The 56,448-nt window shown below is 73.8% G+C and carries 52 protein-coding genes and 1 riboswitch (2 of these 53 cut by a window edge); of the genes, 23 read left to right on the top strand and 29 right to left on the bottom strand.

The window, feature by feature from the left end; all coding sequences use genetic code 11:
* On the top strand, positions 1 to 109 hold the end of the coding sequence (locus NMK34_RS10845; protein ID WP_318333268.1) for a DUF3152 domain-containing protein. Its footprint begins 686 nt before the window's first position; 109 of the gene's 795 nt are visible here — the last part of the coding sequence; its start codon lies beyond the left edge, outside the window; it ends in the stop codon at positions 107 to 109.
* 87 nt (positions 110 to 196) lie between these two features.
* Here NMK34_RS10845 and NMK34_RS10850 read toward each other — a convergent pair whose 3' ends face one another.
* From NMK34_RS10850 to NMK34_RS10860, 3 genes are all read right to left on the bottom strand, one after another.
* A complete protein-coding gene (locus tag NMK34_RS10850) occupies positions 197 to 1,024 on the bottom strand; it encodes a DUF72 domain-containing protein (RefSeq protein ID WP_318336318.1) in 828 nt (275 codons plus the stop codon).
* Positions 1,025 to 1,319: 295 nt separating this feature from the next.
* On the bottom strand, positions 1,320 to 1,925 hold the full coding sequence (gene prfH, locus NMK34_RS10855) for a peptide chain release factor H (protein WP_318333269.1): 606 nt from the start codon (positions 1,923 to 1,925) through the stop codon (positions 1,320 to 1,322).
* The gene (locus tag NMK34_RS10860; protein WP_318333270.1) at positions 1,922 to 3,076 is read right to left on the bottom strand and encodes an RNA ligase RtcB family protein; all 1,155 of its coding nucleotides are present in this window, start codon (positions 3,074 to 3,076) and stop codon (positions 1,922 to 1,924) included. Before NMK34_RS10860 ends, prfH begins: the two co-directional genes overlap by 4 nt.
* 223 nt (positions 3,077 to 3,299) lie before the next feature.
* On the opposite strand from NMK34_RS10860, the gene NMK34_RS10865 reads away from it, so the two are divergent.
* Both NMK34_RS10865 and NMK34_RS10870 read left to right on the top strand, forming a co-directional pair.
* Positions 3,300 to 4,058, top strand: a complete 759-nt coding sequence (locus NMK34_RS10865) for a peptidylprolyl isomerase (protein ID WP_318333271.1) — start codon at positions 3,300 to 3,302, stop codon at positions 4,056 to 4,058.
* A gap of 70 nt (positions 4,059 to 4,128) precedes the next feature.
* Positions 4,129 to 5,106 (top strand): DUF2804 domain-containing protein, encoded by a 978-nt coding sequence (locus NMK34_RS10870; RefSeq protein ID WP_318333272.1) that lies wholly within the window; start codon positions 4,129 to 4,131, stop codon positions 5,104 to 5,106.
* Between the two features lie 43 nt (positions 5,107 to 5,149).
* On the opposite strand, the gene NMK34_RS10875 is transcribed toward NMK34_RS10870, so the two are convergent.
* From NMK34_RS10875 to NMK34_RS10920, 10 genes are all read right to left on the bottom strand, one after another.
* Positions 5,150 to 6,523: a glycosyl hydrolase family 18 protein gene (locus tag NMK34_RS10875; RefSeq protein ID WP_318333273.1), complete on the bottom strand. Its 1,374-nt coding sequence runs from the start codon at positions 6,521 to 6,523 to the stop codon at positions 5,150 to 5,152.
* Between the two features lie 166 nt (positions 6,524 to 6,689).
* Positions 6,690 to 8,951: a catalase gene (locus tag NMK34_RS10880; protein WP_318333274.1), complete on the bottom strand. Its 2,262-nt coding sequence runs from the start codon at positions 8,949 to 8,951 to the stop codon at positions 6,690 to 6,692.
* A gap of 92 nt (positions 8,952 to 9,043) precedes the next feature.
* Positions 9,044 to 9,706 carry a 4'-phosphopantetheinyl transferase family protein gene (locus NMK34_RS10885; protein ID WP_318333275.1) on the bottom strand — a complete coding sequence of 221 codons (663 nt, stop codon included), beginning with the start codon at positions 9,704 to 9,706 and terminating at the stop codon, positions 9,044 to 9,046.
* Entirely contained in the window at positions 9,706 to 10,527 is an 822-nt protein-coding gene (locus NMK34_RS10890; protein ID WP_318333276.1) for a metallophosphoesterase, read from the bottom strand. Before NMK34_RS10890 ends, NMK34_RS10885 begins: the two co-directional genes overlap by 1 nt.
* Positions 10,528 to 10,603: 76 nt before the next feature.
* A complete protein-coding gene (gene pip, locus NMK34_RS10895) occupies positions 10,604 to 11,554 on the bottom strand; it encodes a prolyl aminopeptidase (RefSeq protein ID WP_318333277.1) in 951 nt (316 codons plus the stop codon).
* A gap of 43 nt (positions 11,555 to 11,597) precedes the next feature.
* Entirely contained in the window at positions 11,598 to 11,972 is a 375-nt protein-coding gene (locus NMK34_RS10900) for a hypothetical protein (protein ID WP_194800855.1), read from the bottom strand.
* A 124-nt stretch (positions 11,973 to 12,096) separates the two neighbouring features.
* Positions 12,097 to 13,566, bottom strand: a complete 1,470-nt coding sequence (locus NMK34_RS10905; protein ID WP_318333278.1) for a hypothetical protein — start codon at positions 13,564 to 13,566, stop codon at positions 12,097 to 12,099.
* A 136-nt stretch (positions 13,567 to 13,702) separates the two neighbouring features.
* Positions 13,703 to 14,665, bottom strand: a complete 963-nt coding sequence (locus NMK34_RS10910) for an anti-sigma factor RsbA family regulatory protein (protein WP_318333279.1) — start codon at positions 14,663 to 14,665, stop codon at positions 13,703 to 13,705.
* Complete coding sequence (locus NMK34_RS10915) at positions 14,662 to 15,489, bottom strand: MEDS domain-containing protein (RefSeq protein WP_318333280.1); 828 nt, start codon at positions 15,487 to 15,489, stop codon at positions 14,662 to 14,664. Before NMK34_RS10915 ends, NMK34_RS10910 begins: the two co-directional genes overlap by 4 nt.
* A 23-nt stretch (positions 15,490 to 15,512) precedes the next feature.
* The gene (locus NMK34_RS10920) at positions 15,513 to 16,622 is read right to left on the bottom strand and encodes a hypothetical protein (protein WP_318333281.1); all 1,110 of its coding nucleotides are present in this window, start codon (positions 16,620 to 16,622) and stop codon (positions 15,513 to 15,515) included.
* A 179-nt stretch (positions 16,623 to 16,801) separates the two neighbouring features.
* Here NMK34_RS10920 and NMK34_RS10925 point away from each other — a divergent pair, with 179 nt between their 5' ends.
* The gene (locus NMK34_RS10925; RefSeq protein WP_318333282.1) at positions 16,802 to 17,011 is read left to right on the top strand and encodes a GNAT family N-acetyltransferase; all 210 of its coding nucleotides are present in this window, start codon (positions 16,802 to 16,804) and stop codon (positions 17,009 to 17,011) included.
* A gap of 225 nt (positions 17,012 to 17,236) precedes the next feature.
* Here the strand turns inward: NMK34_RS10925 and NMK34_RS10930 are convergent, their stop codons facing one another.
* The gene (locus NMK34_RS10930; protein ID WP_318333283.1) at positions 17,237 to 17,752 is read right to left on the bottom strand and encodes a 2'-5' RNA ligase family protein; all 516 of its coding nucleotides are present in this window, start codon (positions 17,750 to 17,752) and stop codon (positions 17,237 to 17,239) included.
* A gap of 99 nt (positions 17,753 to 17,851) precedes the next feature.
* On the opposite strand from NMK34_RS10930, the gene NMK34_RS10935 reads away from it, so the two are divergent.
* The 3 genes from NMK34_RS10935 to NMK34_RS10945 all read left to right on the top strand — a co-directional run bounded on the left by NMK34_RS10935 (position 17,852) and on the right by NMK34_RS10945 (position 21,020).
* Entirely contained in the window at positions 17,852 to 18,358 is a 507-nt protein-coding gene (locus NMK34_RS10935; RefSeq protein WP_318333284.1) for a mycothiol transferase, read from the top strand.
* A 209-nt stretch (positions 18,359 to 18,567) separates the two neighbouring features.
* On the top strand, positions 18,568 to 18,945 hold the full coding sequence (locus NMK34_RS10940) for an SCP2 sterol-binding domain-containing protein (RefSeq protein WP_318333285.1): 378 nt from the start codon (positions 18,568 to 18,570) through the stop codon (positions 18,943 to 18,945).
* Entirely contained in the window at positions 18,942 to 21,020 is a 2,079-nt protein-coding gene (locus tag NMK34_RS10945; protein WP_318333286.1) for a glycogen debranching N-terminal domain-containing protein, read from the top strand. The genes NMK34_RS10940 and NMK34_RS10945 overlap by 4 nt, the downstream gene beginning before the upstream one ends.
* A gap of 13 nt (positions 21,021 to 21,033) precedes the next feature.
* Here the strand turns inward: NMK34_RS10945 and NMK34_RS10950 are convergent, their stop codons facing one another.
* Entirely contained in the window at positions 21,034 to 21,720 is a 687-nt protein-coding gene (locus tag NMK34_RS10950; protein WP_318333287.1) for a Pr6Pr family membrane protein, read from the bottom strand.
* Between the two features lie 62 nt (positions 21,721 to 21,782).
* Positions 21,783 to 22,475: a hypothetical protein gene (locus NMK34_RS10955; RefSeq protein ID WP_318333288.1), complete on the bottom strand. Its 693-nt coding sequence runs from the start codon at positions 22,473 to 22,475 to the stop codon at positions 21,783 to 21,785.
* 144 nt (positions 22,476 to 22,619) lie between these two features.
* On the opposite strand from NMK34_RS10955, the gene NMK34_RS10960 reads away from it, so the two are divergent.
* Together NMK34_RS10960 and NMK34_RS10965 are read left to right on the top strand one after the other, a co-directional pair.
* Positions 22,620 to 23,510, top strand: coding sequence for a DUF72 domain-containing protein (locus NMK34_RS10960; RefSeq protein ID WP_318333289.1), 891 nt, complete (start codon positions 22,620 to 22,622; stop codon positions 23,508 to 23,510).
* Positions 23,511 to 23,546: 36 nt separating this feature from the next.
* Positions 23,547 to 23,753 carry a GTPase activator gene (locus tag NMK34_RS10965; RefSeq protein ID WP_318333290.1) on the top strand — a complete coding sequence of 69 codons (207 nt, stop codon included), beginning with the start codon at positions 23,547 to 23,549 and terminating at the stop codon, positions 23,751 to 23,753.
* A 4-nt stretch (positions 23,754 to 23,757) separates the two neighbouring features.
* Here NMK34_RS10965 and NMK34_RS10970 read toward each other — a convergent pair whose 3' ends face one another.
* The 5 genes from NMK34_RS10970 to NMK34_RS10990 all read right to left on the bottom strand — a co-directional run bounded on the left by NMK34_RS10970 (position 23,758) and on the right by NMK34_RS10990 (position 28,655).
* Positions 23,758 to 24,141: a hypothetical protein gene (locus NMK34_RS10970; RefSeq protein ID WP_318333291.1), complete on the bottom strand. Its 384-nt coding sequence runs from the start codon at positions 24,139 to 24,141 to the stop codon at positions 23,758 to 23,760.
* Between the two features lie 112 nt (positions 24,142 to 24,253).
* Complete coding sequence (locus NMK34_RS10975; RefSeq protein ID WP_194800869.1) at positions 24,254 to 24,883, bottom strand: hypothetical protein; 630 nt, start codon at positions 24,881 to 24,883, stop codon at positions 24,254 to 24,256.
* Between the two features lie 116 nt (positions 24,884 to 24,999).
* Positions 25,000 to 25,857, bottom strand: coding sequence for an alpha/beta fold hydrolase (locus tag NMK34_RS10980; protein WP_318333292.1), 858 nt, complete (start codon positions 25,855 to 25,857; stop codon positions 25,000 to 25,002).
* A gap of 50 nt (positions 25,858 to 25,907) precedes the next feature.
* On the bottom strand, positions 25,908 to 27,125 hold the full coding sequence (locus tag NMK34_RS10985) for a glycosyltransferase (protein WP_318336319.1): 1,218 nt from the start codon (positions 27,123 to 27,125) through the stop codon (positions 25,908 to 25,910).
* Between the two features lie 318 nt (positions 27,126 to 27,443).
* Positions 27,444 to 28,655 carry a globin domain-containing protein gene (locus NMK34_RS10990; protein ID WP_318333293.1) on the bottom strand — a complete coding sequence of 404 codons (1,212 nt, stop codon included), beginning with the start codon at positions 28,653 to 28,655 and terminating at the stop codon, positions 27,444 to 27,446.
* A 154-nt stretch (positions 28,656 to 28,809) separates the two neighbouring features.
* Between NMK34_RS10990 and NMK34_RS10995 the strand changes: the two genes are divergently transcribed.
* Positions 28,810 to 29,247, top strand: a complete 438-nt coding sequence (locus tag NMK34_RS10995; protein WP_318333294.1) for an Rrf2 family transcriptional regulator — start codon at positions 28,810 to 28,812, stop codon at positions 29,245 to 29,247.
* Positions 29,247 to 29,879, top strand: coding sequence for a class I SAM-dependent methyltransferase (locus tag NMK34_RS11000; protein WP_318333295.1), 633 nt, complete (start codon positions 29,247 to 29,249; stop codon positions 29,877 to 29,879). Before NMK34_RS10995 ends, NMK34_RS11000 begins: the two co-directional genes overlap by 1 nt.
* A gap of 78 nt (positions 29,880 to 29,957) precedes the next feature.
* On the opposite strand, the gene NMK34_RS11005 is transcribed toward NMK34_RS11000, so the two are convergent.
* The gene (locus NMK34_RS11005) at positions 29,958 to 31,214 is read right to left on the bottom strand and encodes a hypothetical protein (protein ID WP_318333296.1); all 1,257 of its coding nucleotides are present in this window, start codon (positions 31,212 to 31,214) and stop codon (positions 29,958 to 29,960) included.
* 291 nt (positions 31,215 to 31,505) lie between these two features.
* On the opposite strand from NMK34_RS11005, the gene NMK34_RS11010 reads away from it, so the two are divergent.
* Both NMK34_RS11010 and NMK34_RS11015 read left to right on the top strand, forming a co-directional pair.
* A complete protein-coding gene (locus tag NMK34_RS11010; RefSeq protein WP_318333297.1) occupies positions 31,506 to 33,620 on the top strand; it encodes a DNA topoisomerase IV subunit B in 2,115 nt (704 codons plus the stop codon).
* A 32-nt stretch (positions 33,621 to 33,652) separates the two neighbouring features.
* A complete protein-coding gene (locus tag NMK34_RS11015) occupies positions 33,653 to 36,142 on the top strand; it encodes a DNA topoisomerase IV subunit A (RefSeq protein ID WP_318333298.1) in 2,490 nt (829 codons plus the stop codon).
* Between the two features lie 441 nt (positions 36,143 to 36,583).
* On the opposite strand, the gene NMK34_RS11020 is transcribed toward NMK34_RS11015, so the two are convergent.
* The 3 genes from NMK34_RS11020 to NMK34_RS11030 all read right to left on the bottom strand — a co-directional run bounded on the left by NMK34_RS11020 (position 36,584) and on the right by NMK34_RS11030 (position 40,018).
* Positions 36,584 to 37,921: a uracil-xanthine permease family protein gene (locus NMK34_RS11020; protein ID WP_318333299.1), complete on the bottom strand. Its 1,338-nt coding sequence runs from the start codon at positions 37,919 to 37,921 to the stop codon at positions 36,584 to 36,586.
* Positions 37,922 to 38,016: 95 nt separating this feature from the next.
* Positions 38,017 to 38,652, bottom strand: a complete 636-nt coding sequence (locus NMK34_RS11025) for an alpha-ketoglutarate-dependent dioxygenase AlkB (RefSeq protein WP_013474723.1) — start codon at positions 38,650 to 38,652, stop codon at positions 38,017 to 38,019.
* 40 nt (positions 38,653 to 38,692) lie between these two features.
* Positions 38,693 to 40,018: a polysaccharide pyruvyl transferase family protein gene (locus NMK34_RS11030; RefSeq protein ID WP_318333300.1), complete on the bottom strand. Its 1,326-nt coding sequence runs from the start codon at positions 40,016 to 40,018 to the stop codon at positions 38,693 to 38,695.
* Positions 40,019 to 40,173: 155 nt separating this feature from the next.
* On the opposite strand from NMK34_RS11030, the gene NMK34_RS11035 reads away from it, so the two are divergent.
* From NMK34_RS11035 to NMK34_RS11055, 5 genes are all read left to right on the top strand, one after another.
* Entirely contained in the window at positions 40,174 to 41,391 is a 1,218-nt protein-coding gene (locus NMK34_RS11035) for an acyltransferase (RefSeq protein ID WP_318333301.1), read from the top strand.
* An 80-nt stretch (positions 41,392 to 41,471) separates the two neighbouring features.
* Positions 41,472 to 41,810, top strand: a complete 339-nt coding sequence (locus tag NMK34_RS11040) for a hypothetical protein (protein ID WP_318333302.1) — start codon at positions 41,472 to 41,474, stop codon at positions 41,808 to 41,810.
* A 135-nt stretch (positions 41,811 to 41,945) separates the two neighbouring features.
* Positions 41,946 to 42,710, top strand: coding sequence for a hypothetical protein (locus tag NMK34_RS11045; protein ID WP_318333303.1), 765 nt, complete (start codon positions 41,946 to 41,948; stop codon positions 42,708 to 42,710).
* A gap of 307 nt (positions 42,711 to 43,017) precedes the next feature.
* A riboswitch (cyclic di-AMP (ydaO/yuaA leader) is annotated at positions 43,018 to 43,160 on the top strand.
* A 204-nt stretch (positions 43,161 to 43,364) separates the two neighbouring features.
* Entirely contained in the window at positions 43,365 to 44,207 is an 843-nt protein-coding gene (locus NMK34_RS11050) for a C39 family peptidase (RefSeq protein WP_412098869.1), read from the top strand.
* Between the two features lie 389 nt (positions 44,208 to 44,596).
* Positions 44,597 to 45,343, top strand: coding sequence for an alpha/beta fold hydrolase (locus NMK34_RS11055; protein WP_318333305.1), 747 nt, complete (start codon positions 44,597 to 44,599; stop codon positions 45,341 to 45,343).
* Positions 45,344 to 45,380: 37 nt separating this feature from the next.
* On the opposite strand, the gene NMK34_RS11060 is transcribed toward NMK34_RS11055, so the two are convergent.
* From NMK34_RS11060 to NMK34_RS11075, 4 genes are all read right to left on the bottom strand, one after another.
* The gene (locus tag NMK34_RS11060; RefSeq protein ID WP_318333306.1) at positions 45,381 to 47,057 is read right to left on the bottom strand and encodes a CDP-glycerol glycerophosphotransferase family protein; all 1,677 of its coding nucleotides are present in this window, start codon (positions 47,055 to 47,057) and stop codon (positions 45,381 to 45,383) included.
* A 19-nt stretch (positions 47,058 to 47,076) separates the two neighbouring features.
* Positions 47,077 to 48,579, bottom strand: a complete 1,503-nt coding sequence (locus NMK34_RS11065) for a bifunctional cytidylyltransferase/SDR family oxidoreductase (protein WP_318333307.1) — start codon at positions 48,577 to 48,579, stop codon at positions 47,077 to 47,079.
* Positions 48,580 to 48,683: 104 nt separating this feature from the next.
* The gene (locus tag NMK34_RS11070) at positions 48,684 to 49,484 is read right to left on the bottom strand and encodes an ABC transporter ATP-binding protein (protein WP_318333308.1); all 801 of its coding nucleotides are present in this window, start codon (positions 49,482 to 49,484) and stop codon (positions 48,684 to 48,686) included.
* Positions 49,477 to 50,379, bottom strand: a complete 903-nt coding sequence (locus NMK34_RS11075) for an ABC transporter permease (protein ID WP_194800887.1) — start codon at positions 50,377 to 50,379, stop codon at positions 49,477 to 49,479. The genes NMK34_RS11070 and NMK34_RS11075 overlap by 8 nt, the downstream gene beginning before the upstream one ends.
* Before the next feature lie 155 nt (positions 50,380 to 50,534).
* Here NMK34_RS11075 and NMK34_RS11080 point away from each other — a divergent pair, with 155 nt between their 5' ends.
* The 5 genes from NMK34_RS11080 to NMK34_RS11100 form a co-directional block, all read left to right on the top strand.
* Complete coding sequence (locus NMK34_RS11080) at positions 50,535 to 51,167, top strand: TetR/AcrR family transcriptional regulator (RefSeq protein ID WP_135239215.1); 633 nt, start codon at positions 50,535 to 50,537, stop codon at positions 51,165 to 51,167.
* A 151-nt stretch (positions 51,168 to 51,318) separates the two neighbouring features.
* Complete coding sequence (locus tag NMK34_RS11085) at positions 51,319 to 52,425, top strand: DegT/DnrJ/EryC1/StrS family aminotransferase (protein WP_318333309.1); 1,107 nt, start codon at positions 51,319 to 51,321, stop codon at positions 52,423 to 52,425.
* The gene (locus tag NMK34_RS11090; protein WP_135239217.1) at positions 52,422 to 53,447 is read left to right on the top strand and encodes a Gfo/Idh/MocA family protein; all 1,026 of its coding nucleotides are present in this window, start codon (positions 52,422 to 52,424) and stop codon (positions 53,445 to 53,447) included. Before NMK34_RS11085 ends, NMK34_RS11090 begins: the two co-directional genes overlap by 4 nt.
* A complete protein-coding gene (locus NMK34_RS11095) occupies positions 53,444 to 55,135 on the top strand; it encodes a glycosyl transferase family 1 (protein WP_318333310.1) in 1,692 nt (563 codons plus the stop codon). Before NMK34_RS11090 ends, NMK34_RS11095 begins: the two co-directional genes overlap by 4 nt.
* A gap of 98 nt (positions 55,136 to 55,233) precedes the next feature.
* Positions 55,234 to 56,448: the 5' portion of a glycosyltransferase gene (locus NMK34_RS11100; protein ID WP_318333311.1), read on the top strand. The gene runs 378 nt beyond the window's last position; only the first 1,215 of its 1,593 coding nucleotides appear in the window; its start codon is at positions 55,234 to 55,236; its stop codon lies beyond the right edge, outside the window.

Below are 56,448 nucleotides of genomic sequence, written 5' to 3' on the forward strand. Positions count from 1 at the left end.
CGGCTGCACCCCGAACCCGCTGCTGTTCCTGCGCGGCGAGCGGTACGCGGGACGGTCCGGCGCGTACGACGACCGCCTGCCCCCACCGGAGGGCGGCAGGCCGGGCTGAGGTCCGGTCCCGCGCCGGGTCTGCGGGGCGCGGGCCGTCCGGCTGGGCGCGCGTGTGCCCGGCCGCGCCGGCGATCCGACCCGGCGCTCAGAACAGCGTGGCCGGGCCGACCGGCTCCGGCTCGGGCAGTGGCGCGAGCCCGGGCACCCGCTCGCGGACCTGGTCGTGGAAGCGGCGGGCCAGCTCGGGCGCGTCCGCGTTGTCGGGCGTGTGCACGAACACGGTCGGCGAGCGGCCCTCCCGCAGCCAGCCGGTGACCACGTCCAGCCACGGCTGCCAGCCCTCGACGGTGCGGGCCGGGTCGTCGCGGCCGAGGTAGCGCACGATCGGCCGGTCGGTCAGCGCCCGGGTACGCAGTGGCAGGCGCGGCTTGCGCGTCCACGCCTCCCGCTCGGCGTCGCTCGTCGGCGGCGTGCGGAAGAACGCGGTGGTGTCGAACGGGATCCACTCGGCGCCGGCCCGGTGCAGCGTGGTCTCCAGCGCGCGTACCGCACCGGGCTCGGTGAAGAAGGCGGGGTGACGGACTTCGACGGCGTACCTGTGGGTGGTGGGCAGCGTGCGCAGGAACCGGTCGAGGTCGGGCACGTCACCGGGGCCGAACGAGCCGGGCAACTGGATCCAGAGCGCGTCCGCGCGGGGGCCGAGCGGCTCCATCGCGTGCAGGAACGCCCGCAGTTCGGCCTCGCCGCCGGTGAGCCGGTGCTCGTGCGTCACCGCCTTCGGCAGTTTCGGCAGGAGACGGAAGCCCGGCTCGGTCTGGTCGGCCCAGGACGCCACCGTCTCCCGGGCCGGGGTGGCGTAGAACGTGGTGTTGCCCTCCACGGCGTCGCACCACCCGGCGTACGCGCGCAGCCGCTCGTGTGCGGGCAGCGGGTGCGGCAGGAAGCGGCCGGACCAGGACCTGTGCGTCCACATGGCACAGCCCACGTGCAGGCGCATCCCGGTGGCCGGCACCGGCGTGAACAGCAGTGGGTCGCCGCTGTCACGCATCACCGCCGCCGTCCCCTCGGGCCGGTTCCCTGCTCCGCTGCTCGCCGGGCGTCACCGCCGCAGGAGGCGGGCGCGAGCGCAAGTGTCGCGAGCGCCGCCACCGGACCGGTCCTTCTCCGTCGCATCCGTCCTCCTCGCGCTCGCGTCGCGGCGGGCCGGGGCCGCCCGGTCGCCGCGCCCACGGTAGCCGGGGGCGGAACGCGTGGCGGACCGGGCCGGGTCAGGGACGTTCCACCCGTACCGGGTCGCCGCGTACGAGCTCGTCGTGGACCCGCCAGCGGGCGTCGACGCCCGCGCGCCGGGCCGCCTCGTCGTCGGCGGCGATCCGCTGCCGCAGCAGCTCGACCGCGATCCGGCGGTTGAGGTGCAGGTGCCGTTCGGTGTCCACCACCACGGTCCGGCCGGACGGGCGGTGGGTGGCCCGGACGGCGGTGCTCGCCTTGTTGCGGTGCTGGCCGCCCGGCCCGCCGGTGCGGCACGGCACGAACTCGACGTCCGCCTCGTGGAACGGCGTGACCACGACGTCGGTCCGGCACGTCCGCGCGGTGACGTACCAGTTCTTCCGGCCGTGGCCCGTCCGGTAGGGGCTGGGCGCCTGCCAGCAGAGCGTGCCGGTCCATCCGGCCGCGAACGCCTCCACCCCGGCACCGGTGATCCGGACCAGCACCGACCGGTAGGTGCCGGCCCGGTCGCCGGGCACCGTCTCGACCCGTTCGGTACGCAGGCCCCGCCGGGCCGCCTCGCCCTCGATGCGGGACAGCAGCCGGGCCAGCGCCCACGCGCACTCGGCGGGTCCGCGCCCGGCGGACAGCAGCAGCTCGGTCACCGGCGGCCCTTGCGGCGCTCGTCGCGGCGGCCCACGTCCGGCGTCTTGTAGGTGACCAGCGGAACCGTGGTGGCGATCGGTGTGGCGAGGTCGTGCGCCACCAGGTCGCCGATCACCTGCTCGATGCGCTTGTACGCGGTGGGCGCCTCCTCGAACAGCAGTTGCCGGTCGCCGCACACCACGATCGAGCCGACCGGCGTACGCCGCAGCTCCTCGACGGTGTGCTTGGCCCGGCCCCGGCGCAGCGCGTCGGCGCGGGACATCTTGCGCCCGGCGCCGTGCGCCACCGAGTAGCCGGCGTCCGGCCCGGCGTGCGCGGCCACCAGGTAGGAGGGCGTGCCGCGGGTGCCGGCGATCAGCACGTCCCGGCCGTCGCCCGGTGCCGCGCCCTTGCGGTGCAGGTAGTGCCCGTCGCGGACCTCGACCAGGTTGTGGCACTGGTCGACGATCGGCTCGGTGGGTTCGGCGCCGAGCGCGTACGCGACCCGCGCGGCCAGCAGCCGCCGGTTGAGCGAGCCCCATCGCACGGCCGCGTCGTGCCGGGCCAGGTAGGCGTCCGGGTCGGGCGCGGGACCGGCGCCGTGCGTCTCGGTGTGCTCGCGCAGGATCCGCTCGCCCAGCCCGCGCGACCCGGAGTGCACCACGAGCACCAGGTCACCGGCGTCCAGGCCGAGCCGCGTGGCGTGCTCCGCCGCGAGGATCGGCCCGACGCGGGCCAGTTCGACGAAGTGGTTGCCGCGCCCGACGGTGCCGAGGCCGTCGAGGTGACCGGCCGGCACGTCGCCGTCGAGCACCGACCAGGCCGGGTCGTCGGCGTCCCGGTCCGGGTCGAGCGCCCGGTCCAGGTCGGGGAACCGGGCCGCGAGCCGCTCGGGTACGACCCGGCGCAGCGCGATCGGGAAGACCGCGATGCCGCATCCGATGTCGGAGCCGACGAGGAACGGGTAGAGAACGGTCGAGGCCATCGCGGCGCCGATCGGGGCGCCCTTGCCGGGATGCAGGTCGGGCATGGCGGCGACGTGCGCCATGCCGTCCAGGGCGGCGACCTGACGGCACTGGTCGAGCGCGGCGGACTCGATCCAGCTGCCGGGGGAGGAGAAGACGGAGACGGTGGCGGGCACGACGGCACGCCCGGAGGGGTACGCGGACACAGACGCTCGTTTCTGCGGAAAGAGAGAGGCGGGGAACGGCAGGCGGCGCGGAGGGCCTGCGGGCGGGGGTGCGATCCGTCAGAACGTCATGCCGCTCAGCCTCGCGGAGGCGGCCCGGGGGCGGCAACCGACTTTCGACCCGCCGGAGCGCCCGCGTCGACATCGAGTGACCCGATCCATAGACTCCGGTCGTTCTGGTACCACGAGTCCAGGGAGGACCACCGTGTCGAGCGAGACCCGAACGCACGCCGCCTTACCCCTGCTGGCCCGCCTCGCCGGCGTGAGCCTGGCCGCCGCGACGATCGTCGCCGCCACAGGTGTCGCCGCGACCGCGGCACCCGCCGCCGGCCCGGCGCCGACGAAGGGGCCGTGCGCGTACACGCCCACGCCGGACGAGCCGGCCGCCCGTCCGGTGCCGCTGCCGCCGGACCCGCGGCGGACGCCGGACCGGGGCACGGTGCGGGTCACGCTGCGCACCAACCAGGGGCCGATCGGGCTGACGCTGGACCGCGAGCAGGCGCCGTGCACCGTGCAGAGCTTCCTGCACCTGGTCCGCAAGCGCTTCTACGACCGGACGCCGTGCCACCGGCTCACCGCGTACCCGACGCTCACGGTCCTCCAGTGCGGCGACCCGTCCGGCACCGGCGAGGGCGGCCCGGGCTACCGCTACCGCGACGAGCTGCCCACCGACCTGCCGCCCGCGCCGACCGACCCGACCGGCGTACGCCGCCTGTACGCGCGCGGCACCCTGGCCATGGCCAACGCCGGCCCGGACACCAACGGCAGCCAGTTCTTCCTGGTCCAGGCCGACTCGGCGCTGCGCCCGAACTACACCGTGTTCGGTCAGGTCGACGCGGCCGGGCTGGCCACGCTGGACCGGATCTCGGCCGGCGGCATCGCGCCCACCCCCGAGGATCCGGCGCCGGTCGACGGCGCCCCCGCGGTGCCGGTGGAGATCTGCCGCGCCAAGCAGGGCCGCTGACGCGATGGCCCGGCGGGACGGTCGTCCAGGCCGCCCGCCGGGCCCGCGCCGTCATCGGTAGCCTGCGGCGATGACGCATGAGCGGGAGATCACCGAGCCGGTGGACCTGTGCCGGCCGGACGGGCGGCTGAACCCGGACGCGGTCGGCTGGAGCCGCCGGCCGCTGCACCGGGCGAACCTGCGCGGCTGGGGCCGGGCCAAGCGGTGGGAGCACTGGGGCGTGGTCACGCCCACGCACATCCTCGGCCTTGTCGCGTCGTCGCTCGACTACGCCGGGGTGCAGAGCCTCTACCTGCTCGACCGGCGCACCGGCCGGGAGACCACGGCGGAGGCGGTGGTGCCGTTCGCCCGGGGCACGGTGCTGCCGCCGGTCAGCGGCATCGGCGCGGTCCGCACCCGGGGCGGGAAGCTGACCGTCGCGGTGGAGCAGGGCCCGGACGGCAGTACGGTGCGCGCGAGCGCGCCAGGCGTCGAGGTGGACCTGACCGTGCCGCTGCCGCCGGGGCACGAGTCGCTGGGCGTGGTGGTGCCGTGGAGCACCCGCCGGTTCCAGTACACGGTCAAGGACATCGGCCGGCCGGTGCACGGAACGATCACAGTGGACGGCACGGCGTACCCGGTGGGGGAGGGGTCGTACGCGGTGCTCGACCACGGCCGGGGCAAGTGGCGGTACGCGGTGCGGTGGAACTGGGCGGCCGGCAGCGGATCGGGCCGGGCGATCCAGCTCGGTGGCAAGTGGACCGACGGCACCGGCTCGACCGAGAACGCGGTGTTCGTCGACGGGCGGCTGCACAAGATCGGCGCGGACCTGACCTGGGAGTACGACCGCACCGACTGGTTGCGGCCGTGGCGGATCACCGGTGACCGGGTGGACGTCTCGTTCCACCCGTTCCACGAGCGGGTGGCGCGGACCAACCTGCTCGTGCTGGCCGGGGAGACGCACCAGTGCTTCGGGCACTTCACCGGCTGGGCGGCGACAGACGATGGCGAACGCGTGGATCTGGACGGCCTTGTCGGCTGGGCCGAGGAGGCCCGTAACCGCTGGTGAGGCCGTTCCCCGCCGGGCCGGGCCGCCCGGCGGGGAGGCCCGATCAGGCAGGCAGCCGCCAGACCTGGTTGGCGCCGCCGAAGCAGTCCCAGATCTGCAGCCGGGTGCCGTTGGCGGAGCTGTTGCCGGTGGCGTCCAGGCAGCGGCCCGACGCCGGGTTGCGCAGCGTGCCGTTGCTCTGGGCCTGCCAGGTCTGGGCGCCGGTGCCGTTGCAGTCCCAGAGCTGGATCCTGGTGCCGTTGGCGGTGCCGGCGCTCGTCACGTCCAGGCACTTGCCCAGCGCCCGCAGCGTGCCGTCGCCGGCGACGGTCCAGCTCTGCGCGGCGGTGCCGTTGCAGCCGTAGAGCTGGATCGCGGTGCCGTTGGCGGTGCTCGCGGCGGCCACGTCCACGCAGGCGCCGCCGATGCCGGTGATCGGCCCGGTACGCCCGGACGGCGGCGGGGTGCCGCCGCCGGTGACGGTGTCGTAGATCGCGCTGACCAGCGACGTCGAACCGGTGGTGTCCTGGGACAGCTCCCAGTTCATCATCCCGCCGGCGTTCGCCATGGCCCACTGCGTCTTGCGCTTGACCGTCGGTACGCCGTTGTAGCACTGCTGGGCGCCGCCGACTGTCGTGCAGTCCCGGTTGGCGTTGGCCGGGTCCATGCCGACCAGCGCCGAGTAGGTGTAGTAGCCGGGCCGGCTGTAGAAGGGCACGCCGAGCACCGCCTTGGCGGCGGGCAGGCCGCGCGACTTCCACCTGTTGACGCTGGCGATCGACCAGTCGTAGCCGGCGTGCGGGCTGCCGCCGTCGTACGCCATGATGTTCAGCCAGTCCACCGAGCCGAAGACGGCGGTGGGCACCCCGTCGACGTAGTAGCCCTCGGAGACCACGGCGGCGGTGAGCAGCTTGCCCCGGCTGTGCAGGGCGCTGCCGAGCTGCTGCATGAGCAGCGTGTAGTTGTTCGCGGAGGCGCCCGGGTCGGGGTACTCCCAGTCCATGTCGACGCCGTCGAGGTTGTACTGGTTGACGAAGGCGATCAGGTTGTTGACGAACGCGGTGCGCGTGCCGGAGTTGGCGGCGAGCGCCTCGAACGCTGAGTCGTCGCCGTCGTTCCAGCCGCCGACGGCGATGGAGACCTTGACGTTGCCGGCGTGCCCGAGCGACACGAGTGAGGACAGCTTGCCCGGGTTCTCCACTGGGCGCAGGCTGCCGTCGCCGTTCGGGAGCACGAAGGCGTAGTTGATGTGGGTGAGCTTGCCGTACTGGACGGTGTTGACGTTGCCGCTCCAGGACGGCATGTAGCCGACGCTCTTGAAGTTGCCCGGCAGCACCACCGCCTCGGCGGCGGTCGGGGCGAGGGTGAGCGTCGCGGCGGTGGTGGCCAGCGTGAGCGCACCGGCGGCGAGGCGCCGCCGGAGGTGAGGTCTGGGCATCGAGGGCCTTCCCGGGGACGGGGGCGGATGGGGGTCTTCCTCGAGGTGGCCCAAATATTAAAGAGTATTAACTAAGGCGTCAACGACAATCGTCGATGAGTGAGCGGTGGCGTACGCACAGCGTGGGGCGGCCCCGTCCGGGGCCGCCCCACGCGCGACTTCGGGATCAGGCGACCGAGGCCGGGAACCTCTCCCAGACCCGGTGCGCCGCCATCAGCCGCTGCACCTCGCCGAGTACCTCGGTGCCGGAACCACCGGTCACCACGCCCGGCGTGCCGGTGACACCTGCCTGGTTCAGCACCTCGGCGCCCGCGCCCCAGGCGCCGATCACCTTGGCGTGCCGCCACGCCTCCTCGACCAGCAGCAGCACCCGAGGGTCGACGGTGGGCGAGCCCGGCGCGCCGGCCTTGGCGTCGCGGGCCGGCAGCGCGTCCGGCGCCGGGGCCGGTGCGCCGGCCAGCAGCACCGCGTCGAACTCGACCGAGCGGCCGGTGGCGAACGTGCGCTGCACCGGCAGCCCGTCGACGGTGCCGCCGTGCGCGGCGATCAGCAACGGCACCATGCCGGCGGCGGACACCTCCCGGCGTACCTCGTGCACGTCGCCCAGGCCGGCCTGGGCGTCGACCACGATGCCGACCATCCGGCCGTCGGCCGGCCACTCCCGGCCCACCTGGGACAGCGCCGGGCTGGGCTGCGCCTCCGCGAGCGGCACGGTGGGCTGCGGCACGGGCAGGCCCAGGCCGGTCGCCACCTGCTCGCACAGCACCGGGTCGACGTTCGCCAGGCACTGGAGCTGCCGTTCCTTGATCGCCTGGTGGTAGCACTTGCCCAGCTCGAACGTGTACGCCCGGATGATGTGCTCCTTCTCCACCGGCGACATGCTCTGCCAGAACAGGCGTACCTGACTGTAGTGGTCGTCGAAGGAGGCCGGTGCGGCCCGCACCTTCGGCGCCTCGGCCACCGTCACCGGCGTGTCCACGAACGCGTGCTCGCGGTCGCCGGCCGGGAACGGGTTGCCGCCGTCGAGGGAGTTCGGCCGGTACGGCGCCACGCCCGCGTGCACCGCGTGCTGGTGGAAGCCGTCACGCAGCATGTCGTTGACGTCGGCGTGCGGCCGGTTGATCGGGATCTGGGTGAAGTTCGGGCCGCCCAGGCGGGTGAGCTGCGTGTCCACGTACGAGAAGAGGCGGCCCTGCATCAGCGGGTCGTTCGTCACGTCGATGCCGGGCGGCAGGTGCCCGACGTGGAACGCCACCTGCTCGGTCTCGGCGAAGAAGTTGCGCGGCGTCTTGTTCAGGGTGAGGGTGCCGATCGGCTGCACCGGCGCCAGCTCCTCCGGCACGATCTTCGTCGGGTCGAGCAGGTCGATCCCGGCGAACGTCTCCTCCGGGGTGTCCGGAAAGACCTGAATGCCCAGCTCCCACTCGGGGAACGCGCCGGCCTCGATGGCGTCGTACAGGTCGCGGCGGTGGAAGTCCGGGTCCATGCCGCTGATCATCTGGGCCTCTTCCCAGGTCAGCGAGTGCACGCCCAGCTTCGGCTTCCAGTGGAACTTGGCCAGCACCGTCGCGCCGGCCTCGTCGACCAGGCGGAACGTGTGCACGCCGAAGCCCTCCATGGTCCGGTAGGACCGCGGGATGCCCCGGTCGGACATGTTCCAGATGGTGTGGTGCTGCGCCTCGGTGTGCAGCGAGACGAAGTCCCAGAACGTGTCGTGCGCGCTCTGCGCCTGTGGGATCTCCCGGTCCGGGTGCGGCTTGCCGGCGTGGATGACGTCCGGGAACTTGATCGCGTCCTGGATGAAGAACACCGGCATGTTGTTGCCGACCAGGTCGAACGTGCCCTCGTCGGTGTAGAACTTGGTGGCGAAGCCGCGGGTGTCGCGGACCGTGTCGGCCGAGCCGCGCGAGCCCAGCACAGTGGAGAAGCGGACGAAGACCGGCGTCTCGCGGCCCTTCTTCAGGAAACCGGCCCGGGTGACCTTCTCGGCGGCGCCGTTGGCGACGAACACGCCGTGCGCACCAGCGCCCCGGGCGTGCACCACCCGCTCCGGGATCCGCTCGTGGTCGAAGTGGGTGATCTTCTCCCGCAGGTGGTGGTCCTGGAGCAGGACCGGGCCGCGCGGACCGGCCTTGAGCGAGTGGTCGGTGTCGCGCAGCCGGGCGCCGTTCGCGGTGGTGAGGTACGCGCCCTGCTGCCCCTTGGCGATCTTCGGCACACCGGTCTCGGCGCCGGTCGGGGTCCGGGTGTCCGGCGCGCCCTGCTCGGCCTTCGGCGGCAGCGGGCCGTGCGGCGTGGTCGGCTCCTCCAGCGGTGGTGGCGCGCTGCCGGGAGCGCCCGGCACGTCCGGAGTCAGCGCCTCGCCGACCTTCTCGACGGCGGCTTCGACGACACCCTTGACGATCTGGGCGGGCTTGCTGGATTCCATCAGGACCTGTCCTCCTACAGCTAAATGTCCAGGCCCTTTAGGCCCTACCCCGGCTCAGGGCGGGCAAACCGGAACAATCGCGGTATCGCAGGTCAGGATCGGCGTGGCACGGCCACGGCGGTGAGCAGCAGCCCGCCGGCGACCAGCCAGTGGCCGTCCAGGACGTCGAGCGGCGGGCCGCCGTCGGCGCGGGTGCCGTCGACCAGGATCCGGGCGGTGAACCGGCCGTCCGGATCGACTGTCAGCTCCGCCTCCTCGAACCCGAGCCAGCGCCCGGTCAGCGGGTACCACGCCTTGTAGACCGACTCCTTGGCGCTGAACAGCAGCCGGTCCCAGTGCGTCGCCGGGTCGGCGGCGCTCAGCGCGGCCAGCCGCTCCGGCTCACCCGCCACGGTGACCACCCCGGCCACCCCGTCGGGCAGCGGCTCGTGCGGCTCGGCGTCGATGCCCAGCCCGGCCAGCGTCCCGGCCGGGGCCACCGCCGCCGCCCGGTAGCCGGCGCAGTGGGTGATGCTGCCCACCACGCCGTCCGGCCAGACCGGCTCCCGACGGGGACCGGGACGGATCGGCGCCGGGGCGTACCCGAGGCGGGCCAGTGCCTCCCGCGCGCAGCGGCGGGCCGTGACGAACTCCTGGCGGCGCGCGGCCACCGCGCGGGCCACCAGGTCCTCCTCGCCCGGGTACGGCGCCTCGTCCGGCACGTCGGCGAACGCCTCGACGGCCAGCGCCCCGGCCGGCAGCAGCGCCCGGATCATCAGAGGATCCGCTTCATCGGCGCCGGCTCGCCGCCCCGGCGACGCCACTCGCGCGGGTAGCCCAGCGACACCTCCTCGAACCGCACCCCGTCGTAGTGCGTGGTGCGCGGGATGTGCAGGTGGCCGTAGACCGCCACGACGGCGCGGTGGCGCACGTGCCAGTCGGCCGTCCGGTCGGTGCCGCACCACTGGGCGAACTCCGGGAACCAGAGCACCTCGGTGGGCTGGCGCACCAGCGGCCAGTGGGTGACCAGCACTGTCGGCAGCGCCGGGTCGGTGGCCTCCAGCCGCCGCCGGGTCACCTCCAGCCGCGCCGCGCACCAGGACTCCCGGTCCGGGTACGGGTCGGGGTGCAGCATCATCTCGTCGGTGCACACCACGCCGGCGTCGTACGCCGCGCGCAGCGACTCCTCCTTGGTGGTGGCGCCGGGCGCGCGGAACGAGTAGTCGTAGAGCAGGAACAGCGGTGCCACGGTGACCGGCCCGCCCGCGCCGCGCCACACCGGGTAGTCGTCCTCCGGGGTCAGCACGTCCAGCTCGCGGCACATCGCCACGAGGGCGTCGTAGCGGGCCACCCCGCGCAGCGTCACCGGGTCGTTCGGGCTGGTCCACAGCTCGTGGTTGCCCGGCGCCCACACCACCCGCGCGAACCGGTCGCGCAGCAGCCGCAGCGTCCGCTCGATGTCGGCGAAGACCTCGCCGACGTCGCCGGCCACGATCAGCCAGTCGTCCGCCGTCTCCGGCCGCAGGCCGTCCACCACCGCGCGGTTCTCCGCGTACGACACGTGGAGGTCACTGACCGCGTACAGCGCACCCGTCACCCGGTCGATCCTGCCAGCGGCGATCCCGGATGACCAGGCTCGCCGGCCGCGCTTTCGGGGGTCCGACCGGCGCCGGTCAGCCGACCCTCGCGGTCACCTCGTCGAGTGCGCGCAGCACCTCCCGGGTGACGGCCGGCTCGGCGGCGGAGTGCCCCGCCTCCGGCACGATCCGCAGCGTCGCCTCCGGCCACCGGCGGGCCAGGTCGTACGCGGACACCGGCGGGCAGCACATGTCGTACCGGCCGTTGACGATCACGGCGGGCAGGTGCCGGATCCGGTCCACGCCGTCGAGCAACTGGCCCTCGGCCAGGAAACCGCCGTGCACCGCGTAGTGCGACAGGATCCGGGCCACCGGCAGCGCGTGGTCGTCGGCCGTGAAGTGGGCGAGCAGCTCCGGGTCGGGCCGCAGCGACGAGTTGACCGCCTCCCACCGCCCCCAGGCCCGCGCGTACTCCCGGGCCCGCGCCTGGTCCGGGCCGTGCAACCGCCTGTGGTACGCGGCCAGCACGTCATCACGCTCGTCGGGCGGGATCGGCGCGACGAACCGCTCCCACTCCTCGGGCTGGAGGTGACGCAGCCCGCCCTGGTAGAACCAGTCCCGCTCGCTGCGCCGCAGCAGCAGCACACCGCGCAGGACCAGCCCGGTCACCCGCCCAGGGTGCGCCTGCGCGTACGCCAGGCCGAGCGTGGTGCCCCACGAGCCGCCGAACACCAGCCACGAGCCGATGCCCAGCCGCTGCCGGATGGTCTCCACGTCGGCCACCAGATGCCAGGTGGTGTTGGCGCGCACCTCGCCGTGCGGGGTGCTGCGGCCGGCGCCACGCTGGTCGAACAGCACGGCCCGGTGGCGCGCGGGGTCGAAGAACCGGCGGGCCGCCGGCACCAGGCCGCCGCCGGGCCCGCCGTGCAGGAACACCACTGGTACGCCGTCCGGCCGGCCGACCTCCTCCACGTACAGGACGTGGCCGTCACCGACCGGGAGCAGGTGGGTGGCGTACGGCTCGACGGGCGGGTGCAGGCCGGTCATGCCCGGTCATTCTGCCCGCCCCGGGCGCGCCGGGTGGCCCCGCTCAGCAGGCGACGTTGCCGCCGAGGTTGTCCAGCAGCGCGTCGGCGACCCAGCCGGAGACACCGGTGGTGACGTCCCGCAGGTAGGTCCACGTGTAGGTGGTGTGGCCGTTCGCGCTGACCCGGTCACCGCTGGCGAAGCAGTGGAAGTCGACAGTGTGGCTGAGCTGCCCGTAGCCCAGGGAGGCGCACGTGGTGTGCGGGCCGGTGCGGATGTTCACGTTCGTGGCGTTGAACAGCTGGCCGAACTTGCTGTCCACGTTGGAGTGCGAGTGGCTGCACCCGGCGCTCGCCGGTGCGGCCGTACCGGCCACCACGGCGCCCGCCGAGGCGACGGTCAGGACGACGGCGGCACCGATGGAGGAGATCTTCCGCATACCCGTCAACCCCCGAATAAAGATCGAGATGCACCAGCAGATCGATCCAAATATTTGCATAGAGCAAGGTCGATGAGCAAGATGCGGCGCCGCCGGCCCGGCCCGGACCGGCGGCGCCGACGTCTCAGGCGGTGGCCGGTACGCCGTTGTCCGTACCCGTCGTCTCCGCCTCGGGCACACCGCGCGGAGCCGGCGTGCGGACCGCGAACGCGTCGAAGCTCGGCCCGTCCAGCCGCTCGACGAACGGCTCCACGACCGGCGGCTCCGACCGGTCCGGCTCGATCGCGTCCGGCTCGGTCCGCCCGTCCACGGCCCGGGGCGTCACCTCGGCCGGCACGGTGATCGGCGGGCGCACCGCCACCTGCGGGTACTCGGCGGTCTCCCCGCCACCCGCGGCGGCCGCCATGACCGCCGCCGCGGCCAGGTCGGCGACCCGCTTGGCCTCCCGCTGCACCCGGGCCCGGGTCTCCTTGGCGTGCTGCTCGGCCAGGTCCGCCGCGCGCCGCGCCTCGTCCAGCCGCTTGGTCTCCGCGGCCAGCTCCCGGCGTACGCCGACCAGCCGCTCCTCCACCTCCGCGCCGGTCCGCTCGATGGTGGCGATCTCCCGGCGGGTGTCCTCCAGCTGCCGGGAGACGTTCTCCAGCTCCACCTTGAGCCCGGTCAGCGTCTCCTGCCGCTGCTGGATCTCCCGCTGCACGCCGGCGAGCTGCTCCTGGTGCGCCGCCGTCTCCTCGTCGGCCCGATCCCGGACCTCGGTGGCGTACTGCTGCGCCTCGGCGACCAGCGCGGCGATGTCCTTCTCCGCTGCGGCGGCCCGGTCGGCCAGCTCCTGCTCGGCGGCGGCCCGCCGCTCGTCCAGCTCCTTGGCCATAGTGGCCTGCCACTGGGCCAGCTCCTGCTGGGCCTTGCTGCGGTTGGCCTGGACCTCCTGCTGGATCTGCGTCCGCGCGGCCTTCACCAGCGCCTCGGACGCCGAGCGCGCCTGCTCGACCTGCTGCGCGCTCTGCTCGGTGATGCGCTTAGCCTCCTGCTGGGCCCGGTCGTGCACGGCCTGGCCCTCGACGCGCAGCTTCTCCGCCAGCTCCCGCACCGCGGTCAGCTCCGCCTGCGCGGCCGCCCGCCGCTCCTCGTCCACCCGCTCCTGCTCGGCCCGCCTGGCGGACAGCTCCTCGTCCAGCTCCCGCCGCTCCCGCGCGGCCTGCTCCTGTGCGGCGGCGAGCAGCTTCTCCGCCTGCCCCTGGACCTCCTCCGCGCGCCGGGTGGCCACGTCGGTGATCTGGCCGGCCTGCTTCTCGGCCAGGTCCAGGATCTGGTCCACCATCGGGCCGAGGTCGCGGAAGGACGCCCGGTCCACCGCCGACGGACGGTCACGCAGCTCCACCGCCTCGGCCTGCGCCCGCTGCACCTGCGCGGTCAGGTCGCGCACCTGCGCGTACGCCCGGTCCCGCGCGGCGGTCAGCGCGCTCACCTCGGCGTCGATCTGCTCGACGTACCGGTCCACCTGACGTTTGTCGTAGCCGCGCAACGCGGGATCGAACCGGGGCCGCCCGGACAGGTCGTCGTGGGGTGCGAACGGCTCGGCACCGTTGGACATTCGCCATCCTCCGTCGGTTCGCCAGCGCCAGGCCGGCGGATGACCGCCCCGCAGGGCACGATGAGGCGCTACGGTACCGCGTCCGCGCGCGAGGCTCGCCCCGCCCCGCCCTCCTGCCCGCCGACCGGCGGCACGGTCAGACCGGGAAGTGCGGGTTCCCCGCCGTCAGGCGGATGGTGAAGCCGGCCGCGTCCCTGTGGTACGTCACGTGGTCGCAACTCTGGTGGCTGATCCACAGGCCCAGACCGCCGTCGGAACCGTCGCCCGCCGGCAGCAGCCCGGCGAACGGGTCCTTCGGGCCGGTACCCCGATCGTGGACGGTCACCACGATCCGGTCCGGCGCGCGCCACAACCGCAGGCACACCGGCGGCTCGCCGTGGCGCAGCGCGTTGCTCACCACCTCGCTGACCGCGATGACCAGGCCGTCCAGGCCGTCGGGCGGCAGCAGGCCACCGTCGGCGGCGCGTACCTCGGCCCGCGCCCGGGCCGGCGTCGGGTCGACCAGCTCGACCAGCGGCGCGGTCCGCTGCACCGGGTCGGCCGGCGCCGGACGGAACTCGGTCAGGTAACTCGTCGGGTCGGTGTAGAGAACGGCCGTCTCGTGCCCGCCGTCCGGCCGCGCCACCAGCGGATGGGTACGCGCCACGTCGGCGAGCACGTGCGCGGGCGTACCCCGGCGGTCGTAGGCGCAGATGCCCCAGAGCGGGAAGTCGTCGTAGGCGTGGTTGATCGCCGACTCGTAGCGCGCCCACCAGTCCCAGGTCGCGCCGAGCAGCACCGGCGGCAGCTCGCCGACCATCCGGATCTGCGCCGCCCCCGCCGCCACGTACGAGGCGAGCAGCTCCCGGTAGGAGCGCAGCGCGACGCTGGGCCGGGCGTAGACGTCGCCGACCGGCAGGAACGTGACCTCGGCACCGGTGGGCAGCGCCCGGCGCACCAGCTCGGCGTTGCGCTCGTCCAGGTTCACCGCCGTCGGCTCGCCGGCCGCGATCCCGTCCAGCAGGAACGGCAGCGCCACCGCCAGCAGTTCCTCGTCGGAGTCGTAGACGAACGCCTCGTGGAAGTAGCCCACGTGGCCGGAGGCCGCGCCGCTCCTCATCGGACGACCTCCACCCGTACCTCGGACAGGCCGAGCAGGTCGACGAGCCGGGCCGGGGCACGGCTCGGCGTGCGCAGCACCGCGACGGCGTCGTGCCGGCGGGCGTGGTCGCGCAGGTGCAGCAGGCTGCGGTGGTCGACGAAACGCAGCTCGGCGGCGTCGAACACGACCCGGCCCGCCACCGGCCGCGGGTCGGCCCGCTCCAGCGCGGCGGCGAAGTCCCGGTGGTTGGACGGGTCCAGCTCGCCGGCCAGCGCCACCACCGAGTCGCCGTCGCCGGCGTGCAGCCGGAACAGCACGTCCGCGTTCGTCACCGAGTGCAGGCAGGCCAGCTCGGCGATCGCCGCGTCGTCCAGTTGCCGGCGGTCGTAGGCGCAGACCGCCGACATCGGCCGGTGCCGCATCCAGTGGTCGATCCGGTGCTCGTAGCGGGCGAACGCGTCCCGCTGGGCCGGGCTGCGGACCAGGCTCGTCGCCTCCGCCAGCACCCGCAGGCCGGTGTGCCCCGCGGTCAGCGCCTCGGTGGTGGCCCGCACGTACGCCCGGACCTGCCGGTCGGGGTCGACGATCTCGTCGTGCCGGTACGCCTCGCCGACGGGAACCAGCCGTAGCGCGTCCCGCCGGCGCGCGGCGTCGACCCCGGGAACCGAGGCCAGCCAGCCGGTGACAGTGACGCGATCCTCCGGACAGATCACCCAGACCTGCTCACCGGCGGTGAGACCGGCGGTGACCTGCTCGACCGCCAGTGCGCGCAGCACGGCCGGGTCGTCGTAGGCGAGGCAGCCGTGGGTGTAGCCCGGGTACGTCACGCTCCCGCTGGTCACCGACTACGCCTCATGGGCCCAGTCTATGCCGGGCCCACCTGGAGATCGCGCCAGGCCGTGGCCTCGAGCGGCGGGTCACCCAGCTCGAACTCGGCCCAGTTGTTCCAGTACGCGATCGCGTCCACGTCGTTCTGCTGCCGCAGCCAGGTGACGTGCTCGCGGATCGTCCGCGCCCGGCCCGCGCCTGTGGCGTCCGTGGCGATGCGGCTCAGCCCGTACTCGGGCACCAGCAGCCGGATGCCCGGGTACGCGGCGCGCACCTTGCCGAAGGCCACGCCGAACATCCGGGAGGCGGGCCAGTACGCGGCGGTGTCCCGGGAGTAGCAGTCCACGCCGTAGTGGGTCATGCCCGGGTAACCCCAGTCGGCCGGGTTGCCGCGCCCCTCGTCGAGCCAGTAGCGGGTCACGATCGGGCCGTGCCCGAGCACCCACCGCCGGTTGCGGTGCGCAGCCAGGATCTGCGTCACCCGGCTCGCCGTCGCCCGGTACGTGGCGGGGGTCACGTCGCCCATCGGCTCGTGGTACCAGGTCAGGTAGATCGGGCGGTTCACGCCGTCGAGCCAGCCCGCGAGCTGCTCGACGTCGTCCTTCCAGCTGACGTGCATGACGGCCGAGGGCGCGTCGGCGAACTTGCCGGCGTTCAGCGCGGGCAGTTCCGGCAGCGCATCCGCGTCCGGGCCGTCCGTGCCGAAGTCGCGCATGTAGCGGATGCCCGGATAGTCGGCCACCGCCCGCTGCGTCCGGGCGCCCTTCTCGGCGCTCATCCCGACCAGCAGCGGTACGGTCAGCGTGGTGGTGCCCGTGCCGGTGCGGCCGGCGCCGTCACGCGCCGTCGCGGTCAGCGTCACCGTGCCCCGGCCGGCCAGCACGGTGACTGTGAACCGGCCCGGTTCGGTGCTGCTCGGTGTGACTGTCACCCCCGGCGAGGCACCGGCGAGCTGGATGGTCAGCGGGACGCTCAGGTCCACCCGGACCGGGCTGTCCCAGGTGACGCCGGTGGGGTCGCTGACCCGGCCGGCGAGCGTCAGCAGCCGGGAGTCGGGGTGGTAGGCGTCGACCCGGACGGTGGTCGACTGCCCGGGCAGCAGGACGGTCTGGTCGGCGGTGACGGAACGGACGACGGGTGCGGCCATGGGGCTCTCCTTCGACGTGCTTCGCTGCCGCTCCGGCCGCACGTCTTCGGGTGGCCAGAATGGCTCTGACCTGCGCTTTTACCAGCTTGCGTCGGCTCGGCCCCGATCGTCAGGGTGGCTGCAGATGGCGCGAAACCCGGCCGCCCCCGCCCAGGACCACGGCCCGCACCCGCGCTCCGGTGACGCGCCGCGACGGGGTGGGCAGGTCGTTGTTCGACGCGGTCCGCCGGTGGGCCGCCAGGCGGGCGCGGCTCCTGGAGTGGCAGGCCCACCACGAGCGGGCGGCGCCGTTCTACGAGCGGCTCGGTCATCGGGGCGACAGATGCCCCCAGCCGGACGACCCGACGTTCCTCCTCGATCTGACCGGAACCGACCCCGCCTTCCCCTGACGTGACCGGCTGACCGCCGCTCATGATCGACACCAGCTCGGGGAGGTGGCTGCATCCGAGACGGTCCGATGTCACCATTTCCCCGAGCTGATGTTGATCATGGAGCGGGATACCACCACGTCGGGGAGCTGGCTGGGATCACGGCTGTGGATGGGCCGTGGGGCTGTCGGAGAGGTCTGATGCAGCCACCTCCCCGAGGTGGCGTGGATCTTGGCAGGGAGGGCGTCAGGACAGAGGGTGGGAGATGTCGCGGGCGTGGTCGGCCACCGCCGCGCCGACCACCGTCGCGGTCAGCGGAAGCACCTCCAGGCAGCGGCGCACCGCCGCGCCCATCAGCGGGTTCGGCACCCGCATCGACAGCGTGCAGTGCGGCACCCAGCGGCCCGGGCGGTAGTGCTCCACCACCTCGACGCCGGCCCGCGCCAGCCGCTCGTGCACCGTCGCGTGGTGCGCCAGCAGCTCGGGTGTCGGCGCCGGCCCGAGCCAGAGCACCCGCCCGACGAACTGCCCGGCGTGCTGGAACTCCAGCCGCAGCGGCGCGGCCACCACGGTTCCGGCGAGCGCCTCGGCGACGCGGTGCGGGTCCAGGCGGGGCGCGACCGCCAGCGAGAGGTGCGGGCGGTGCCGCTGCGCCAGCAGGGACCGCATGCTCGGCACCCCGTCGGACTCCAGCAGATCCCACAGCACCCGGATCCGCCGGGTGGCGTCGGTGTCCAGATACAGCTCCAGCGCCGCGACCACGCGATCACCCTAGAGGCGGGGCCCGCGCCGAGGTTTGCCGGGCACGCTGGGCGGTACTGCCCGGGGAGACGGCAGCGACGGCAGGGGAGTGAGGGACACGTGGACGTGACGGACGTGCTGACCGAGGCGTACGGCCGGTTGCCCGATCTGGTCGCCGGGGCGCTCGACGGGCTCGACGAGGCCCAGCTGCGGCGGGCGCCGGCCGACGGGGCGAACCCGGTCGGCTGGCTGGTCTGGCACCTGACCCGGATCCAGGACGACCACGTGGCCGACGTGATGGGGGTGCCGCAGCTGTGGGCCACCGGCGACTGGGCGCCACGCTGCGGCCTCCCGCCGGACCCCGCCGACACCGGCTTCGGGCACGGCCCGGAGCAGATCGCCGCGGTACGCCCCGAGAACGGCGGCGTGCTGCTGGACTACCACCGGGCGGTGGTGGACCGGAGCCTCGCGTACCTGCGCGGGCTGAGCCCGGCCGACCTGGATCGGGTCGTCGACGAGAACTGGGATCCGCCGGTGACGCTCGGGGTGCGGCTGGTGAGCGTGCTCGACGACGACCTCCAGCACGTCGGTCAGGCCGCGTACGTGCGCGGGCTCATCCTGCGCTGAGCGCCGCAGCGGCCCGGCGCAGCGCGGCGATCGTGTCCGTCGACATGTCGGGCCGTCGAGCAGGTGGAACAGCGGTGGCGTCCCCGGTCGGCATGGCCGCAGGGCTACCCGCCGCGCCTCACCCGGTCCGGGTGAGTTCGCCTCACCCGCGATGCGGGGACGCTGCGGGACGAGCGGCGCCGGCCGCGACCACCGACGAGGAGGGCCCGATGAGCGTCTCGGCCGTGGAACACCTGACCCGGGGAACCGCCGGCCGGCACCCGGAGCTGCCCGAGACCACCTCCGGCACCATCCGCCTGGACCTGCGCGACGGCGGCCGCACCGAGCACTGGTACCTGACCATCGACCGGCAGGACGTGCGGGTGGACCGCTCGGCCGAGGAGGCCGACCTGGTGGTCGGCGCGAACCGGGAGGTGTTCGACCGGATCGCGGCGGGACGCCTGCACCCGGCCGCCGCGCTGCTGCGCAACGACCTCGCCGTGCAGGGCGAACTCAAGCTGCTGATGACGCTGCGCCGGCTCTTCCCCGGCCCGCCGGACGCCCGGGATCCCCGGGACGTGGCCGGTGCCCGGATGGCGGCCCGATGAGGCAGGAGCTGGTCCATGTCCTCGCCGGCAACGCGTTCGCCGTGAGCGACGCGCAGGGGGACATGGAACGCGACCCGTCCGCGCCGATCGGCCTGTTCTCGTTCGACACCCGGTTCCTGTCCCACTGGGTGCTCACGATCGACGGCGAGCGGCTGCACGCGCTGTCCCGCGACGACCTGACCTACTTCGAGACCCGTTTCGTGCTGGTGCCGGGCGCGGCCAGCCACTACGTGGACGCCGACGTCTCGGTGATCCGGCACCGCTCGATCGACGAGGCGTACCACGAGAGCCTCACGGTGCTGAACCACTCGGCCGAGCCCGCCGAGTACACGGTGCGGATGGAGATGGCCGGCGACTTCGCCGACACCTCCGAGATCCTGCGGCCCGGCCCGCGCCGCCCGACCGTCATCCCCGAACCGGAGCAGCGGCGGCTGCGGATCCGGTACGAACGTGAACGGTTCATCCGGGAGACGTGCGTCTCCAGCACCGTCCCGGCCGAGGTGGACACGCGCGGGATGACCTTCCGGATCCGCGTCGAGCCGCAGGGCGAGTGGCGGGTCGACCTGCACGTCGCGATGGTCATCCAGGGCGCCGGCGGGCGGGACCTGCGGGCCGGCATCGAGTCGCACCGGCAGCACGTCCGTCAGGACATGCGCGACGACCTCGAACGGTGGCACGACCGGGCGCCGCAACTGGTCGCCGACCGGCCCGGGCTGGCCGCCGTGTACCGGCAGGCCCTGACCGACCTGGCCGCGCTGCGCTACATGCCGCTGGCCTACACCGAGCGGGTGCCGGTCGGCGGGATGCCCTGGGCGATGGCGCTGTACGGGCGGGACGCGCTGGTCACCTGCCTCCAGACGCTGCCGTTCACGCCCGAGCTGACCCCGGGCACGCTGCACATGCTGGCGATGGCGCAGGGTGGCCGGCTCGACGACCGGCGCGAGGAGGAACCCGGCAAGATCGTCGCCGAGCTGCGGTACGGCGAGGCGGCCGCGTTCGACGAGCAGCCCCCCGCGCTCTACTACGGCGCCGCCGACACCACCCCGCTGTTCGTGATCCTGCTCGACGAGTACGAGCGCTGGACCGGCGACACCGACCTGGTCCACGAACTGCGGCACCCGGCCCGGATGGCGCTGGACTGGCTGACCCGCTACGGCGACCATTGCGGCGACGGCTACCTGCGCTACCAGCCGCGCAACACCGACAGCGGGGTCGCCAACCAGACCTGGCGCAACTCGCCGGCGGCGATCGTCGACCGGCACGGCGTGGAGCCGCCGTACCCGCGCGCCACCTGCGAGCTTCAGGGGTACGCGTACGACGCGCGGATCCGGGGCGCCCGCCTGGCCCGGGAGTTCTGGGGCGACCCGGCCTACGCCGAACGCCTGGAGGCCGACGCGGCGCGGCTGCGGGAGCGGTTCGATAGCGACTTCTGGCTCCCGCAGCGCGGCTACTACGCGCTGGCACTCACCCCGGACGGCGAGCCGGTCGACGCGCTCACCTCGCACCTGGGGCACCTGCTCTGGAGCGGCATCGTGGCGCCGGAACGGGCCGACGCCCTGGCCGGGCACCTGTGCGGCCCGGACCTGTTCTCCGGCTGGGGCGTGCGCACCTACGCGCAGGGGCAGCGGCCGTACAACCCGGTCGGCGCGCACCTCGGTGCGGTGTGGCCCTGGGACAACGCGATCGTCGCGGCGGGGCTGCGGCGGTACGGCTACGACGAGGCGGCGGCCGACATCGCCACCGGCGTGTTCGCGATGGCGGAGACGCTCGGCGGATCGGTCCCGGAGACGATCGCCGGCTACCCCCGCGCGCTGACCAAGTACCCGGTCCAGTTGCCGGAGGCCGGACGACCGCAGTCGTGGGCGTCGGGCGGGTTGCTGATGCTGTTGTCGACCATGCTGGGGCTGCGTCCGTGCGGGGAGAACCTGCTGGTGAACCCGGCCGTTCCGGTCGGCTTCGGGCGGATCGAGCTGCTCGACGTGCCGGGCCGGTGGGGGCGGGCCGACTCGTACGGCCGGGAACGCGGCGCGGGCCGCCGGCTACGCGCGGGCGAGCCGGCGCGGCGCGCCGCCTGAGCCGCCGTGCCGCTCACGCCGAGCCGGTGGTCTCCCGCTGGACCACCGGCGGTTCCGCCGGTCCGGCCGCGGCCGGCGGCTCCACCGCGCCGGGCTTGGCCGGACCGGTGCGCCCGGCCCGGGCGAGCAGCCGGTCCACGCCCACGAACAGCAGGCCCAGCAGCCAGAACACCGTGGCGAACCCGACCGCGCTGACCGCCACCCCGTCGTAGCCGAGCTCGCCCGCGTCGATGAACGGGTACGGGTACCTGTCCACGATCAGGCCGCGTACCAGCGCGAACCCGAGGTATCCGAGCGGGAACACCAGCCACCAGGCGGCGTACCGGGGGCGCAGCCGGCCGCGCCTGTCGAACAGCGCCCAGTCGGCGACCGCCAGCAGCGGCACCACGGTGTGCAGGAACTGGTTGCCCCACCACTCACCCGGTTGCCGGTCCGGCTGGGCCATCGCGAACGGGCTGGCCGGGTTGGCCAGCACCAGGTGGTAGACGGTGCCGGTGATGGTGATGTAGAGGGTCACCGCTCCCTTGAGGGCACTCGGCGGCTCGGGCCGGTCGCGCAGCGCGCACCAGGCGGCGTACCCGGCGAGGACGCCGACCGCCACGTTGCTCTGGATGGTGAAGTACGGCAGCAGGCCGGTCACCGTGGCCGGGCCGAGCGCGGTGAGGACGATGCCGGCCAGCACGGCGAGCACCACTGCCACGCGGAGGAGGATCGCCGATCGGCGACGCCGGGGGGTCACGCGGGCAAGTTACCAGCCGGTCGTCAACCGGCCCGCCGCCCGGGCGGGGTGCCCGACGGAGGCCCGGCGTGCCCCGGCGCGGGGACGCCCACGCCCGGCGGTCCGCCGGACGGGTGGACCGGGTGCGCGGTCCGGCCGCCGCCTCGCCCGCCGCCGGCCCGGCCCGGCGGTTCGTCGTCGCCCAGCAGCCCGGCGCAGTAGTCGGGCACCCGGTCGTGGCCCCCGGCGGCGGTGACGAGGTCGCTGAAGGCGGGTGTGGCGAGGGCGCGTCCCCGGTCCGGCTCGGCGAGCGCCCGGTACGCGACGCACAGCCCCGGCGGCGCGGACGGCTGTGGTGTCCCGGGGCCCGGCGCGCCGGTCGGCCGGGCCGGTCGGGTCTCCGGCGCGGGCGGCGCGGTGCCGGCCGGCGGCGGCGCCGGTCGTGCGGCGCGCGGCAGGTTCCCGGTCGCGGCGAGCGCGACACCACCGGTGAGGGACGCGGCGAGCCCGGCCACCGCCACCCGGACACCGAAGCGGACACGGCGGCGACGGCGCATCCGCCGGGCCGACCGGTACGCGGCGACCGCTGCCGCCTCGCCGCCGAGTTCGCCCGCGCCGGGTGCGGCCCGGACCGCGGCCAGCACGGCGAGCAGGGCCGGCGGAGCGGACGGCGCGTCGCCGGAGCTGCCGGCGAGCAGCCGCTCGACGGTTTCCTGGTTTAGGCCGGATGCGTCCATCTCGTGACCCTCAGCGCCGCGACCCGGCCGGGCGTCACACTCCGGCGGCGCGGAACCACGGTGAGGCCGGTCACCCGGTGCCGGTCAGGGCCCGGAGGGCATCTCCGGTTGCCGATGTCCGGCGGTCGCGGTGAACTGAACTACATGGGTGTCATCAAGGTGGGCACGTCGTCCTGGGCCGACCAGATGCTGGTCCGCTCCGGCTGGTATCCGCGCGGGGTCAACACGCCCGCCGGCCGGCTCGGCTGGTACGCGGAGCGGTTCGGACTGGTCGAGGTGGACACGTCGTACTACGCCGTGCCGGCACCGGAGACCACGGCGGGCTGGGCGGCCGCGACGCCGGACGGGTTCACCTTCGACGTCAAGGCGTTCCGCCTGTTCACCGGCCACCACACCCCTGTCGACGCGCTGCCCAAGGACCTTCGTCCGGCCGGCGGCCCGAGCCGGATCCGCTGGCGCGACCTGCCCGCCGGGGCGTACGACGAGGTGTGGGACTGTTTCCACGCGGCGCTGGCGCCGCTCGCGGCGGCCGACCGGCTCGGCGCCGTGCTGTTGCAGTTCCCGCCGTGGCTGGCCCGCGGCGAGGCGGCCCGGCGGCGGATCCTGGACGCGGCCCGGCGCTGCCGTCCCTGGCCGGTCACCGTCGAGCTGCGGCACTCGTCCTGGTTCGACGGGGACGCGATGGCCGAGACCGTGACGTTCCTGCGCGAGCACGACCTCGGGTACGCCTGTGTGGACATGCCGCAGGGGCACGTCTCCTCGGTGCCGCCGGTCCTGGTCGCCACCACCGACCTGGCCGTGATCCGGTTCCACGGGCACAGCACGGCCTGGGAGAGCGGCGACAAGCAGGAACGGTTCCGCTACGCCTACGGGGAGCGCGAGCTGCGGCACTGGTCGGCGCTGCTGCACGAACTGGCCGACCAGTGCGCCGAACTGCACGTGCTGATGAACAACTGCTGCGGCGACCAGGCCCAGCGCGACGCCGCCCGCCTGGCCGACCTGCTCGGCGTCGCCCCCGCCACCGCGCGCGCCTGACGTTTCCGCCGCCACTGTCCGGGTACCGCCGGGGGCATGGACGACAGCGAAAAGGGATCGGTGGAGCAGCGGCGCGACGACGAGCGGGATCCGCGGGCGACCCGGGAGGCCGAGGAGGCGCACGGCGGCAGCATGGCGCCGGGCCTGGTCGACGACACCGGGCACCCGGTGGCCGAGTCACCGGTGCCGGACAACGAGCCGTCCGCGCCGGGCGGCCCGGGTGAGGACGGCACCGGCTCCTGACGGCTCAGGGACGCGTCTCCGGGCGCATCCCGGTCGCCTCCTCCAGCGCGTTGTCGCCGAGGTCGCCGTCCGCCCTGTCGTCCGGGAACGTCCGCCCCGACGGGGCGGGATCCGGCGGCGCGCCCGGCCCGGCCTCGGTCGTCCGGGTCGGCTCGACCGATCCGAACCCGTGCCGGCCCGCCTTCGGCCCGCCCGGCCCGGCACCGGCCGCCCGGCGCTCACCGCGCCGCCCCGGCGGTACGGCGGTCTCCTCGCTGCCCTCGTCCATCGGGTCGCTGTCACCGGCGCCCCACGGCGGGTCGGCGTCGAAGCCGTCGGTGGTGCCCCACGGCGCGGCCGACTCCGGCCCGCGCCCGTCACCGGTACCCGGCCGGTCCCTGCTGGTCATGGTCACCTCACCTCGCCTGCTGTGCCCGCGCCGCCCGACGGCGGCCGGTCCGGTCCCGGTGCACCGCGCGGCCGGCGACCCACCCCGATGTGGGTCGTCGGCCGCGCGGTGGTCAGCGGCTCGCCCCGACCAGGTGACGGCCGGCCGCGCCCACGGCGGCCACCTTGCCGATGTTCTTCGGCGCGGCCATCAGCCCGCCCGCGCGGTCGAGCATGCCCCGGAACACCTGGCCCGGTTTCTGCTGCTCGCCCATGTACGCCGACACCACGACGAGCGCGCCGGTCAGCGCCGGAACGGCCCACTGGAGCAGCTTCATCTGCCGCTGACTGGCGGCGACGTTCGCCGGGGTGTGGTGGTTCGGTTCGGTGGTCCCCTCGACCGGCGGCCCGCCGGCCTTCTCCAGCCGCATGCCGACCAGCCGGCTGTAGCCGGTCACGGCCAGCGCGCCGACCGTCAGCGCGGTCTTCACCGCGCTCATCTTCCCCACGCCCGCCTGGCGGGCCATCCGCGGGCTCTCGGTGACCAGTTCACCGACCGCGCCGGCCAGGTGCGCGCCGATCGCCGCCGCGTTCACCGGTGTCCACCGCGCCCACCCGGCCGAAGCCACCGGCAGCCGCTCGGTCGTGTCGTTGATCCGCGCCGCCGCGCCGTTCACGCCCAGCGCCCCCATCAGGGAACCGCCGAACCAGGCCGCCAGGCCCAGGTCGTGCATCGAGCGCAGCGTGGTGTGCCGTTCTGACATCAGATCCCCCTCCGCCGTGTTCGGGCGGTGCGGCATACCCACGATCGGGCGACTCACTCCCGGGCGTGGCTCACCGGCGGGGGAGCGTGTCCGTCGTGGCTCAGCGCCGTCGTGGCTCAGCGCCGGGGGAGCGTGTCCGCGAACGCGGCGATCCGGGCGGCCAGCGGCGCCGACGCGCGTACCCAGGTGAAGTGGTCCAGCCGCGCGCCCGCCTCGGCGGCCGTGTAGCGGTGCCGCGTCACCGGTGCCGCGGTCAGCTTCCCGCAGAGGTGGTCGAGCGTCTCGTGCGGCGTGTACTGGTCGTCGTCGACGCTGACCGCGAGCACCGGCGTCCGGATCCGCCGTACGGCGGCCTCCGTGTCCACGCCGTCCAGTGCCGGGAACCGGCCGGTGCGGGCGGTGTGCGCCCAGTCCCGGATCACGCCGCGTGCCTGCCGGCCGCCGAAACCCCAGCCCGGCCAGACGCCGAGCAGCCGCGCCGTCGCCGCGATGGCCTGGGTGTACGGCAGCACGCCCCACCCGCGCAGGCCCGGGTACGTCCGCCACCACGGCAGCCCCACCGCCACCAGGGCCAGTCCGTCCACCCGGTCGTCGTCGTCCAGCGCCTGGTGCAGCACCGCCACCTGACCGCCCAGCGAGTGCCCGAGCAGCAGCCGGGTGCGGCCGTCCAGCCGGGGCTTGAGCGCGTCGAGTACGGCGCCGACGTCGGCGGCCATCTCCTGGTAGCCGTACCGGCAGGCGCGCGACGGCACAGGGGTGCTCTCGCCGGTGCCGCGCAGGTCGGCCACGATCACCGCGAGCCCGGCGTCGCGCAGCGCGGTGGCGAACGGCCGGTAGTAACGGGCGCGCACGCCCATCGCGGGCCAGATCAGCACCACCGGCGCGCCGGGCGGACCGGCCGGCTCCGGGTAGACCTGCACGCCGATGCGCGCGCCGTCGACGTCCACGTACTCCTGGGTGTAGTCCCCGCTCACCCGGATCAGGGTACGGCTCGAACCTTACCGGTGGGTAGCAAGGGGTCGCCTCACGCCACCGCCGGTGCGGGCCGGGCCGCGTCCGTCAGCGCACCGTAGACGGCGACGAGCTGCTCCGCGCAGCGCCTCCAGGAGTACCGGCTGCGGACGCGGTCGAGCGCGGCGGTGGCGTACGCGAACCGTCGCACGTTGTCGCCGAGCAGCCGGCGCAGCGCCGTGCCGAGCGCGCGGGGGTCACGCGGCGGCACCAGGTCGCCGGTGAGCCCGTCCACCACGCTGTCGGCGATGCCGCCCACGTTCGTGCCGATCACCGGCACGCCGCACGCCATGCCCTCCAGCGGGGCGAGCCCGAACGGCTCGTACCAGGGGGCGGCCACGAGCACGTCCGCCGACCGGTACCAGGCGGCCATCTCCTCGCGCGGCACGCCGCCGAGCAGCCGTACCCGGTCGGCCACGCCGCACGAGTCGGCGAGCGCGGACAGCCGGCGGGCGAACGTGTCGGCGGGCAGCAGGTGGGCCGGCGGGCCGCCGACCACCACGCACTCCGCGTCCGGCACCGCCGGCAGCGCCCGGACCACGTCCAGGAAGCCCTTGCGTTCGACCATCCGCCCGACGGTGAGGATGCGCGGGCGGGCCGGGTCGCGGGGCGCGACCGGGCCGTCCGGGCGGAACACCGCCTCGTTGACGCCGGCCGGCACGAGCGCCATCCGGGACCGGGGTACGCCCATCCGGACCAGTTCGGCGACCTCGTCGGAGCACTGCACCACGACCCGGTCCACGGCCCGGCCGAGCGCCCGCTCGTAACCGGCGCGCCCCGGTGGACTGGTGTCCCGTACGCCCTGGTGGCGACGCTTGACAGTGCCGAGCGAGTGGTACGTCAACACGGTCGGCACGCCGGTGCGACGGCTCGCGTGCACGGTGGCCAGCCCGCTCATCCAGAAGTGCGCGTGCGCCACGTCCGGGGTCCAGCCGCCGCGCCGCCAGGTGTCGGCCAGCCGGCTCCCGAACTCGCCCGTGTACGGCAGCAGGTCGTCCTCCGGCACCCGCCGGGCGGGACCGACCGGCACGTGGCACACCTGGTAGCCGTCCGGCGCGTCGACCGCCTCGGGCAGCGCGGGGGAGTCACGGCGGGTGTAGACGCGGACGTCGTGGCCGGCAACGGTGAGCGCGGACGCGAGTTCCGCCACGTGCGTGTTCTGGCCGCCCGCGTCCTCCTCGCCGGGGGCGGCGAGGGGGCTGGCGTGCGAGGAGATCATCGCGATGCGCATGTTCTCGTCCTCCAGGATCCGGTCCCAGCCGGCGAGGAAGCGGTCCGGACCGGACCGCTTCCTCGCCGGCTCGCGTGCCCGTGCGCCGAGCCGGTACGCGGCGTCGGCGCCCACCGCCGCCGTGGTGGCCGGAAGATCGCGTTGATGCCGGGGATGCGCATGGAGGATCCGTACCCTCGGCTTGCGCCCCTAACCGGGAGATCGTCGACTTCTCCGCGGGCCCGCCCCCTCCGCTGTGGAGGCTCCGGCCCGGCCAGGGCGTCGACGCGTCCCGGTACCGGAGAACGGGTCAACGGAGTCCTGTTCGGCTGCGGGGTGTCAGCCCGGCAGCATCCCGGGGCCGAACACCTCGTAGGCGATCCGCTCGGCCGGTACACCCCGGCGCAGCAGGTTGCCCCGGACCAGGTTCATGAACGCGACCGGGCCGCACAGGTGCGCGTCCACACCGGCGGGCAGCGGGAGCCGGTCCGGGTCGATCAGCCCGGCGGACACCTCCGCCTTCAGGCCGGGCAGGTCGGCCCCGGCGGCGTCGAGGTACCAGAGGTGGACGGCCAGGTTCGGCAGCCGCTGCTGGAGCGCGGGGAGTTCCGCGCGCAGCGCGTGCGCCTCGGCGGCGCGGTCGGCGTGCGCCAGCGTCACCCGGCGCCCGGGATCCCGGTCGGCCAGGTGGGCCAGCGCCGCCATCGCCGGGGTGAGCCCGATGCCGGCGCTGACCAGCAGCAGCGGCCCGTCGCCGCCGGTGGCGTCGACCTCGCCGAACGCCGGGCTCAGTCGCAGCGTGTCGCCGACGGTCACCCGGTCGTGCAGGTGACCGGAGACCATGCCGTCGGGCGCGCCGCCCTCGCCGCGTACCCGCTTCACGGTGATCCGCCACTCCTCGGCGCCGGGGCGGCCGGAGAGGCTGTACTGGCGGATCTGCTGCCCCCGGCCGCCGTCCAGGTCGACGGCGACCGAGACGTACCGGCCGGGGGTGAAGCCGGGCGCGGCGCCGCCGCCGGCCGGCGCGAGGGTGAGCGAGACGACGTCGGTGCTCTCCCGGGTCCGGCCGGTCACCCGCCAGTCCTGCCACACCGGACCGCCCTCGGGTACGCCGGCGCCGGCGTAGAGCCGCGCCTCGCGGGCGATCAGCTCGCAGGCCAGCAGCCAGTAGACCTCGTCCCAGGCGGCGGCCACCGCCGGGGTGACCGCGTCGCCGAGCACCTCGCCGACCGCGGCGAGCAGGTGGCGGCCGACGATCGGGTACTGGGTGGCGGTGATGCCGAGGGAGGCGTGCTTGTGCGCGATCCGGTCCAGGACCGGCCCCCACGGCATGCCGGTGTCGCCGGTCAGGTGCGCCGCGTACGCGACCACCGCCGAGGCGAGCGCGGCCTTCTGCGCGCCGGTGGCCTGGTTGCCCCGGTTGAACAGGTCCAGCAGGTCCGGGTGGGCGTCGAACATCCGCTGGTAGAAGCGGCCGGTGATGGCCTCGCCGTGCGCCCGCACGGCGGGCAGGGTGGCGGTCACGACCGCCGCTGAGGATTCCGAGAGCACGACCGAATCTCCTTCCGGGCTCGAACAGGTCGATCCCCACGAAACAGGATTATTAGATTCCTCTTTTAGGGCCGAAGGTCCCGGTGCCGTGGTGGCATGGGTCACCGTGGATCTGCTGGTGTCCTGGACGGCGCCGAGTGGCTAGGGTCGGTGCGTGAGGCTCAACCGGTCGACCGACATGGCGTTGCGGATCGCCATGCTGACCGCCGCGTCCCCGGTCCGGGCCACCGTCGACGAACTCGCCACCCGGCTCGAACTGCCCCGCAGCCACGTCGCCAAGGTGGTGCAGCGGCTGCAACGCATCGGCGTCCTGGTGACCATCAGGGGCCGCTCCGGCGGCGTGGCCTTCGCCGAGCACGCCGGGGATCTCACCGTCGGCCGGGTGGTCCGCGCCTTCGAGGGCGACGGCGAGGTGGTCGACTGCGTGCAGCCGGTCTGCCCGCTGGTCGCGGAGTGCCGGCTGCGCGGTGAGCTGCGCCGCGCGCAGGCCGCCTTCCTCGCCGTGCTCGACGGGGTACGCCTCGGCGACCTGGTCGACGGATCCGCCGGCCCGCTCCTGCTCAGCCTCGGCGCGCCACCGGCCGGCCGCTGATGGCGGTCTCCCATCCGATCTTCTCCCGGATCTTCGCCCGTGCCAGCGTCGCCCTGGACCAGGCCGGCGTGGCCGGGCACCGCGCCCGCCTCGTCGCCGGGCTGAACGGCCTGGTGGTCGAGGTCGGCGCCGGGAACGGGCGCAACCTCGCGCACTACCCGCCGCAGGTCAGCCGCGTGCTCGCGGTCGAGCCGGAACGCCGCCTGCGCGCGCTGGCCCGCGCCGCCGCGCCGGGCGCCCCGGTGCCCGTCACCGTCGCCGCCGGGCTGGCCGAGGCGCTGCCGGTCGCCGACGGCGCCGCCGACGCGGTGGTGCTGTCGCTCGTCCTCTGCTCGGTGCCGGACCAGGCGGTCGCGCTGCGCGAGGCGCGGCGGGTGCTGCGGCCCGGCGGCGAACTGCGCTTCTACGAACACGTGGTGGCGCAGACACCCGGCCTGCGCCGGGCCCAGCGCCTGGCCGACGCCACGCTCTGGCCGCTGTTCTGCGCCGGATGCCACACCGCCCGGGACACGGTGGCCGCGATCCGGGCCGCCGGGTTCACGGTGACCGAACTGGACCGGTTCCGCTTCCCGCCGACCGGGCTGCCGGCGCCGGCCTCGCCGCACGTGCTCGGCACCGCGATCCGGGCCTGACGCCGGACCGGGCCTGACGCGCGTTCCGGCCGGGCCCGGCCCGGCGCCCCCGGGGTGCGGGGGCGCCGGCCGTCGCTGTCAGCTCACGCTCACCGTGCCGTCCGGGGCGCGGACGCAGGAGACGGTACGGGCGCCGGTCGCCGCCGCCCCGGCCAGGCACCGGCCGAGCACCTTGTGCCCGGCGGCGTTCGGGTGCCACGACTCCTGGCAGGTCTGGAAGTACGTGCCGCAGGCGTTGGCGATGCGCTGGATGTCGAGCTTGTCGTATCCGGAGAGGCTGGTGACGAACGTGCCGCTCGGGCCGTCCATCAGCCGGATCGGCGTGGCCAGGGCGTTGCCCGGGCTACCGGTCGACTCGCAGAGCCGGGCGCCGTCGAACGCGCGCTGCACGTTCAGGTAGACCAGGTCGTCCTGCGGGAACTCACCGGCGAGCGTGCCGCGTACCGAGCCGACGAGCGTGCCGAGTCCCTGCGAGAAGCGGTGCCCGGGCGCCAGGCTGGCCCGGTGGATCGGGCAGCCGGCCGCGTACCGCTCGGCGCCGAGCGCGCGGAACTTGTCCCGGGTGTCGTCGCGGCTGTCCTCGGTCCAGTAGGTCTGGTCCAGCTCGAACGGCAGCGGGTTCGTGTAGTCCTGGAACACCACCCGGTGCTGCCCGTCGGCGTCGATCTGGTCCAGCGTGGTGAGCAGTTGCCGCAGCGCCGTGGTGGTCTCCGCGGTGGCGGCGGCGAACTGGGCGGCCGTGCCCAGGTCGGCGTCCGTGCACGGCTTCTGCTCCACCGGCCCGCCCAGGTACGCCCAGAACTCCCACCAGCCGGTCCACGCGTCGGCGATGAATCGGTTGGCGCACTTCTCCGCCACGCTGCCGAAGGTGAACGAGCTGTTGTTCGAGCCGAGGCCGACGAGCACCAGGTCGATGTCGTGGGTCCGCGCCACCGACCGGAGCTGGTCGAGCTGGGCGGCCACCTGCCGTCCCTTGGCCCGGGTGGCCGAGGCGCCGGCGATGTCGTACGGCTGGCCGCCCGAGCAGGCCAGGTTGAACCGCGCGGAGATGCCGGGCAGGTCGGCCTGGAACAGCGAGGCGTTCGGGGAGCGGTGGCAGAAGTAGGCGTTGGCGTTGGCGGCGGACCAGCCTGGGAAGCCCTGGGCCACCCCGTTGACGTCCACGACCGGCGCGTACGCCCCGGCGCCCTCACCGCTGATGAAGCTGTCTCCCAGCGCCACCGCGGCGGTGGGCAGTGCGGCGGCTGCGGGCCGGGCGGGCGCCGCGGCGGCGGGTAACGCCACCGCGGCGAGCGCCAGCGCCGCCGCGAGCACGGAACGACGGAACACGGACATGCCCGACCTCCCCAGACATCGAAATGTGAAAGATTCTTCAGAGGGGCGATCAGATCACGCACGTGTGACGGACGTCAATGGCCCGACATCCGTGGCCGTTCACCGGGGAAGACATCCGGCGCCCGGGTCGTTGTGCCGGCTGGACACCCCGCCCGTCCCGCCGGACCGCCGTACGCGACCGCCGGACGGACCCGGACGGCAGGCCGATCGCGCAACGCACCGCCCCGGTGCCACCGACCTGTCGGGGCACCCGGCTAGGCTCGCTCCGGCGCGCCGCGCCCGGCGATCATCGTGGGGGGATCACACGGTGAACGGCACCACACCGCCGAGACCTGGGAGTACGACCAGTTGACCGCACAGCCTGAGACCCTCTACGGGGCCGACGACCTGACGCATCTGGAAGGCCTCGACGCCGTCCGCAAGCGCCCGGGCATGTACATCGGCTCGACCGACAGCCGTGGCGTGGGTCACCTCGTCAACGAGATCCTCGACAACTCGACAGACGAGGGTGTCGCCGGTCACGCCACCACTGTCGACGTGATCCTGCACGCCGACGGGTCGGTCCAGGTCGACGACGACGGCCGGGGCATCCCCACCGACGTGCACGCCAAGTCCGGCATCTCCGGCGTCGAGCTGGTGCTGACCCGCCTGCACGCGGGCGGCAAGTTCGGCGGCTCCGGCTACAAGACCTCCGGCGGCCTGCACGGCGTCGGCGCGTCGGCGGTCAACGCGCTGTCCCGCCGCTTCGACGTCACCGTCCGGCGCGGCGGCAAGGTCCACGCCATGTCGTTCCGCCACGGCGTACCGGGCGTCTTCGACGGCGACGGGCCGGACGCGCCGTTCACCCCCGGCCCCGGCCTGCAGATCGTCGGCGCGATGAAGCGCGGCCAGCGCACCGGCACCTCGATCCGCTGGTGGCACGACCCCCGCTACTTCGAGACCGGCGCCGCGCTCGACACCGAGACGGTCCGGCTCAAGCTGCGCAACACCGCGTTCCTCGTGCCCGGCGTCGCCTACCGGCTGCGCGACGAGACCGGCGAGCAGAGTGTCGAGGAGAGCTTCCACTTCCCCAACGGCCTCACCGACATGGTGGAGTTCCTCGCCCCGGCCGGCGACCGGCCGGTCTCCGGCACGCTGCTGGTCACCGGCGAGGGCACCTACCGGGAGAACGCCGCCGACGCCAACGGCGTCATGCAGTCCAACGTGCAGCGCCGCGCCGAGGTCGAGGTGGCGTTCCGCTGGGGCACCGGCTACGAACGCACCGTCGAGTGCTTCACCAACACCATCCGCAACGCCCACGGCGGCACCCACCGCAAGGGCTTCGAGCGGGCGCTGGCCCGTACCCTCGCCGAGGCCGCCCGCAACGCCCGCGGCCTGCTCAAGCCCAAGGAGGACGCGCCCACCCTGGACGACGTCCTGGAGGGCATGACCGCCGTGGTGCACGTGCGCATCCCGGAGCCGCAGTTCACCTCGCAGACCAAGGACGAACTGTCCACCGCCGGCATCACCAAGGTGCTCCAGGGCCTGGTCGAGGCGCACCTCAAGAGCTGGCTGGACGACCGCCGGACCAAGGCCGAGGCTCGCACGGTGCTTCAGAAGATCGTCGACGCGGCCCGGGTCCGGCTCACCCAAAAGCAGCAGAAGGACGCCGCCCGCCGCAAGACCGCGCTGGAGGGCGCGGCCATGCCGGCCAAGCTCGTCGACTGCCGGGCCGCGGGCATCGAGAGAAGTGAACTGTTCATCGTGGAGGGGGACAGCGCCCTCGGGACGGGGCGCCTCGCGCGGTCCTCCGAATACCAGGCGCTGCTGCCGATCCGCGGCAAGATCCTCAACGTGCAGAAGGCCAGCCTCCAGCAGGTGCTGGACAACGCCGAGTGCGCCGCGATCGTGCAGGTGCTCGGCGCCGGCTCCGGGCGGACGTTCGACCTGTCCACCCTGCGGTACGGCCGGGTTCTCATCATGGCCGACGCGGACGTCGACGGCGCGCACATCCGTACCCTGCTGATCACGCTGTTCGCCCGCTACATGCGGCCGCTGATCGAGGCCGGGCGGCTCTACGCGGCGATGCCGCCCCTGCACAAGATCACGACCAAGGGGCGCAACCCGCAGACCGTCTACACCTACACGCAGGCGGAGATGGAGGCGACGGTCCGCAAGCTGGAGAAGGCCGGCAAGCAGATCGTCACGCCGATCCCGCGCTTCAAGGGCCTCGGTGAGATGGACGCCGACGAACTGTGGGAGACCACCATGAACCCGGCCACCCGGGCGGTCCGCCGGATCACGCTCGACGATGTCGAAGCCGCCGAGCGGATCCTCGAACTGCTCATGGGGGAGAAGGTCGAGCCCCGCCGCAACTGGCTGATCGACTCCGCCGACCGGGTCGACCGCGACGCCATCGACGCCTGACCAACGGGTTCGTCTCGGAAGGAAACCGCACCATGGCACGCCGCAAGGACGACCGCGCGAAGGCGGACCTGGCCGCCTTCGACCAGGCCGGCGCTCGCGTCTTCGACAACCCGCTGGTCACCGAGGTCTCGGACTCCTACCTGGAGTACGCGTTCTCGGTCATCCACTCCCGCGCCCTGCCCGACGCGCGCGACGGGCTCAAGCCGGTGCACCGGCGCATCCTCTGGTCGATGTACGAGCAGGGCCACCGGCCGGACCGCGGCCACGTCAAGAGCGCCCGAATTGTCGGGGATGTGATGGGCAAGTACCACCCGCACGGCGACACCGCGATCTACGACGCGATGGTGCGGCTGGCCCAGGACTTCTCGCTCAACGTCCCGCTCATCGACGGGCACGGCAACTTCGGCAGCCCGGACGACGGCCCGGCCGCGGCGCGATACACCGAGGCCCGGATGTCCCGGGAGGCGATGCTGCTCGTCGGCGAGCTGGGTGAGGACACCGTCGACGTCGAGCCGAACTACGACGGCTCGCTGACCCAGCCCACGGTGCTGCCGGCGGCTTTCCCGAACCTGCTCGTCAACGGCGCGTCCGGCATCGCGGTCGGCATGGCGACGAACATGATCCCGCACAACCTCGGCGAGGTGGTCCAGGCCGCCCGCTGGCTGATCAACCACCCGGACGCCACACTCGACAAGCTCATGGAGTTCGTGCCCGGCCCCGACCTGCCCACCGGTGGGCTGCTGCTCGGCCTGGACGAGGTGCGCCGCGCGTACGAGACCGGGCGCGGCGTGGTGCGTATGCGCGGGCGGGTGGAGATCGGCCCGCTGGAGGGCAGCCGCGGCCGGCAGGCCATCACCGTCACCGAACTGCCGTACGGCGTCGGTGCCGAGAAGGTCATCGCGGCCATCACCAACGAGGTGAACAAGACCAAGCGGCTGACCGGCATCGCCGACGTCAAGGACCTCACCGACCGGGAGCACGGCACCCGCCTGGTGGTGGAGTGCAAGGTCGGCGTGAACCCGCAGGCGCTGCTGGCCGACCTCTACCGGCTCACCCCGCTGGAGCAGTCCTTCGGCGTGAACAACCTGGTGCTCGTCGACGGGCAGCCCCGCACGCTCGGGCTCAAGGAACTGCTCGACGTGTTCCTGGCCCACCGCTACGAGGTGGTGACCCGGCGCAGCGCGCACCGCAAGCGCAAGCGGGAGGAACGCCTGCACCTGGTCGACGGCCTGCTGATCGCCCTGCTCGACATCGACCGGGTGGTCAAGCTGATCCGTGCCAGCGAGGACGCCCAGGCCGCCAAGGACGGCCTGATGCAGAAGTTCAAGCTCTCCGAGATCCAGGCGAGCTACATCCTGGACACTCCGCTGCGCCGGCTGACCAAGTACGACCGGCTGGAACTGGAGGCCGAGCAGGAGAAGCTGCGCGGCGAGATCGCCGAGCTGTCGAAGATCCTGGACGACCCGAAGGTGCTGCGGAAGGTCGTCTCCGACGAGCTGGCTGCCGTGGTCAAGCAGTTCGGCGCGCCGCGGCGCACCACGCTCGTCGACGGCGACCTCAAGGAGGTGCTCGCCGCCTCGGTGCCCGCCGGTCCGCTGGAGGTCGCCGACGACCCGTGCCAGGTGATCCTCTCCGCCACCGGGCTGGTGGCGCGGACCGCAGCCGAGTCGGAGGAGGCCGCCGAGGCGCGCCGGCGCAGCGGCCGGGTCAAGCACGATGCGGTACGCGCGATCGTGCACTCCACCGCCCGCGGCCGCGTGCTGCTGGTGACCAGCGCCGGGCGCGCGTTCAAGATCGACGTGCTGCCGTTGCCGGTGCTGCCGGAGCAGTCCGGCACGGTGTCGCTGCGCGGCGGCATGTCGGCGGCGGAACTGGTGCCGCTGGAGCCCGGTGAGACGGTGGTCGGGCTCGCGCCGCTGGGCCCGTCCGCGCAGGGGTCGCCCGGTCTGGCGCTCGGTACCCGGGCGGGCGTGGTGAAGGTGTGCGCCCCGGACTGGCCGGTTCGCTCCGACGAGTTCGAGGTGATCTCGCTGCGCGACGGCGACGAGGTGGTCGGCGCGACCTGGCTGACCGACGGCGCCGAGACGCTGGCGTTCGTCTCCTCGGAGGCGTCGTTGCTGCGTTTCGCCGCATCGGTGGTACGCCCGCAGGGGCTCAAGGGCGGCGGCATGGCCGGCATCAACCTGCCGGGCGACGCCCGGGTGGTGTTCTTCGGCGCGATCCGTACCGACGACGCGAAGCACGGTGAGCCGATGGTGGTCACCTCGACCGGAGCCACGGTGAAGGTGACGCCGTTCAAGGCGTACCCGGCGAAGGGGAGGGCGACGGGCGGCGTACGCGCGCAGCGGTTCCTCAAGGGTGAGCTGGAGTTGTCGGTGGCCTGGATCGGCCCGCGGCCGGTGGGCGCGACGGCCACCGGTGACCCGGTGGAGCTGCCCCCTGCGGACCCGCGCCGAGACGGCTCCGGTTTCGCCGTGATGCTCGGCCCGACGGTCGTAGGCCACCACATCGACCGCGACTGACGAGGCAGGGGCGGGCGCCTGGCCCCGCCCCTACCGCTCAGTCCGCTCGTATCCCGCCCGCGCCCGCGCACCCGTCGGCCCTGCCCATCCCGGCCCTGCCCGACCCGGTTGATCAAGGAGTTTGCGGCCCTCTCACGCCTCCCGCCGACCCCAAACTCCTTGATCACCGCAGCGGGCGCCCCCGGCGGCTGCGAGTTTCCGGCGTGTGGGCGCTCGCCCCACCCCTGCGCTGTCGATCATGAGGTTAGCGGCGGCAAAACGGACACCGATCGCCGTCAACTTCATGATCGACCCGGTCGGGCCCTCCGGGTGCCCCGATCGCGCCCCGACCGCCTGTTGACCATGAAGTTGGCGGGCGTGAAACGGGCAAATTGTGCCGCTAACTTCATGATCAACGGGGCGAGGGGTCGGCGAGGGCCGGTGGGTGGGAGAGGAGCCGGGTCAGAGTTCGGGGTCGGGGGACTGGCGGGACTCGGGGGTGGTGCCGCGCAGGCGGGCGATCACGCGCATGCCGTGGTAGATGACCAGGGCGGCAGCGGTGCCCAGCGCGATGCCGTTGAACGACAGGTCGCCGGCCGTCAGCGTGTAGTTGGCCGCGCCGATGATCACCGCCACCGCTGCGGTGAACAGATTGATCGGGTCGTGGAAGTCGACCCGGCTCTCGATCCAGATCCGGGCGCCCAGGATGGCGATCAGGCCGTACAGCGCGGTGGTGGCGCCACCCAGCACGCCGGCCGGGACGGTCAGGATCAGCGCGCCGAACTTCGGGCACAGCCCGAGCAGGATCGCCGTGCCGCCGGCCACCCAGTACGCGGCGGTGGAGTAGACGCGGGTCGCCGCCATCACGCCGATGTTCTCCGCGTACGTGGTGGTGCCGGAACCGCCGCCGGACCCGGCCAGCACGGTGGCGACACCGTCGCCGAGCAGCGCCCGGCCCATGTCGCGGTCCAGGTTGCGGCCGGTCATCGCGGCTACCGCCTTGACGTGCCCGGCGTTCTCCGCGATCAGCACCAGGATCACCGGGATGACCAGCACGACGGCGCGGGCGTCGAAGCTCGGCGTGTGGAACTCGGGGAAACCGATCCAGGCGGCCTGGCGCAGGCCGCTGACCGCCTGCTGGTCGAGGTTGCCGGTCAGCGCGGCGAGCACCCAGCCGACCACCACGCCGACGAGGATCGACAGCCGCGCCACGAAGCCGCGGAACAACACAGTGGTGAGCAGGATCGCGACGAGCGTGACCACGGCGATCAGCGGCTGCGCCTTGACGCCGGTGCCGGAGCCGCCGCCGTCCCAGGCGACCGGCGCGAGGTTGAGGCCGATCAGCATGACGATCGCGCCGGTGACCACGGGCGGCATCAGCGCGTCGATCCAGCGGGAACCGGCCACCTGCACCACCACGCCGACGAGCGCCAGCGCGACGCCCGCGACGACGATGCCGCCGAGGGCCGCGCCGATGCCGCCGTCGGTCTTCGCCGCCAGGACCGGCGCGATGAACGCGAACGACGAGCCGAGGTACGAGGGCAGCCGGTTGCCGGTGATCAACAGGAACAGCAGCGTGCCGAGCCCGGAGAACAGCAGCGTGGTGGCGGGCGGGAAGCCGGTGATCAGCGGGACGGTGAAGGTGGCGCCGAACATGGCTACCACGTGCTGCACGCCCACGCCGATGGTGCGCGGCCAGGAGAGCCGTTCGTCGGGCGCGACCACGTCGCCGGGGCGTACCCGGCGGCCGTCGCCGTGCAGGGTCCACGGGGACCAGCGGGAGGTGGGGGACTGGGTCATCGGTCGCCCTTCGCGTCATCGGGTGACGGGGGCGTGATCGACCCTGGGAGTTGTTTCTAGCACGTGCCCTGCGGCGATGGGGGCCCGGCCCGGGCTCAGGCGACGCCGGTGGGACGGAACTGGACGCTGACCCGGGGGCCGACCGGGCGGGTGGTCTTCGGCACCGCGTGTTCCCAGGTGCGCTGGCAGGAACCGCCCATGACCACGAGGTCGCCGTGGCCGAGCGGGAACCGCAGGCTGCCGCCACCTCCGCCGCGGGGTCGCAGCAGCAGCGCACGCGGGGAGCCGAACGAGACGATCGCCACCATGGTGTCGGTGTGCGCGGAGCGGCCGAGGGTGTCGCCGTGCCAGGCGACGCTGTCGCGGCCGTCCCGGTACAGGCACATGCCGGCGGTGACGAACGGCTCGCCCAACTCGGGCGCGTAGTGCCGGGTGAGCGCGTCCCGGGCCTCGGTCAGCACCGGGTGCGGCAGCGGCCGGCCGGCGGCGTACCAGCAGAGCAGCCGGGGCACGTCGACCTCGGTGTCGTACATGGTGCGGCGTTCGGCCCGCCACGGCACGTCGTGGCGCAGCGTGTCGAGCACCTCGTCGGAGCCCCGGACCCAGCCGGGCAGGTGGTCGACCCAGGCGCCCCGGCTCAGCTCGTGCCGGCGCAGCGCCCCGGCGAGCGGGCCCAGGGTCGGGCCCTGCTCGGCCAGGTCGAGCATCGAGGGCTGGTACGCGTCGGACACGCCGCCGATCGTACCGTGCTCTCGAACAGGCGTACGACGGTCAGCGTCGCAGCATCCGGCGCACGGTGCCCGGGACGGCCTGCTTGATCCGCTCTCGGAGCTGTTGGGAGCGCAGCGCGTCGATGGTGGCGGTGAGCTTGGCGTTCTCGTCGCGCAGCCGCTCGATGCGGGTCAGCAGGTCGGCCGGCGGGGTGGCGGCGGCGGGCCGGACGGCCGGCGGGAACACCGTCTCGCCGACCTGCCTGTCGAAGCGCGCGGCGCTGTCGCCGTCGGCGAACGAGGTGCCGAGGTCGTGCTTGCGCAGGAACGCGGTGATGGTCTCGAAGCGGGCCTTGTGGCCGTCGTTGAGCGACGTGTAGTCGGCCTCCGCGTAGAGGTCGGCGGCGTCGACGTCGGCCGGCACGTCCCGCATGATCCGGTGCGGGATGCCGAAGTAGCGGGCCAGTTCCAGCGTGCGCGAGTCGTGCGCGAACAGGTAGCCGGGCGTGCCGGCGACGAGCGCGGTGATGGTGCCGTGGATGCGGGTGCCGAACGCGAAGTCGTACCCGGAGAGGTGGTCCATCCAGGTCCACGGGTCGACGAACATGCGCACCTTGTCCTCGGCGAACAGCGGGTGCGAGGTGTGCAGCGGGATGTCGCTGCTCTGGCCTCGGTGCTCGGGCGCGTCGCCGTAGAGCAGCGTGCCGAGGGTCCGAAGGTCCTGCGGCACGTAGCAGAGGTTCGGGTAGCGCTCCTGGTGGTGGCGGACCACCGCGGCCATCGAGCGGACGTACGGGGAGATGGTGAGCGCGACCTTCGAGTCGGCGGTCAGCTCCGGGCGGTTCTTCTCCAGGTGGAACGTGTCGCCGTGCAGGAACATCGACGGGCAGCCGATCTGCTCCACGTCGGAGAAGCCCAGCGCGTTGAGGTAGCTCTCGGTCACCTCGCCGCGTACGCCGATGCTGTGCGACCGGTCCAGCACGGCCTTGCAGAACGCGCGGACCGGCTCGTCGATCGGCCGCAGGTACTCGCGGTCGCCGTCGACGTTCGTCTGCACGCCGACGCCGAGCACCACCACCGGGATCTTCAGCCGCTCGATCAGCCGGGTCAGCGGCGTCAGGCGGTGCACGAAGCTGCGCCGGAACGCGTTGGCGAGGGGTACGACGAACACGTCGTGCCGTTCGTTGATCTCGTCGGCGAGGCGCGGGTCGGCCGGGGTGCGGGTCGGTGTGATCTCGGCCGCGGAGGTGGCGAGCAGCTTGTGCGCGGCGTGGCTGAAGACCAGGTTGCCGCTGTTGTCCCCGATCCAGTTGCCGGCGAACGTCTCCTCGGGCGTGAGGACGTCGAACGGGCCCTTGCGGGCGCGGAGCAGGATCCGCTGGTGCATCCGGTTCGCTCACCTTCCGTACGGCACGGCGTGCGGGCGGGAGCCGGGTGGGTGCCCGCGCGTGCAGAACGGAAATCCTATCCGCCGCCCGAGCGGAGCCGAGCAGACGTCGGCTCGCCGGGAACGTCCCGGTTGCCCGGGGTAGGGTGCCCGGAATGACCAGCGCGCCCACAGTCACCCGTGCCCCGCGACTGCCGTCGCTGACCGGATTGCGGTGGGTGGCCGCGCTGCTGGTCTTCGGCTTCCACGCCGGGACCATGGGGATCGTCGCCGAGCCGCACCTGAAGCCCCTGGTCGACAAGGCGTTCAGCCTGGGCCTGTCCGGCGTCGAGTTCTTCTTCATCCTCAGCGGGTTCGTGCTGGTCTGGTCGTACCGGGACGGGGAGCGCGCGTGGACGTTCCTGCGCCGCCGGTTCGCCAAGATCTACCCGAACCACGTGGTGACGTTCGTCGCGGCGCTGGCGGTCGCGGCGTGGTTCGCCGACCCGGTAGTGCCGTGGGCCGCGATCGCCAACTTCTTCCTGGTCCAGGCGTGGATCCCGCTGGGCGGCTACTTCTACAGCGTCAACAACGTGAGCTGGTCGCTCTCCTGCGAGCTGGCCTTCTACCTGTGCCTGCCGCTCGTGGTGCCGTGGCTGCGCCGGGCCCGTACCGGCGTGCTGCGGACCGTGCTGGTCGCGGCGCCGCTGCTCATCCTGGCGCTGTGGCCCGGCCAGCAGCTCGTGCCGGAGGAGCAGCGGTGGTGGTTCACCCAGATCTTCCCGGTGACCCGGTCGCTGGAGTTCTGGATGGGCGTGGCCGCCGCCGAGCTGATGCGCCGGCACCGCTGGCGCGGCCCGAACCTCGCCGCCGCCACCGGCATCTTCGTCACCACCTGGGTGGTCGCCGCGCTGTGGATCCCGGCCGAGTTCTGGGCGGCGCTGCTCGCTGTCGCGTACCTCCTGGTCATCGCCGCCGCGGCGGACGCCGACGTGCGCGGCCGGCCCACTCCCTGGCGGTCCCGGGCGATGGTCTGGCTCGGCGAGGTGTCGTTCGCCTTCTACCTGGTGCACGTGCTGGTCATGGTCACCGTGCTGCGGCTGACCGGGCACTGGGGGACCGGCCTGCCCGGCTGGCGCGGCCCGCTCGCGGTGCTGGGCTTCCTGGTGGTCACGCTCGCGCTGGCCGCCGCCCTGCACCGCTGGGTGGAGACACCGATGATGCGCCTGCTCGGCCCGTCCCGCCGGGCCCGCGCGGCGTCGCGCGCACCGGCCGTGCCGGCTCCGCGCACGCCCGCCGAGGCCGCCACCGTCCCGGCCGCCGACGGGGGCGCGGCCTCCGTCACCGGTCCGGCCGAGGACATCGAGTACGCCGGGCGGCGTCGCCCGGACTGACACGCGCACACGGCGGCCGGTCGAGCCGCGACACGCCGTGCGGCGGTGCGTTCGTGGGGGTTCGGCGGTAATTTGTACCCGTGCTTCCGATCGCGCTCACCTGCCCCGTGTGGTGGGTGGCGCGCTGGACCGCCCGGATGCTCGCCAGTCTCGCCGTGGTCGTCGCCTGTTCGTTCGGCGCCGCCACGCTGCCGTCCGCCGCTGCCGCCCCCGCCCCGGCGGCCGCCGTCCCGGCGTACCCCGTCACCGGCGCCTCGGCCACCGCGCGGCCGGAAGCCGATCGCGTGGCCGAGCGGCAGGCCCTTCCCGCCGGGGCGCCGGCGCCCGCGCCCCGGGCGACCGCCCCGGCCGCGCCGCAGCCGGTCCCGGCCGGACGGGCCGCCGCACCGGCCGGCCCGCGCGCCCCGCCCGCCCGCTGACCCGCCCACGGGCCGCGCCCGTTCTCCGCACCCACTCGCACGTCATCCCCGCACCCGTCCGGCGGCCCTCCACCGGCCCGCCCCGGCGAGTTCGTGCGGGCCCTCCCGCCAGGTTCTTCCCGTGAGGTGCCGACCATGTCGCAGACCGCTCTGTACCACTTCCTCACCTCCGTGCCCGAGGCCGCCGCCATCTGGTCCTTCCTCCTGCTGCTCGCGCTGGGCCTGCTCGCCGCGCTCGTCGCCCGGCCCGAACGCGACCCCGCCCCGGAGGTCGCCCCCGAACCGGCCGACACCGACGCCGCCCGCCGCGACGACCTGATCCGGTACGCCGAGGAGGTCGCGGTGGCGGCCGCCGGTGCCGCCCAGACTGCCCGTCGCCGCCGGGAGCGGTGGCTGGCCGTGCAGGACGCGGCGGACCGGGCCTGGACCGCGTACGACGAGGCGGACGCCGCCGCCCGCCGCCTCGCCGGTGCCGCCGCGCTGCCCGCCCCGCGCACACCGCGCACCCCCGCCGAGTACGCGGCCCGGGAGCGCTGGCTGCACCACGCCGCCATGACGGCGCACTGGCGGGGCGACCTGACCGCCCGTCAGCTCGCCGACGTGCTGGCCCGCCGCAACGGGTGGGATCCGCGCCGGCACCCGGCCGAGCAGGAGATCGTGCTCGCCCGCATCATCAGGGACGGGCGGCGGGCCGGATGGGAGAGCGCCGCCGCGCGGGAGCGGTCGGCCTGGCGGGACGCGGAACTGGCCGCCGAGTCCGCCCGGACGCTCGCCGCCGAGGCGTACGCCGCCACCGCCGCGCTGCGGCCCGCCCCGGCGTACCGGAGCGCGACGGCGAGCGCCCAGCCGGTGCCCGCGACGGTCCGCAACGCCCGCTGGCGTCCGGCCCGGGTCGGCTGAGCGGCCGTCTCGACCGAATCGTTATCCGGAACGTGGTGAGCCCGGTCACCCGGGCCGCCGAAACGGGCGCCGGGCGCAGAACGGGTCATCGAGTCCCGCGATTGCCGGTCGGGCGCTCGCCGTCTGTCCGCTTTCCGCCGCCGGGTGCCGTCGAAACTGCTTGTCCCATTGAGTGAAGTCAGTAACCGGGTGTTCCGAAATCCGTTACCGCGGATCACGTTTACGCAGGTGGGAGCGCTTGGCAGGGGACATACCCGCCGGTAGTGTCGGCGCGTCCGATGCGGTAATCGATCGCCGACGGCGACGCCGCACCGACCCGCCTAATCGTGTTCCACGAACCGGGGACCCATGAGCACCATCGGGGTGAATCCGCGAGCCCACGGCCCGCGGTAGGGCGTACTTCCCGCCCGAATCCGTCAGCTAACCCGGTCGGCGGCCACGGAAGGAGTACCCCTCGTGCCCACCCCTCGATCGTCCCCCCGCCTCCACGGCGAAGCGGTGCCCGCGCGCGCCTGACGCGCGACCGGCAACCGCCCCCTGGGCGCCCGGCATCACGGGCGTTCCCGATCCCCCGGCCATCCGGCCCCGCCAGCACGTGTGAGTGCCTCCGCGTGCCGGGCCGGCGTGTGCCGCTCACGCCCCGTGGAGGATTTCGTGAAGCACCACCTGAAGCGTCAGCTGCGACGGATCGTCACCGAACGCCCGTACCAGATCATCGCCGGATCGGCCGCCGCGCTCGTGCTGGCCGCCGGCGCCGGAACCGTCGCCACCGCCGGTGACGACGCCCCGGTCCAGGAGAACACCGCCGCGGTCGCCGACCTCGGCGCCGCCCGCCTCGGCGAGCAGCCCGCCAGCCGCAGCGAGGCCCGCATCGCCGTACCGCAGGCGTCGCCCAGCGCGCCGGCCGCGCCCAGCGCGCCGGCGAGCGCCTCCCCGTCCGCGAAGGCCGCAGCGGACCCGGACACCACGCCCAAGGCCAAGCCGAAGCCGCCGTCGAGCAAGTCGCTCGACTACGACTACCAGGCGCAGATCAACTACTTCTACTGCGGCCCGGCCGCCGTGCGCAACGCGCTCAGCGCCGCCGGCATCGAGCGCAGCCAGGATGCGCTCGCCGGCCCGCTCGGCACCACCGAGATGGGCACCAACTCGGCCGAGGACACCACCCGGGTGCTCAACCAGCAGGTCAAGGGCAACCCGTACCGGACCCGCATGATTCCCGGCTCGGCCACCCCGGCCCAGATGGACCGCCTCCAGGCCGACGTGGTCGAGGCGATCAGCAACGGCCGTGGGGTCGTCGCGAACGTCGCCGGTACGGCCACCGACACCAACGGCGGCTGGCACTCCTTCCCGGGCGGCCACTACGTCGCCGTGGTCGGCTACAAGGACGACGGCCGGATCGTACGGATCGCCGACTCGGCCGACCCGTCGCTGCCCTCGTACTGGGTCACCACTATCGACCTGGCGCACTGGATCGCCAGCCGCGGCTACTCCGCCTGACCGTCCCGCACACCCGAAGGCCGGCACCCCACCCGGGGCGCCGGCCTTCCCCGTCCCCGCCCCACCCTCGCGCCTGTCCCGCCTCGCCCTCGCCCGCCCGGCCCTGGCGCGGCCCCCCTCTCGCTGCCCTGGCGCGCCGATCTTGGACTTGTGGCGCCCAGTATGCCCGGCTCGCCCGCTATGGAAGGTGCCACAACTCCAAGATCGACGGTGAGGGCGGAGTGCGGGCGGCCCGAGCCGGGGCGACGGGGCGTCCGGGGCGAGAGCGGCGCGAGGGCGGCGCGCGAGGCGAGGGCGGGGGCGAGGCGAGCGGCGTGGGGGCGTCAGGGTGGGGGCGGTCGGCGGGTTCGGTCTCGCGTGTCCGGGGCGGGCGGTGGCAGACTGCGCCAATGGGCGAAGCGACGGGGAAGCGGCACCTGATTCTCCTGCACGGCATGGGTGCCACCGGCGAGGTGTGGCTGCCCTGGGCGCCGCTGCTGGAGCGCCGCTGGCCCGGCCGCTGGCTCGCCCCCGACCTGGCCGGTCACGGCTGGTCGCCGCCGCTGCACGGCTACTCGTTCGAGGCCCTGGCCCAGCGCGTGGTGGACGGGCTCGGCCCGGTGCGGCTCGGCCCCGACGACCGGCTGGTGCTGCTCGGGCACTCGCTCGGCGGGGTGGTGGCGCTGGCGCTCGCGGCCCGGCAGCGCGGGCTTCCGGTCGACGCGGTGGTCGGGCTCGGCATCAAGGCGGTCTGGTCCCCGGCCGAGTTGGCGAAGTCGGCGGAGCTGGCCGCCCGGCCGGTCACCTGGTTCGCCACCCGTGACGAGGCGGCCCGCCGCTACCTGCGGGTATCAGGGCTCGCCGGGCTGTTCGCCCCGGACCATCCGGTGGTGGAGGCGGGGCTGCGGCGGACCGACGGCCGCTGGCGGCTCGCCATGGACCCGGCCGCGTTCGCGGTCGGGGAGCCCCGGCTGCCGGTGCTGCTGGCCGCCACCGATGTGCCGGTGCTGCTGGCCCGGGGCGAGCTGGACCCGATGGTGACCGACGCGCAGCTCAAGGAACTGGGCGTGCCGGTGGCGACGCTGCCCGGGCTGGGCCACAACGCGCACGTCGAAGACCCGGAGGCGGTGCTCGCCCTGCTCGACCCGTACCTCTGAGCGGGCGAGCCGGCCCGCGACGGGCCGGCGCGCGCTTCTAGCGGGCCGCGCGCGGCCCCGGGACCGCCCAGTCGGGTTCCAGCTCCCGGCGGGCGGCGGAGAGGAACGCCTCGGCGTAGGCGTCGGCGGGGAAGTCGCCCAGGTAGCGGGTACGCGCCGCCCAGCGCTGTGCCGCCTTCGGGTCGGCGTCGAGCAGGTCGGTGAGCACCTCGTCCACGTTGGACATGTCGCGCCGCAGCACGTAGCCGGATGCCGCGAGCGGGAACCGCTCGACGAAGTGCTCCCCGTCGGCACCGGTGTCGGTGACCGCGTACGGCTTGCCGGAGTAGAGCCAGTCGGAGATGACCCCGGAGACGTCGGAGACCAGCGCGTCGGCGCGGTTGACGCACTCGGTGAGCGTCAGCTCGCGGGCCGCGGCGGCGCCCCACAGGTGCGGCCGGCCCGTCTTGGCCCGGTCGGCGGCGAGCAGTTCGGTGAGCCGGGCGAGCTGGCGGGCCGAGGCCGGGTTCTTGCCGGTGTACGGGTGGGCGCGCAGGATCACCACGGCACCCCTGTCGATCAGCCGGCGGATCAGCGTCTCGGCCACCGGCAGCGAGCAGTAGTTGGCGTCGGCGTGGTGCCCGGTCCAGGTCGGCGTGTAGAGGACCGTCGGGTGCGCGGACGGGGTGACCGGCTCCCGGCGTACCTCGATGGCCTCGACCTGGGGACGGCCGACCACGACGAACTTGTCGGCGGGGATCTCCACGCCGGCGCGGGCGTACCTGTCGATCGCCGCCTGACCGGCGACGAAGATCTTGTCGAAGATGGCCGAGACCGGGTTGGCGCTGGGGGCCTTGTCGCTGTCGCCGTGATGCAGCTGCACGTGGGTGAGCTGGTTGAACCGGATCAGGTGGGCGTTCTTCGCGCCGTGGTTGACGTAGAACGCGACCCGCAGGCTGGGCACCAGCGCCTCGTCCAGCGCCTTCAGCGTGGGGCAGAGGACCACCGGGGCGCGGGTGGCGGCGGCCACCGCGGGCAGGAGCTCCGGCTCGCGCAGCACCACCACGAACGGGCGGCCGATCCGTTCCAGGTACGGCAGCCACATGGTGACCTGGTACTCCGAGCCGGGCGGCGCGGAGAAGTGCAGCACGAACTCGGGCTGGTGGCGGCGCAGCGCCCGGCCGACCGGTCCACCTCCGGCGGGCGGCCGGAACCGGCGCCGGGCGAGGTCCAGCGCGACCGCCCCGCATCCGGCGCCGACCAGCAGCGCGGCGACCAGCGCCGTCCAGGCCGGCAGCGTCAGGGCGGCGGCGAGCGCCACCACGGCGAGCAGCACCAGCAGCGCGTCGCCCAGCCGGGCGGCGACGACGGGTGTCCACGTGCGGACCGGGAGGTTCGCCGCGCGGATCTCCAGCGCGCCGGCCTGCCGCAGCGGGCCGACCAGTAGCACCAGCCCGAGTAGCACCAGCGCGGTGGCGGCGAGCGCCGGGTCGAAGCCGTCGTCGAGGCGACGGGCGTAGCCGACCAGGATGCCCGCGGCCACGAGCACCGTCTCGGCGAGGCCGTCGGCGGACGGCCGGACGCGGCGCTCCCAGGCGGTGGCGGCCAGCGCCGCGACCGCCAGGGCCAGACCCCAGCCGGTGGCGCCGGTGAGCGCCACGACGAGGAAGGCCAGCACCGCCAGCCCGGTGGTCAGCCCCCGGGCGAGCAGCTTGCGGACCAGGTCACCACGCATCTGGTACGTCCCGTCGGGTTCAGGCGTCGGCGGACAGCTCGGACCGGTGCGGGCCCGGCTGCGCCGGTACGGCGGCCACCTGCTCGCCGGGGGACCGGCGCACGTCGACCACCTGGCCGGTCAGGTCGGAGATCAGCACGTCCAGGGACGCCTGCGCGACCGCCTCGGAGGAGAGCAGCGTGTGCTCCGGCTCGTCGCCGAACGCCCGCGTCCGCATCGGGGTGGCGGTGCGTTCCGGGTTGACGCAGTTGACGCGTACCCCGAACTCGGCCCATTCGTCGGCGAGCGCCTGGGTCAGGTTGACCAGCGCGGCCTTGGTGGCCGAGTAGAGCGCGTAGCGGGCCCGTCCCCGGGTGTACGAGCTGGACGTGTAGAGCAGCAGCTGGCCCTTTGTCTGCTGGAGGTACGGCAGGGACTGACGCGCGATGGTGACCGGGCCGACGAAGTTGACGTGCAGGAGACGGTCCATCGTCTCGGAGTCCATCTCGGCCAGCGCGCCCTTCTCCAGGATGCCGGCGGTGACCACCACGTGGTCGATCCGGCCGGTGGCCTCGAACGCGGTCTTCAGTGCGGCGGCCACGTCCTCGGCGCGCTCGACGTGGGTGCCGGTGGTGGAGCGGCTGAACGGGAAGACCTGTGCGCCGTAGGAGCGGGCCAGCTCGGCCAGGTCGTGGCCGATGCCGTAGCTGCCACCGAAGACCACGATGGTCCGGCCGGTCAGTTCCTCGGCGTAGCTGCGGTGGTCGGTCAGCCGGGGCGCCTGCGCGGCGGCGAGCTGGAACAGCTTGTCGGCCAGGTGTACGTCGACCGGGTGGGTGACCTTGATGTTCTCGTCCGAGCCGTCGATCACCTTGATCGGCGTGCCGGGCAGGTAGCGCAGGACCACGCCGCAGTCGTCGGTGGCGGCGAAACCGGGGTCGCCCTCGGCCCGGCGGTACGCCTCGCGGATGGTGCCGGAGCGGAACGCCTGCGGGGTCTGGCCGCGGCGCAGCCGGGAACGGACCGGGATGTCGGTGATGCAGTCGTCCGCGTCGACCTGGATGATCGTGTCGGCGGACGGGATGGCCACGTCGACCGCCGAGTAGGTCCAGAGCGCGTTCACGCACTCGCGCACGATCCGGGCGCTGACCAGCGGGCGGACCGCGTCGTGGAAGAGGATGTTGACGTCGCCCTCGCCGACCGCGTCGAGCGCGATCCGGGTGGTGTCGTTGCGGGTCTCGCCGCCCTCGATCACCTTGGTGACCTTGCGGAAGCCGGCGTCCGCGACGATGCGTCGCGCGTCGTCGACGTGACCGGTGGCCATCAGCACGATGATCTCGTCGATCTCCGGCGCGGCCTCGAAGACGGCCAGGGTGTGCTCGATGATCGGCTTACCGGCGATCTTGAGTAGCTGCTTGGGGATGCCCAGCCCGAGGCGCGTACCGGTCCCCCCGGCGAGGATCACGGCCACCGTACGCGCGGGGCGCCAGGGTGCCGGGCTCGCCGGCGCGGCGTCCGGTGCGGTGGTGTGGTCCTGCGTCATTGCCGTACCTCACTCTGGGTGAAAGGGGATGGGTCCGAAAACCTTAACGCGTACGCGGGAGCGCACCGCTCCGGGCGGAACCCGGTGCGGTGCGCTCCGGGGCGCTACTTCTGGTTCTCGTACGCGTCGCAGACCTCCTTGGTGGGGCCGTCCATCTTCAGGACGCCGCTCTCCAGCCAGATGGTCCGCTCACAGGTGTCCCGGATCGAGCCGATCGAGTGGCTGACCAGGAAGACGGTGCCGGCGCTGTCGCGCAGTTCGCGGACCCGCTGCTCGCTGCGGACCCGGAACTTGCGGTCGCCGGTGGCCAGCGCCTCGTCGATGAGCAGCACGTCGTGCTTCTTCGCCGAGGAGATCGCGAAGCGCAGCCGCGCGCCCATGCCGGAGGAGTAGGTGCGCATCGGCAGCGAGGCGAAGTCGCCGCGCTCGTTGATCCCGGAGAACTCGATGATCTCCGGGGCGATCTTCTTGACCTCGTCCGGGTGCATGCCCATGGCGAGGCAGCCGAGGACCACGTTGCGCTCACCGGACAGGTCGTTGAGCAGCGCGGCGTTGACGCCGAGCAGCGACGGCTGGCCCTGGGTGTAGACGGCGCCGCGGGCCGGCGGGAGCAGCCCGGCGATGGCCCGCAGCAGTGTGGACTTGCCGGAGCCGTTGCTGCCGATCAGGCCGATCGCCTCACCCTCGTACGCGGTGAAGCTGACGCCCTTGACCGCGTGCACCTCTCGGATGTTCGGCGCCTTGGTGCGGGAGACGATCCGCTTGAGCGCGGAGACCGGTGTGGTGCCGCCGGTCGCGCCCTTGTGGATCCGGTAGATCACGTGCACGTCGTCCACCACCACGGTGGGGATGCGGCCCGAGTCGGTCACCGGGCCGGCGTTCAGCGGCAGGGTCTGCTCAGCCACGGCCGTACTCCTTCTCTCCGCGCCAGAAGTAGACGAACCCGCCGACGCCCATCACGATCGCCCAGAACACCCCGAGCGCCCAGAGCTTCGCCGGGGAGCTCACCAGGTGCGCCTGGTGCGAGTCGAGCAGCGCGTAGCGGGCCAGCTCGATGAAGACCAGCGGAGGGTTCCACTCCAGGATGTTCGCCGCCCACGGCGGCAGGTGCTCGCGGATGAGTGTCACCGGGTAGAGGACGCCGGAGGCGTACAGCCAGGTGCGCATCACGAACGGCATGACCTGCTTGAGGTCGGTGGCCTTGGAACCGAGGCGGGCCATGACCATGCTCAGCCCGACGTTGAAGATCGTCTGGAGCAGCAGCATCGGGACGATCAGGATCCAGCGGAAGGTGAGCGGCTCGCCGGTGACGAGCACGATGCCGGCCAGCACCACCATCGACATGAGCAGCTGCTGGAGCTGCACCAGCGTGACGGTGATCGGCAGCGCCGCACGGGGGAACTGGAGCGCCCGGATCAGGCCGAGGTTGCCGGTGATCGCGCTGACGCCGTTCGAGGCCGCGGTCTGCGTGAAGATGAAGATGAAGACGCCGGTGCACAGGTACGCGATGAAGTTCGGCACGTTCCGGTGCTGGCCCAGGATGACGCCGAAGATCAGGAAGTAGACGGCCGCGTTGGTGAGCGGTGTCAGCACCTGCCAGAGCTGGCCGAGCTGGGTGTTGCTCAGCGAGGAGGCGACCTTCGCCCGGGAGTACGCGGTCATGAAGTGCCGGTACGCCCACAACCGGCGGGCGTACTCGCCCAGGGCGGGTCGTTCCCCGGCCACCCGTAGCCCGTACCGCTGGGCCAGCTGGGCCCGGGTCAGTCCGGATTCGGGGTCGGCCACCGCGGTGTTGGCCATGTTCAGGCGCTCCGATCTTTCGTGCTGATGGGGAGCAGTGCGGTGAATGAGATCCAGCGTGGCCGGGCGGGGAGGAGCCGCCTCGCTGCTGCATGGAAGGTAGTCCACCGAACGTCGGGACGCAACCGTACCGTCGTTGCGCTACATTGTTCCACGTGACGACCGAGAAGAGGCGTGCTCCGGCCGGCGCGGCGGTGCTGCGCGGGGAGATCACCAGTGCCATCCGCGCCGCCGTGATGCAGGAGTTGGCCGAGGTCGGCTACGGTCGCCTCTCGATCGAGGCGGTGGCCCGCCGGGCCGGTGTGAGCAAGACCGCCATCTACCGCCGCTGGCGTTCCAAGCTCGACCTGGTGCTGGACATGGTCTCGGCGGTGGCGGGCCGGAACATCCCGCTGCTGGACACCGGCAGCCTCCTCGGTGACCTGGAGATCCTGCTGCACGTGATGGCGCGTGCACTGCGTCACCGGCTGGCCGCGCAGATCATCCCGGACCTGCTGGCCGAGGCGGCCCGCAACCCGCAGATCGCGGAGAAGTTGCAGGCCGCCCTGGACGACTACCAGCAGGCGGTGGGCCGGATCCTGATCGGCCGCGCGGTCGAGCGCGGCGAGCTGTCCCCGGCCACCGACAGGCGGGCCGCCGTCGATCTGATCGTCGGTCCGGTCTACTGGCGGATGGCGATCTCCCGGGCCCCGCTGGAGCCCGCCGAGGTGCCCCGGATGGCGGCCGCGATCGTCGCCGCCCTGCGGGTAGCATGCGTGGAGCCTGTGCGCGACGAGGTGGAAGTGTGAGCCCCGGGCCGCCCCCGGAGGTCCGTCGCCGATCATGAACAGAAGGTCACAACCGGTCGGACAATCAGTGCGAACGGCTGGTTTTCCCGACAGAGCGGTACCATCCCCCGAAATGTCTCCCATGAACCACGCGTCGACAGGAGGAAGCCCCATGGCCGGGCCGCATCCAGAGTTCATTCCCCCCGCACGGCCGATCATCGGCGAAGCCGAGATCGAGGCGGCCGTCCGGGTGCTGCGGAGCGGCCGGGTCGTGCAGGGCCCCGAGGTCGCGGCGTTCGAGGAGGAGTTCGGCGACCTGGTCGCCGGCCGGCACTGCGTCGCCGTCAACTCCGGCACCTCCGCGCTCCAGCTGACGCTGATGGCGCTCGGCTTCGGCCCGGGCGACGAGATCATCGTCCCCTCGTTCTCCTTCGCCGCCAGCGGCAACGCGGTCCGGCTGGTCGGCGCCGAGCCGGTCTTCGTGGACATCGAGCCGGGCAGCTTCTGCGTCGACCCGGAGGCGGTCGCCGCGGCGATCACGCCGAAGACCGTCGCGATCATGCCGGTGCACCTCTACGGCCACCCGGCCGCGATGGACCGGATCATGGAGATCGCGCAGCAGCACGGCCTCGCCGTGGTCGAGGACGCCGCGCAGGCGCACGGCGCCGAGCGCAACGGCACCCCGGTCGGCGCCTTCGGCACCGCCGGCTGCTTCAGCTTCTACCCGACGAAGAACATGCACTCCCTCGAGGGCGGCATGATCACCACCGCCGACGCGGACCTCGCCCGCACCCTGCGGCTGCTGCGCAACCAGGGCATGGAGCAGCGGTACGCCAACGAGATCGTCGGCGCCAACATGCGGATGACCGACGTGGCCGCCGCCATCGGCCGGGTGCAGCTCACCCAGCTCGCCGAGTGGACCGAGCAGCGCCGCGCCAACGCCAAGTTCCTCGACTCGGCGATCACCGGCATGGTCACCCCGCCGGTCGCCGACGGCGCCAAGCACGTCTACCACCAGTACACGGTGCGGGTGCGGGGCGACCGGGACGCCGCCCAGGCCCGCCTCACCGAGCTGGGCATCGGCAACGCGGTCTACTACCCGACCCCGATCCACCGGCTCAAGCCGTACCTCGTGGACGGCAAGCCGGGCGCGTGGGACCTGCCGGAGACCGAGCGGGCCGCCGCCGAGGTGGTCTCGCTGCCGGTGCACCCGTCGCTGAGCCAGGCCGAGCTGGAGCGCATCGCCGAGGCTGCGAACCTGGCCGGGGGTGCCCGATGAGCGCACGGAAGCTGCGGGCCGGCCTGATCGGCCTCGGCGCGATGGGGCGCAACCACGCCCGCGTGCTGTCCAACCTGGACGGCGTCGAGCTGGTCGGCGTGGTCGACCCGGCCGGCGACGTGACCGGTACGCTGCGCGCCCCGGTCGTACCCGAGCTGAGCGACCTGCTCGCCCTCGGCGTCGACTACGCGGTGGTGGCCTGCCCGACGGCGCTGCACGAGCCGATCGGCATGGAGCTGGCCGCCAACGGCGTCTGCGCGCTCATCGAGAAGCCGCTGGCCCAGTCCGTCGACGCGGCCACCCGGCTGGTCGAGGCGTTCGAGAACGCCGGCCTGGTCGCGGGCGTCGGCCACATCGAGCGCTACAACCCGGCGCTGCAGAGCCTGCGGACCCGCCTGGAGGCGGGTGAGCTGGGCGAGGTGTTCCAGGTCGTGACCCGGCGCCAGGGCCCGTTCCCGCACCGGATCGCCGACGTCGGCGTGGTGATGGACCTGGCCACCCACGACATCGACCTGACCGCCTGGGTGACCGGCCGGCAGTACGCCTCGGTCGCCGCCCGCACCGTCTCGCGCAGCGGCCGGCTGCACGAGGACATGGTCGCCGTGGTCGGCCAGCTCTCCGACGGCACGATGGTCAACCACCTGGTGAACTGGCTCAGCCCGCTCAAGGAGCGGTCCACTGTGGTAACCGGCGACAAGGGCTGCTTCGTGGCCGACACGCTCACCGCCGACCTGACGTTCTACGCCAACGCCGCCATCGACACCGAGTGGGAGGCGCTGCGCGCGTTCCGCGGCGTGGCCGAGGGCGACATGGTCCGCTACGCCATCCCGAAGCGCGAGCCGCTGCTGGTCGAGCACGAGCGCTTCCGGGACGCGGTCGAGGGCAAGCAGAGCGACATCGTCACGCTGCGGCAGGGCCTGCGTACCGTGCAGGTCGCGGCCGCTCTGCTGGAGTCGTCCGCCGACGGCAAGGTCGTGTCCGTCGCGGCCAGCGGCAGCGACGCGGAGCCGGCACTGCGATGAGCCCGGCGCCGGTGCGGCGGACGGTCTCCGCGGTGCGGCGGCGGATTCCCCGGCGGTGGCGCATCGCGCTCCGCCGGGCCGCCGCCGGCACGCGCCCCTGGGAGACCCCTTCGGTACGCGAACTGTGTGAACTTCCCGCCGGCACGCCGCTGCTGGTGCACGCCGGCGGGATCACCGGCGACCGGGCGCTGGACGGCGTGCTGCGCGGTCTGGCCCGGTTGCCCGAGTTCCACCTGGCACTGGTCTGCGACCCGGCGGAGCAGGCGGCCGTCCAGGACCTGGTCCGCCGGGCCGGTAAGGCCCGGCGCCGGGTCCACCCGGTGCCGCGCCCCCGCACGATGACGGCCGCGTTCCTCGCCTCGGGGGACGTGGCCGTGTTCGGGTTCGCGCCGGACGCCGGTCTCGGGCTGCTCGACACCTGCCTCGCCGCCGGGCTGCGGGTGGTCGCCGCCGACAACCGGGTGGTCCGCGAGCACCTGGCCCGGCACCGGGCCGGCGACTTCTACGCGCCCGGCTCGGTGCCCTCCTTCGCCAAGGCGGTGGAACGGGCCTGGCAGCGGGGCGGCGACGACGCGCCGGAGACACCGGAGCCGCAGGAGCCGGCGGTCGCGCCGGTCGAGGCCGGCACCCCGGGCCGGTGGCGGGCGCTCGGCGCCGGGCCGGTCCGGCTGGGTCTGGGCACGGCGAACTACGCCGGGCAGCTCTCCGCCCTCGCGGTGGCGATCAGCGCCGCGCGGGCGGACGTCGGCATCGAGCTGGTCGTCGCCAAGCCACCGGCCACCTACCGCTACCCGGCCGACCGGTATCTGCACTTCCCCGGCGAGCACCGGCTCGACGTGCAGGTGCAGCAGGCCGCGCGGGTGCTCGGCTTCTACACGCACCTGATCGTGGACGCGTTCCGCCCGGTGCTCGGCCGGCTCAACGGCGACGACATCGCCGCGGACCTGCCCGCGCTGCGCCGGGCCCGGCTCAAGGTCGCGCTGCTGGCGCACGGCAGTGAGATCCGCCACCCCGGCGCGCACCTGGAACGGCACGCCGAGTCCGCGTTCCGGGACGCTCCGGAGGAACTACGCGAGCGGCTCACCGTGGTGGCCGAGCAGAACCGGCGTACCGCGCAGGAGAGCGGCCTGCCGTTCTTCGTGACCACGCCGGACCTGCTGGACGACGTGCCGTTCGCCACCTGGGCGCCGCTGATCGTGGACGTGGACGCCTGGTCCTGCGACCGCCCGGTGCTGGAACGCACCAGGCCGGTGGTGCTGCACGCACCGTCCAACCGCTGGACCAAGGGCACCGATCGGCTCCTGCCCCGGTTGCAGGAGCTGCACGATCGACGGATCATCGAACTGCGCCTGGTGGAGGGTCTGCCGCACAGCGAGATGCGCCGCCTGGTGCAGGAGTGCGACATCGTGGTCGACCAGTTGGTGATGGGCAGCTACGGCACCTTCTCCTGTGAGGGGATGGCCGCCGGCAAGGTCGTGGTGGCGTACGTGAGTGAAGGACCGCACCGGGCCGCCGGGGTCCAGCCGCCGATCGCCAACGCGACACCCGGCACGCTCGTCAAGACGATCGAGTCGCTGCTCGACGACAGGCCCGCCGCGGTCGCCCTGGCCGCGGAGGGTGCGCGTTACGTCCGTGACCACCACGACGGCCGGCGGACCGCCGAGGCATTCGACGCCTTCCTCCGGTGACCCGCCGACCGCCCGTGCACCGCCCCGCCAACGAGGAGAAGCACCCGATGCAAGCTGTCCCGAGTAGCGATGCGCGACCGGCCCGGGGACGGGTGGTGATGCTGGTCGACAACGGGGTCCACGGCGACTCCCGGGTGCAGAAGGCCGCCCGCTCCGCCGCCGAGGCCGGCTGGGAGGTGATCCTGGTCGGCATCCTCAAGGGCGCGGCGACCGAGGACACCTGGCGCATCGGCGACGCCGAGGTCCGCCTGATCCGGATGCCCCGGCGGCTGACGCACCCGGTCGCGTACCGCCGCGCGCTGCTGCGCCGCCCGCTGGCGTACAAGCCGGGGCCGGACGCCAAGCGGCGGCTGAACACGCTGCGGGCCCGCCGGGACGACCTGACGTTCCGTCTCTCCGAGATCAAGGTGAACCGCGCGGCGGGCGGCCCCCGCCTCGCCGAGCTGGCCGGCAAGGCCCGGCTCGCCGCGCCGTACTTCCTGAACAAGACGATGTTCCGGTGGGTGAAGTTCCGCTCCGCGCAGCTGCGGCGGCTCCAGGAGAGCCAGCAGAACCCGGACTCGCGGCTCGACCGTGCCGCGCTGCGGTTCTGGCAGCGGGTGCACGGTGACCGGGCCTGGCGCCGGCTGGACCCGGAACTGTGGGACTTCGAGCTGGCCTTCGCCTCGGTGGTGGACGAGCTGCGGCCGGACCTGATCCACGCGCACGACTTCCGGATGCTCGGCGTCGGCGCCCGGGCGGTCATGCGGGCCCGGGCCGGCGGGCGGGACGTCAAGCTGCTCTGGGACGCGCACGAGTTCGTCCCCGGCATCATCGGCCGCCCGGCCAACCTGCGCTGGCTGCCCGCCCAGATCGCCTACGTGCGGGAGCACGCGCCGTACGCCGACGCGGTCATCACCGTCTCGTCCACGCTGGCCGACCTGCTGCGGGAGAGCCACGATCTGCCTGAGCAGCCGGCCGTGGTGCTGAACGCGCCGCCGCGGTCGCTCACCGCCGAACAGCGGGCCACGCCGGTGCCGGACATCCGGGCGATGTGCGGGATCGACGCCGCCACGCCGCTGCACGTCTACTGCGGCGGCATCAACCCGTCGCGCGGCGTGGACATCATGATCCGGGGGCTCACCAGGATGCCCGAGGCGCACGTCGCGCTGGTCTCGGTGCACCCCAACGGCAAGGCCCCGATGATGTACGAGCTGGAGGAGCTGGCCGCCGAGCTGGGCGTGGCCGACCGGGTGCACCTGCTGCCGTACGTGCCGCACTGGCAGGTGTCCGCGTTCGTCGCCCCGGCCGACCTCGGCGTCATCCCGATCCAC

This window comes from Micromonospora sp. BRA006-A (genome assembly GCF_033433935.1).
Taxonomy (GTDB): Bacteria; Actinomycetota; Actinomycetes; order Mycobacteriales; family Micromonosporaceae; genus Micromonospora; species Micromonospora aurantiaca.

Excerpts from the sequence above, each read along its gene's own strand:
- NMK34_RS10850 (WP_318336318.1), bottom strand. The coding sequence starts at position 1,024 with ATGTGGACGCACAGGTCCTGGTCCGGCCGCTTCCTGCCGCACCCGCTG.
- NMK34_RS10885 (WP_318333275.1), bottom strand. The coding sequence starts at position 9,706 with ATGATCCGGGCGCTGCTGCCGGCCGGGGCGCTGGCCGTCGAGGCGTTC.
- NMK34_RS11000 (WP_318333295.1), top strand. The coding sequence starts at position 29,247 with ATGGCGGTCTCCCATCCGATCTTCTCCCGGATCTTCGCCCGTGCCAGC.
- NMK34_RS11015 (WP_318333298.1), top strand. The coding sequence starts at position 33,653 with ATGGCACGCCGCAAGGACGACCGCGCGAAGGCGGACCTGGCCGCCTTC.
- NMK34_RS11060 (WP_318333306.1), bottom strand. The coding sequence starts at position 47,057 with ATGCGTGGTGACCTGGTCCGCAAGCTGCTCGCCCGGGGGCTGACCACC.
- NMK34_RS10905 (WP_318333278.1), bottom strand. The coding sequence starts at position 13,566 with ATGTCCAACGGTGCCGAGCCGTTCGCACCCCACGACGACCTGTCCGGG.
- NMK34_RS11030 (WP_318333300.1), bottom strand. The coding sequence starts at position 40,018 with ATGCACCAGCGGATCCTGCTCCGCGCCCGCAAGGGCCCGTTCGACGTC.
- NMK34_RS11095 (WP_318333310.1), top strand. The coding sequence starts at position 53,444 with ATGAGCCCGGCGCCGGTGCGGCGGACGGTCTCCGCGGTGCGGCGGCGG.
- NMK34_RS11065 (WP_318333307.1), bottom strand. The coding sequence starts at position 48,579 with ATGACGCAGGACCACACCACCGCACCGGACGCCGCGCCGGCGAGCCCG.
- NMK34_RS10955 (WP_318333288.1), bottom strand. The coding sequence starts at position 22,475 with ATGGACGCATCCGGCCTAAACCAGGAAACCGTCGAGCGGCTGCTCGCC.
- NMK34_RS11035 (WP_318333301.1), top strand. The coding sequence starts at position 40,174 with ATGACCAGCGCGCCCACAGTCACCCGTGCCCCGCGACTGCCGTCGCTG.
- NMK34_RS10940 (WP_318333285.1), top strand. The coding sequence starts at position 18,568 with ATGAGCGTCTCGGCCGTGGAACACCTGACCCGGGGAACCGCCGGCCGG.
- NMK34_RS10960 (WP_318333289.1), top strand. The coding sequence starts at position 22,620 with ATGGGTGTCATCAAGGTGGGCACGTCGTCCTGGGCCGACCAGATGCTG.
- NMK34_RS10875 (WP_318333273.1), bottom strand. The coding sequence starts at position 6,523 with ATGCCCAGACCTCACCTCCGGCGGCGCCTCGCCGCCGGTGCGCTCACG.
- NMK34_RS10880 (WP_318333274.1), bottom strand. The coding sequence starts at position 8,951 with ATGGAATCCAGCAAGCCCGCCCAGATCGTCAAGGGTGTCGTCGAAGCC.
- pip (WP_318333277.1), bottom strand. The coding sequence starts at position 11,554 with ATGACCGGCCTGCACCCGCCCGTCGAGCCGTACGCCACCCACCTGCTC.
- NMK34_RS10920 (WP_318333281.1), bottom strand. The coding sequence starts at position 16,622 with ATGGCCGCACCCGTCGTCCGTTCCGTCACCGCCGACCAGACCGTCCTG.
- NMK34_RS10975 (WP_194800869.1), bottom strand. The coding sequence starts at position 24,883 with ATGTCAGAACGGCACACCACGCTGCGCTCGATGCACGACCTGGGCCTG.
- NMK34_RS11020 (WP_318333299.1), bottom strand. The coding sequence starts at position 37,921 with ATGACCCAGTCCCCCACCTCCCGCTGGTCCCCGTGGACCCTGCACGGC.
- NMK34_RS10900 (WP_194800855.1), bottom strand. The coding sequence starts at position 11,972 with ATGCGGAAGATCTCCTCCATCGGTGCCGCCGTCGTCCTGACCGTCGCC.
- NMK34_RS11085 (WP_318333309.1), top strand. The coding sequence starts at position 51,319 with ATGGCCGGGCCGCATCCAGAGTTCATTCCCCCCGCACGGCCGATCATC.
- NMK34_RS10985 (WP_318336319.1), bottom strand. The coding sequence starts at position 27,125 with ATGCGCATCGCGATGATCTCCTCGCACGCCAGCCCCCTCGCCGCCCCC.
- NMK34_RS11075 (WP_194800887.1), bottom strand. The coding sequence starts at position 50,379 with ATGGCCAACACCGCGGTGGCCGACCCCGAATCCGGACTGACCCGGGCC.
- NMK34_RS10870 (WP_318333272.1), top strand. The coding sequence starts at position 4,129 with ATGACGCATGAGCGGGAGATCACCGAGCCGGTGGACCTGTGCCGGCCG.
- NMK34_RS11005 (WP_318333296.1), bottom strand. The coding sequence starts at position 31,214 with ATGTCCGTGTTCCGTCGTTCCGTGCTCGCGGCGGCGCTGGCGCTCGCC.
- NMK34_RS11055 (WP_318333305.1), top strand. The coding sequence starts at position 44,597 with ATGGGCGAAGCGACGGGGAAGCGGCACCTGATTCTCCTGCACGGCATG.
- NMK34_RS11090 (WP_135239217.1), top strand. The coding sequence starts at position 52,422 with ATGAGCGCACGGAAGCTGCGGGCCGGCCTGATCGGCCTCGGCGCGATG.
- NMK34_RS10970 (WP_318333291.1), bottom strand. The coding sequence starts at position 24,141 with ATGACCAGCAGGGACCGGCCGGGTACCGGTGACGGGCGCGGGCCGGAG.
- NMK34_RS10965 (WP_318333290.1), top strand. The coding sequence starts at position 23,547 with ATGGACGACAGCGAAAAGGGATCGGTGGAGCAGCGGCGCGACGACGAG.
- NMK34_RS11045 (WP_318333303.1), top strand. The coding sequence starts at position 41,946 with ATGTCGCAGACCGCTCTGTACCACTTCCTCACCTCCGTGCCCGAGGCC.
- NMK34_RS10910 (WP_318333279.1), bottom strand. The coding sequence starts at position 14,665 with ATGAGGAGCGGCGCGGCCTCCGGCCACGTGGGCTACTTCCACGAGGCG.
- NMK34_RS10945 (WP_318333286.1), top strand. The coding sequence starts at position 18,942 with ATGAGGCAGGAGCTGGTCCATGTCCTCGCCGGCAACGCGTTCGCCGTG.